General features: G+C 48.2%; 47 protein-coding genes. 30 read left to right on the plus strand and 17 right to left on the minus strand.

Features of this window, described 5'->3' with window-relative positions; all coding sequences use genetic code 11:
• The first annotated feature begins 315 nt into the window (after nt 1-315).
• A complete protein-coding gene (locus HQN90_RS32740; protein ID WP_173226902.1) occupies nt 316-2,343 on the plus strand; it encodes a transglycosylase domain-containing protein in 2,028 nt (675 codons plus the stop codon).
• Between the two features lie 88 nt (nt 2,344-2,431).
• On the opposite strand, the gene HQN90_RS32745 is transcribed toward HQN90_RS32740, so the two are convergent.
• Both HQN90_RS32745 and hprK read right to left on the minus strand, forming a co-directional pair.
• Nucleotides 2,432-3,358, minus strand: a complete 927-nt coding sequence (locus HQN90_RS32745; RefSeq protein ID WP_173226904.1) for a hypothetical protein — start codon at nt 3,356-3,358, stop codon at nt 2,432-2,434.
• A gap of 133 nt (nt 3,359-3,491) precedes the next feature.
• Nucleotides 3,492-4,406 (minus strand): HPr(Ser) kinase/phosphatase, encoded by a 915-nt coding sequence (hprK, locus tag HQN90_RS32750; protein ID WP_173226906.1) that lies wholly within the window; start codon nt 4,404-4,406, stop codon nt 3,492-3,494.
• Between the two features lie 219 nt (nt 4,407-4,625).
• Between hprK and HQN90_RS32755 the strand changes: the two genes are divergently transcribed.
• Nucleotides 4,626-4,895 carry a zinc ribbon domain-containing protein gene (locus HQN90_RS32755; RefSeq protein ID WP_173226908.1) on the plus strand — a complete coding sequence of 90 codons (270 nt, stop codon included), beginning with the start codon at nt 4,626-4,628 and terminating at the stop codon, nt 4,893-4,895.
• A gap of 109 nt (nt 4,896-5,004) precedes the next feature.
• Here HQN90_RS32755 and HQN90_RS32760 read toward each other — a convergent pair whose 3' ends face one another.
• From HQN90_RS32760 to HQN90_RS32775, 4 genes are all read right to left on the minus strand, one after another.
• Nucleotides 5,005-5,175 carry a hypothetical protein gene (locus tag HQN90_RS32760; RefSeq protein WP_158082256.1) on the minus strand — a complete coding sequence of 57 codons (171 nt, stop codon included), beginning with the start codon at nt 5,173-5,175 and terminating at the stop codon, nt 5,005-5,007.
• A 203-nt stretch (nt 5,176-5,378) separates the two neighbouring features.
• A complete protein-coding gene (locus tag HQN90_RS32765) occupies nt 5,379-6,752 on the minus strand; it encodes a DUF4129 domain-containing protein (RefSeq protein WP_173226910.1) in 1,374 nt (457 codons plus the stop codon).
• Nucleotides 6,715-7,866, minus strand: a complete 1,152-nt coding sequence (locus tag HQN90_RS32770; RefSeq protein ID WP_173226912.1) for a DUF58 domain-containing protein — start codon at nt 7,864-7,866, stop codon at nt 6,715-6,717. Before HQN90_RS32770 ends, HQN90_RS32765 begins: the two co-directional genes overlap by 38 nt.
• A 3-nt stretch (nt 7,867-7,869) precedes the next feature.
• Complete coding sequence (locus HQN90_RS32775; protein WP_173226995.1) at nt 7,870-8,826, minus strand: AAA family ATPase; 957 nt, start codon at nt 8,824-8,826, stop codon at nt 7,870-7,872.
• Nucleotides 8,827-9,092: 266 nt separating this feature from the next.
• Between HQN90_RS32775 and HQN90_RS32780 the strand changes: the two genes are divergently transcribed.
• The 7 genes from HQN90_RS32780 to HQN90_RS32810 all read left to right on the plus strand — a co-directional run bounded on the left by HQN90_RS32780 (nt 9,093) and on the right by HQN90_RS32810 (nt 19,322).
• Nucleotides 9,093-10,751 (plus strand): response regulator, encoded by a 1,659-nt coding sequence (locus HQN90_RS32780; protein WP_173226914.1) that lies wholly within the window; start codon nt 9,093-9,095, stop codon nt 10,749-10,751.
• Nucleotides 10,752-10,832: 81 nt separating this feature from the next.
• The gene (locus tag HQN90_RS32785) at nt 10,833-12,554 is read left to right on the plus strand and encodes a cache domain-containing sensor histidine kinase (protein WP_173226997.1); all 1,722 of its coding nucleotides are present in this window, start codon (nt 10,833-10,835) and stop codon (nt 12,552-12,554) included.
• A gap of 54 nt (nt 12,555-12,608) precedes the next feature.
• Nucleotides 12,609-13,592 (plus strand): substrate-binding domain-containing protein, encoded by a 984-nt coding sequence (locus tag HQN90_RS32790; RefSeq protein WP_173226916.1) that lies wholly within the window; start codon nt 12,609-12,611, stop codon nt 13,590-13,592.
• Between the two features lie 118 nt (nt 13,593-13,710).
• Complete coding sequence (locus HQN90_RS32795) at nt 13,711-14,784, plus strand: galactose ABC transporter substrate-binding protein (protein WP_246362953.1); 1,074 nt, start codon at nt 13,711-13,713, stop codon at nt 14,782-14,784.
• 141 nt (nt 14,785-14,925) lie between these two features.
• The gene (locus HQN90_RS32800; protein WP_173226918.1) at nt 14,926-16,440 is read left to right on the plus strand and encodes a sugar ABC transporter ATP-binding protein; all 1,515 of its coding nucleotides are present in this window, start codon (nt 14,926-14,928) and stop codon (nt 16,438-16,440) included.
• 18 nt (nt 16,441-16,458) lie between these two features.
• Nucleotides 16,459-17,490 carry a galactose/methyl galactoside ABC transporter permease MglC gene (gene mglC, locus HQN90_RS32805; RefSeq protein WP_173226920.1) on the plus strand — a complete coding sequence of 344 codons (1,032 nt, stop codon included), beginning with the start codon at nt 16,459-16,461 and terminating at the stop codon, nt 17,488-17,490.
• Between the two features lie 146 nt (nt 17,491-17,636).
• Nucleotides 17,637-19,322 (plus strand): methyl-accepting chemotaxis protein, encoded by a 1,686-nt coding sequence (locus HQN90_RS32810; RefSeq protein WP_173226922.1) that lies wholly within the window; start codon nt 17,637-17,639, stop codon nt 19,320-19,322.
• 866 nt (nt 19,323-20,188) lie between these two features.
• On the opposite strand, the gene HQN90_RS32815 is transcribed toward HQN90_RS32810, so the two are convergent.
• Genes HQN90_RS32815 through HQN90_RS32830 form a run of 4 tightly spaced genes read right to left on the minus strand, consistent with a single transcriptional unit; the run spans nt 20,189 to nt 24,120 of the window.
• Nucleotides 20,189-20,653 carry a RidA family protein gene (locus HQN90_RS32815; protein WP_079419366.1) on the minus strand — a complete coding sequence of 155 codons (465 nt, stop codon included), beginning with the start codon at nt 20,651-20,653 and terminating at the stop codon, nt 20,189-20,191.
• Between the two features lie 50 nt (nt 20,654-20,703).
• Nucleotides 20,704-22,308, minus strand: coding sequence for an N-acyl-D-amino-acid deacylase family protein (locus tag HQN90_RS32820; RefSeq protein ID WP_173226924.1), 1,605 nt, complete (start codon nt 22,306-22,308; stop codon nt 20,704-20,706).
• Nucleotides 22,309-22,330: 22 nt separating this feature from the next.
• Nucleotides 22,331-23,464, minus strand: coding sequence for an alanine racemase (locus HQN90_RS32825; RefSeq protein WP_173226926.1), 1,134 nt, complete (start codon nt 23,462-23,464; stop codon nt 22,331-22,333).
• The gene (locus HQN90_RS32830; protein ID WP_173226928.1) at nt 23,464-24,120 is read right to left on the minus strand and encodes a helix-turn-helix transcriptional regulator; all 657 of its coding nucleotides are present in this window, start codon (nt 24,118-24,120) and stop codon (nt 23,464-23,466) included. Before HQN90_RS32830 ends, HQN90_RS32825 begins: the two co-directional genes overlap by 1 nt.
• A 158-nt stretch (nt 24,121-24,278) precedes the next feature.
• Between HQN90_RS32830 and HQN90_RS32835 the strand changes: the two genes are divergently transcribed.
• The 7 genes from HQN90_RS32835 to HQN90_RS32865 all read left to right on the plus strand — a co-directional run bounded on the left by HQN90_RS32835 (nt 24,279) and on the right by HQN90_RS32865 (nt 32,972).
• A complete protein-coding gene (locus HQN90_RS32835) occupies nt 24,279-26,075 on the plus strand; it encodes a histidine kinase (RefSeq protein WP_173226929.1) in 1,797 nt (598 codons plus the stop codon).
• Complete coding sequence (locus HQN90_RS32840; RefSeq protein ID WP_173226931.1) at nt 26,072-27,634, plus strand: helix-turn-helix domain-containing protein; 1,563 nt, start codon at nt 26,072-26,074, stop codon at nt 27,632-27,634. The genes HQN90_RS32835 and HQN90_RS32840 overlap by 4 nt, the downstream gene beginning before the upstream one ends.
• A gap of 121 nt (nt 27,635-27,755) precedes the next feature.
• On the plus strand, nt 27,756-29,102 hold the full coding sequence (locus tag HQN90_RS32845) for an extracellular solute-binding protein (protein ID WP_079419378.1): 1,347 nt from the start codon (nt 27,756-27,758) through the stop codon (nt 29,100-29,102).
• 72 nt (nt 29,103-29,174) lie between these two features.
• Complete coding sequence (locus HQN90_RS32850; RefSeq protein WP_079419380.1) at nt 29,175-30,050, plus strand: carbohydrate ABC transporter permease; 876 nt, start codon at nt 29,175-29,177, stop codon at nt 30,048-30,050.
• Nucleotides 30,051-30,078: 28 nt separating this feature from the next.
• Complete coding sequence (locus tag HQN90_RS32855) at nt 30,079-30,951, plus strand: carbohydrate ABC transporter permease (RefSeq protein ID WP_173226933.1); 873 nt, start codon at nt 30,079-30,081, stop codon at nt 30,949-30,951.
• A gap of 25 nt (nt 30,952-30,976) precedes the next feature.
• The gene (locus HQN90_RS32860) at nt 30,977-32,041 is read left to right on the plus strand and encodes a Gfo/Idh/MocA family protein (RefSeq protein WP_173226935.1); all 1,065 of its coding nucleotides are present in this window, start codon (nt 30,977-30,979) and stop codon (nt 32,039-32,041) included.
• Nucleotides 32,042-32,093: 52 nt separating this feature from the next.
• Complete coding sequence (locus tag HQN90_RS32865) at nt 32,094-32,972, plus strand: sugar phosphate isomerase/epimerase family protein (RefSeq protein WP_173226937.1); 879 nt, start codon at nt 32,094-32,096, stop codon at nt 32,970-32,972.
• Between the two features lie 1,125 nt (nt 32,973-34,097).
• On the opposite strand, the gene HQN90_RS32870 is transcribed toward HQN90_RS32865, so the two are convergent.
• The 4 genes from HQN90_RS32870 to HQN90_RS32885 form a co-directional block, all read right to left on the minus strand.
• Complete coding sequence (locus tag HQN90_RS32870) at nt 34,098-34,949, minus strand: SDR family oxidoreductase (protein ID WP_173226939.1); 852 nt, start codon at nt 34,947-34,949, stop codon at nt 34,098-34,100.
• A 56-nt stretch (nt 34,950-35,005) separates the two neighbouring features.
• Entirely contained in the window at nt 35,006-35,182 is a 177-nt protein-coding gene (locus HQN90_RS32875; protein WP_173226941.1) for a hypothetical protein, read from the minus strand.
• Nucleotides 35,183-35,188: 6 nt separating this feature from the next.
• Nucleotides 35,189-36,805: a long-chain fatty acid--CoA ligase gene (locus HQN90_RS32880; protein ID WP_173226943.1), complete on the minus strand. Its 1,617-nt coding sequence runs from the start codon at nt 36,803-36,805 to the stop codon at nt 35,189-35,191.
• 149 nt (nt 36,806-36,954) lie between these two features.
• A complete protein-coding gene (locus HQN90_RS32885; protein ID WP_173226945.1) occupies nt 36,955-37,752 on the minus strand; it encodes a Cof-type HAD-IIB family hydrolase in 798 nt (265 codons plus the stop codon).
• A gap of 124 nt (nt 37,753-37,876) precedes the next feature.
• Between HQN90_RS32885 and HQN90_RS32890 the strand changes: the two genes are divergently transcribed.
• Nucleotides 37,877-38,575 (plus strand): DNA alkylation repair protein, encoded by a 699-nt coding sequence (locus HQN90_RS32890; protein WP_173226947.1) that lies wholly within the window; start codon nt 37,877-37,879, stop codon nt 38,573-38,575.
• Nucleotides 38,576-38,792: 217 nt separating this feature from the next.
• Nucleotides 38,793-39,839, plus strand: coding sequence for an adenosine deaminase (gene add, locus HQN90_RS32895; RefSeq protein WP_173226949.1), 1,047 nt, complete (start codon nt 38,793-38,795; stop codon nt 39,837-39,839).
• A 352-nt stretch (nt 39,840-40,191) separates the two neighbouring features.
• On the opposite strand, the gene HQN90_RS39105 is transcribed toward add, so the two are convergent.
• On the minus strand, nt 40,192-41,136 hold the full coding sequence (locus HQN90_RS39105) for a collagen-like protein (RefSeq protein ID WP_173226951.1): 945 nt from the start codon (nt 41,134-41,136) through the stop codon (nt 40,192-40,194).
• 202 nt (nt 41,137-41,338) lie between these two features.
• Between HQN90_RS39105 and HQN90_RS32905 the strand changes: the two genes are divergently transcribed.
• From HQN90_RS32905 to HQN90_RS32925, 5 genes are all read left to right on the plus strand, one after another.
• Complete coding sequence (locus HQN90_RS32905) at nt 41,339-42,385, plus strand: YheC/YheD family endospore coat-associated protein (protein WP_173226953.1); 1,047 nt, start codon at nt 41,339-41,341, stop codon at nt 42,383-42,385.
• Between the two features lie 135 nt (nt 42,386-42,520).
• Nucleotides 42,521-42,853 carry a metal-sensitive transcriptional regulator gene (locus HQN90_RS32910; RefSeq protein WP_173226963.1) on the plus strand — a complete coding sequence of 111 codons (333 nt, stop codon included), beginning with the start codon at nt 42,521-42,523 and terminating at the stop codon, nt 42,851-42,853.
• Nucleotides 42,854-42,871: 18 nt separating this feature from the next.
• Complete coding sequence (locus tag HQN90_RS32915) at nt 42,872-43,075, plus strand: copper ion binding protein (protein WP_173226965.1); 204 nt, start codon at nt 42,872-42,874, stop codon at nt 43,073-43,075.
• Between the two features lie 93 nt (nt 43,076-43,168).
• On the plus strand, nt 43,169-45,592 hold the full coding sequence (locus HQN90_RS32920) for a heavy metal translocating P-type ATPase (protein WP_173226967.1): 2,424 nt from the start codon (nt 43,169-43,171) through the stop codon (nt 45,590-45,592).
• A 31-nt stretch (nt 45,593-45,623) separates the two neighbouring features.
• Nucleotides 45,624-46,382, plus strand: coding sequence for a (S)-benzoin forming benzil reductase (locus HQN90_RS32925; RefSeq protein ID WP_173226969.1), 759 nt, complete (start codon nt 45,624-45,626; stop codon nt 46,380-46,382).
• A gap of 23 nt (nt 46,383-46,405) precedes the next feature.
• Here the strand turns inward: HQN90_RS32925 and mscL are convergent, their stop codons facing one another.
• Nucleotides 46,406-46,873, minus strand: a complete 468-nt coding sequence (mscL, locus tag HQN90_RS32930; protein WP_173226971.1) for a large conductance mechanosensitive channel protein MscL — start codon at nt 46,871-46,873, stop codon at nt 46,406-46,408.
• 185 nt (nt 46,874-47,058) lie between these two features.
• Between mscL and HQN90_RS32935 the strand changes: the two genes are divergently transcribed.
• The 7 genes from HQN90_RS32935 (at nt 47,059) to HQN90_RS32965 (ending at nt 55,899) form a co-directional block, all read left to right on the plus strand.
• Entirely contained in the window at nt 47,059-48,816 is a 1,758-nt protein-coding gene (locus HQN90_RS32935) for a sensor histidine kinase (RefSeq protein WP_173226974.1), read from the plus strand.
• 21 nt (nt 48,817-48,837) lie between these two features.
• Nucleotides 48,838-50,361, plus strand: coding sequence for a response regulator (locus HQN90_RS32940; RefSeq protein ID WP_173226976.1), 1,524 nt, complete (start codon nt 48,838-48,840; stop codon nt 50,359-50,361).
• 145 nt (nt 50,362-50,506) lie between these two features.
• Nucleotides 50,507-51,823, plus strand: a complete 1,317-nt coding sequence (locus tag HQN90_RS32945) for an ABC transporter substrate-binding protein (protein WP_173226978.1) — start codon at nt 50,507-50,509, stop codon at nt 51,821-51,823.
• A gap of 96 nt (nt 51,824-51,919) precedes the next feature.
• Nucleotides 51,920-52,798 (plus strand): carbohydrate ABC transporter permease, encoded by an 879-nt coding sequence (locus tag HQN90_RS32950; RefSeq protein WP_173226980.1) that lies wholly within the window; start codon nt 51,920-51,922, stop codon nt 52,796-52,798.
• Nucleotides 52,799-52,801: 3 nt separating this feature from the next.
• Complete coding sequence (locus HQN90_RS32955) at nt 52,802-53,641, plus strand: carbohydrate ABC transporter permease (protein ID WP_173226982.1); 840 nt, start codon at nt 52,802-52,804, stop codon at nt 53,639-53,641.
• Nucleotides 53,642-53,691: 50 nt separating this feature from the next.
• Entirely contained in the window at nt 53,692-54,621 is a 930-nt protein-coding gene (locus HQN90_RS32960) for a glycoside hydrolase family 113 (RefSeq protein WP_173226984.1), read from the plus strand.
• 174 nt (nt 54,622-54,795) lie between these two features.
• On the plus strand, nt 54,796-55,899 hold the full coding sequence (locus tag HQN90_RS32965) for a LacI family DNA-binding transcriptional regulator (protein ID WP_173226985.1): 1,104 nt from the start codon (nt 54,796-54,798) through the stop codon (nt 55,897-55,899).
• A gap of 394 nt (nt 55,900-56,293) precedes the next feature.
• On the opposite strand, the gene hisC is transcribed toward HQN90_RS32965, so the two are convergent.
• Entirely contained in the window at nt 56,294-57,424 is a 1,131-nt protein-coding gene (hisC, locus tag HQN90_RS32970) for a histidinol-phosphate transaminase (RefSeq protein ID WP_173226987.1), read from the minus strand.
• Between the last annotated feature and the right edge of the window lie 247 nt (nt 57,425-57,671).

The raw sequence follows: 57,671 nt of genomic DNA on the forward strand, positions 1-57,671 counted from the left end.
GAGGGAACAAAGAGTGAGGCGAATGGACGAGGAATGCCTTTTTGCAGCTAAAAAGTTTGCGTTTTAGCTGTGGAGAGGATGGGTGGGGGTTTGTTGAGGAGTTGTTCGACGGTCTCGAAAATGCTGTCTCAGAGGTAGAAAAGCCGCAACCCGCCGCTGAGTCTGCCAAAAAGGCAGTCTCGGGCGTGAAAAAGGATCAAAACCGAGCAAAGCTGATCTGAGCCAGCCGAAAACGCCGTGCACAACTTCCCCCTTGCGTCGCTAACCTTAGAATTGCTGCGAATATCTATAAGCGAATATAAGGGGGAAGACCAGATGAAGCAATCATTTTGGAAAAGCAAACGGTTTTGGCAGCTAATCTGCGGCATTCTCATTTTGGGATGTATAGTGGTTTTCTTGGCTTGTTATTTGTATATCCGTGGACTGGATGTCTCGAAACTGAATCAGCCGCTGCCTGAAGCAACGCTTGTGCTGGATAAGAACGGCAAAGCAGCATCGCAGCTGTCCGCGTCAAAAGTTGATCCTGTGCTGATCGCTCAAATGCCTAAGGTGCTGACAGATGCCATTGTCGCTGTCGAAGATCGAAGATTCTATACGCATACGGGTATCGACATGAAATCTATTGTCCGTGCACTCGCGCGTGATGCGTTCAGAGGCGGTTATTCCGAAGGGGCCAGTACGATTACACAGCAGCTAGCACGCAATCTGTTTCTGAGCGCAGATAAAACACTTGGCCGTAAATTGAAAGAAGCTGCCTACGCGATAAAAATGGACATGACATTTGATAAAGATCAAATTTTGGAGATGTATCTCAATAGTATATATTTCGGGGAAGGAAGCTGGGGGGTCCAGGGGGCGGCTAGAACGTATTTTAATAAAAATGTGCAAGACATATCCTTGACTGAAGCAGCTGTTCTTGCTGCACTTCCTAAGGCTCCTAGCAAGTACTCTCCTTTTCAGGATGAGCAGCAGGCTTTGGAACGAAGAAATACCGTGCTGGCGTTGATGCGGGACGAAGGCAAAATATCGAGTGGAGATTATGAGAAAGCGAAGGCATCCCCCCTTGGTGTCGTGAAATCGGACAAAGGCAATGAGCTGAAGGGGCGCTACCCGGCTTATGTCGATGCGGTTATTCAAGAAGCTGTTCAGCTGTATGGATTCACGGAGGAACAGCTGTTGACTGGAGGCTTGCGAATCACGACAGAGCTGGATCCATCCGTCCAGAACGCTGTAGCAGAGGTATATAAGGATGAGAGCCTGTTTCCGGCAAGTAAGCCGGATCAGCTTATTCAAAGCGGCGCAGTCATTCTGGATCAGAGAACCGGAGGCGTCCGCGCCCTCTCTGGCGGTCGGGGGGAAGGGGTTTTCCGCGGCTTCAGTCATGCCACACAATTAAAGAGACAGCCAGGTTCATCTTTTAAACCTATCGCTGTCTACGGGCCTGCGCTGGAGAATGGATATAAGCCGTTTACTCCGCTGTATGACGGTCCTTTGAACATTGAAGGTTATCAGCCGCAAGATTGGGATCACCAGACAAGAGGGCAGGTGACGATGCAGGAGGCCATTGTTTCTTCATGGAATGTTCCTGCGGTTTGGCTCCTTCATGAAATAGGAATTGATCATGGCTTGCAATTCGCGAAGAAGTTAGGCATTCCTTTGCCTGCCCAGGATAGACAGCTTGGCATTGCGCTTGGCGGGCTGTCGGAAGGCGTATCACCGCTCCAGATGGCACAGGCGTTCAGTGCATTTGCAGGCAAGGGGGTACTGTATCAAGCGCATACGATTGTAAAAATAGAGACGAGCAGCGGCCATGTACTTGTACAGCATAGCGATAAGGGAGTTCCGGTCATGCAGCCTGAGACGGCTTATGCCATGACTTCGATGCTGCAGGTAGCGGTAGCACAGGGAACCGGTAAGAATGCGGCAATGAATCGCCCCGTTGCTGGGAAATCGGGCACAACCCAGTTGCCGCAGACGAAGGAATTTGACGGTATAAGCAGCGGCAGTGCCAAAGACGCGTGGTTCGTCGGGTACACGCCGGAGCTTACGGCTGCTGTCTGGGTCGGCTATGATCGGACGGATAAGGAGCATTATCTGACGACTTCCGGCGGTGCTGTTCCCGCGATTTTATTCCGGGAGATGATGGGTCGGGCTTTGGCAGGGGCGCCTATTGTCCCGTTTGATATGCCCATTGTGAGCGGTGAAGCACCGATCATGAACGATACTAGGGGAAATCCCGGCAGAGATAGGGAAGTGGGGCAATCAGACACGCCTCCGGATAAGTCAGATAAGAAAGAGAATAGGCCCGATAGTCACGGGCACGGCAAAGGGAAGAAGCATTGAAATGTTAGAAAGCCGTCAAACCTCTAGCAGAGGTTTGACGGCTTTGTTGTTTGCCTGTGTGTGGATGATAGCCTGTGTGCATGACAGCCTAGTCGCGGTGGCCATTGCCGCGCTGTTTATTCGCTGGATCATCGTCATGTTTGCTGGATTGATCCTCTTCATGTTTTTCTTTGACTTTGTGCTTAGTATCCGACTTCATTTGCTTAGCAGGAGCTTGATCCGGCATCCATTTGGTTTTCATATGGACGTTTAGTTTGTTCGCATCCAACCGGTAATGCTCAGCAAGCTGCTGGGCGATTGCTTTCTCAGCACCAGATGATCTGAGATCCACGGAAGCGAGCAATTCTTGGATCCACGCGGCTGCTTGCGCATCTTTCAGGTGAATCATACCCGCATCTTCGGGCTTAATACTTAGATCATAGATAGCCCCTTTCGGACCTTTGGATTGCCCGATATGCAGTTTAAAGTGCTTGCCATCTACGGAGAGCTCCATACTCTCTAAGTCGGGATAAGCTTCTTTCAACTGGTCATTCGTCGTTCCTGCAGGAAGTGGGGTTGGTGAAGGAACAGCAGATGCAGCAGGTGCAGATGAAGATATAGGTGCAGGTGCTGTAGTTGCGACGGGAGCCGCAGATCCAATCGTAGCCTGTTCACCAGCAGCAGTTCCCGCTGTGGCTTCCACAGTTGCAGCTGCTGATCCAGCTGAAGCTGCTTTGATATAGGCAGCCTGCTGCTTACTATTCAGGATGAGTTCCAGTTGGTCTCCTGCTTGCAAATCGGCTAGCTGGGCTTTCAGCTCATCGCGGTAAACCCAGATGGATTTGGCAAGCGGAATCGTTTGATCGCCACTAGCTGTGGATAACTTTATAGTATCTGGACTGGTTGAAATGTACGTGCCTTTGATGGATGAGGATATACTTTGAGCTGGCGAAGACGCCGCATAAGCTGTCCATCCGTAAAACAGTAAAGCAACAAGGGTGATGGAACCGAGAATAAATGGCCATCTTTTGCGCATGACAAACACCTCCACTTACAGCTTTCGCTCATGAAGGTGATTTTGGGGCCGTACACGCAGCTCTGAGCAGGCTTTGGAATGAGCAATCATGGCCAAAAGCCGCCTCTGAAAAAAAGGGCGGCTTACTTTGCACTCAGTCGTTGCCGCTTTGCAGCCTTTGCATAAACTCCTCAGCCGCACTGTACCCTTGCTGCCGCAAGTACCAGTTGTTGGCTGCAGCTTCAACGAGTCCTGCAACATCTCGACCAGGCTGCAGCTGGATTTCGATGTGCGGAATTTTGATATCCATATACTCCGTGAACTTCGGTTCCAGCTCCAAATCGTTGTTGAGCTCATGCTCCTTCCACTGGGTCAGCTCAATATCAAGCACAATCCGTGTCTCGTCCTGAAACGCTTTGCGGCCATAAAGCCGAGAAACGTTAACGAGCCCGATGCTGCGCAGCGCGAGAAATTCCTTCGTCTTGCCGTTATGAGTACCGAGAAGTGTTTCCGGACTAATCTTCTTCAGCACGACGACATCGTCAGCGACGAGGCGATGCCCTCTGCGGATTAAGGTATGAGCGGTTTCGCTCTTGCCAACCCCGGATTTGCCGCGCAGCAGAATACCGATACCGGACACATTGACACAAACGCCGTGTATAGCAATCTCCTGAGCAAGGGATTTACTTAAATATAAATCAACTAAGTCCTGGAATTTGCTCGTAGGCGCTGCTGTACGGAGGAGAGGGATCCGTTCTTCTTCGCAATATTTGGTTAAATATTTCAAGCCTTCTTGGTTTCTCGTAACGACAAAACAAGGCGGGTGATATTTGACAATATTACCGATGTGAAGATTGCGTTCATGTTCGCTAAGTTTATGCAAATAAGTAATTTCTTTTCGGCCTAACAGCTGTACATGCGCTTGCGGAAAATATTCAAAATAACCGACAAACTCGAGTCCAGGGCGATGCGCCTTCGTTTTGGTAATCGGACGGTGGAGTTCCGAATGTCCGGCAAGTATCTCGAGCGAGAAGCGCTCAACCAAATCTTTGACTGTGACGGGCTTCACATTAGGTCCTCCTTAGATGAGTAGATGAATAAAACGAGCCTCTTCAAACAGGATACGTACGCTCTGCTTGAACAGCTTCTATGTTATTTCGCTTGCGAGGCTTGAAATTCCTGCTATGAAAGCGTTTGTATGTGGAGGAATCGTGAGCATTTTCATTGCATTTGCACCCAGCCTTGGTATGATAGGAAGGAGAAAGCTTACTAGGGGGATTTTAAGAAGATGGAAACGGCCTATAAGAACTGTCAAAGCTGTGGAATGCCTCTTGCCCGTGATGAACAGGGCGGAGGAACAGAGAAGAACGGCGTAAAAAGCACAGTCTACTGCAGCCATTGCTATCAGGATGGGGAATTCACTTTACCAGATATGACCGTTCAACAAATGAAGGAGCGCGTCAAGCAAAAGCTCATCGAGTTTGGGTTTCCCAAATTTCTGACAGGGCTCTTCACAAGAAATATCCATAAGCTAAAAAGATGGTCCTCTATTCAATAGTCATATGATGTCTATATGATAGCCCGCTTGAAGGTAGAAAAAGCGCTCCTTGCAGAATCGCAAAGAGCGTAATGGATGGTGGGATTTCCTATGTTTATGTAAAAGCAGCTTACCTGTTGAAGCCGCATTTTTTTGCAAGTGTTGGCCATGTCGAGAGAAACATGTTTTCCCACCTGTCTTCTGGTAATACCATAATCCATTTGGCGATTTGATCCAATCCCATCTCACATAAAGTTTGAACCACTTCATGTCTTTCACAGCTCGTTTTTAATGCTAACATCTCAAAACCACCTCAGTCGAATGTATTCAAACAATTATCTATATGCGGCTCCATGAAAAGATGTGAGTGTTTTTTTCATAATATGAAAAATAAGCGGCTGTAGACGACATGTTCAGTGTCTGAGGAAAGTGGTCTGTTCTGGAAGTTAAGACGAAAAGAAGGCCATGCAGGCAGGACTGCATAGCCTTCTTTGTTGCGCGGCTTTATTTAATCTGATTGCGCGTGCGGGAGTCCAAGGTTTGAAGCACCTGCTCAAGCTCTTGGTCAGATAGTTCAGTGTCTCCATAACGGACATCGTTATAGGCTGAAGTAACGGCATGGACGGTCTGATCAGGCAGTCGCTCTATCCTTCTGAAGTCCTGCTCGGTTTCATTCGGTGTTAAGGCGTTATTGTAGGAATAGCCGTTCAGAGCAGCCTGCCCTATCACAAGGCGGTATAGAAAGCGGATCTTTTCTTGATTGCTGGGCAGCTGTGACCACTTGGCAGGAGCTTTCTCTTTACCTTTGCGCTGCATGGCTTGCTGCCACCATAGACGAGGAAGCTCTTTCCAGGCGAGAAGGGCTTCTTTTTCGTCCGTAAAGCCCTCGGAATCCCCACTTTGGTAGCTGCTCAGTGAGCGGTTCATTAAGCGCCTCAGAAGTGACATCAGAGCAGGTGCAACCTTTGATAACAGGAGGTAGAGCACGAATAAGATAAGAGCAATGACGAGCACATAACCGATAATTATTTGGACATAGTGCAGGAAGATGCTCAGCCAGCTTGGTTCGTCTGCAGCGGCAGGCGGCGGAAGCTGGGGAGGTTGAATAGATGGACTAGGCTCTGGCACTTCCGGCGGTGAGTCCGATTGAAACAGCTGCAGCAGCCAAACTAAGGCAGCGCGGAAAAAGGTAGAAATGGCTCGCTGTATAGATTGGAAATAAGCCACGATAACGATAAGAAAGATGAAGGTGATTAGCCAAATTCGGCTTGAGCGTTTTACGGTGCCAGAGAGAGAAGAGGCGGCAGTCTGCTGTGTATTCGCCAGCGTTGCGTTCAGGAGATGAATGCGGTTGATGGCTAAGAAAAAGATGACCAGCGAGCAGAAACCGAGTACATTCAAGCTCTTCATAAAAGGCGCAAAGAGTTCCAGTCTACCCATCACCGGAACGCCAATGAAATAGAAGACCGCTGCGATCACGACGATCGTTATGGAGAAAATGCCCTGCCACCCATCCTTCGTAAAGTGAATACCTCTGTAGGCAAGCAATAGGCCGATGGTCGCACAGACCCAGCTGTGCCAGCTGGTGCCTTGCAGGAGGAAGGCAGTGATAGCGCCAGCCAACGCGCAAAAGGCAAGTTCGTAAAGGATACGGTTTAGCCATTTCAGATAGCCTAAATAGCTGCCAAGCACAAAGCAAAGCCAGAGCTGCAAGCAAGTAGCCCAAAGCTGCACCTCTGACACATAGAGGTGAACCAAGACGATAATCGGATAAAAGAAAATGAGCTCGATGGAGCCGAATAAGGCTGCAAGGCCAAACACATTCAGCCAGGGGGGCAAGTTAAATCGCCGTGCTGGCGCCGGAAGGGGTGAATTCATCAGAAGAGTGCACCTCCTTATCCGCTGCTGCAAGAAGATGATGCTGCAGCGGTACGATATAAACAGTATGGCCCAGCGACTCAAGCCGTTCTATACTTTCTTCGATCCCCGTGGATACGAAGGCGGTCAGCAGGATAATGTCCATGGCGCTTCCTTCCTGCTCAATTTCGTTGTCGAGGTAGTCGCTGCAGGAGCGAGAGCAGGAGACCGCGAGCTTCGCCATCGTTTCGAAAAGGTGCTCCAAATGCGAATAGCCGCCTTCAGGCGCTAAATAAACAGGAACACCGGATTGCCCTTGCACAAAGCCGTTGTAGCCAAAGCCAACCGGAATCCCTTGGCTGATCGCATATTCAGCTAATGTGGCTGCGTAGGAAAGGCCTTTCTCAACAAGTTCCGGATCGCTCACCGCATCCCACATGGTTTCCGTAATTTGCGTATTCACGACCAGCAGCAGTCTGGGGTCAGCCGTAAATTCACGGTTGTACACCTGGAGTCGCTGGCTGCGGGCGGTTGCCTTCCAGTGAATGCTGTTCATCGTATCTCCATAGCGATAGTCACGCACGCCGGATACGAGGAAGGGATCGGGCATGATCCAGCGTTTGACTGTGATGTCGCCTTGCCACCGGCTGGAGACCAGCGGGATGTCGTCCCTGCTCACCAAGCGAGGGTAGACAAGCAGCTCCAGCTGAAAGCGATGAGTTCTTGTCGCCGCTTCCATGCCTACGAGATCTCCGATGGAAGCGGCAACCGTTTCGAGCTTATACCAGCCTCGTTTCGCAGCTTGCACCTTGTGGCGTCGAACGATCTGTGTATAGGGCATGAGGCTGAACAAGCTGCGATGGTTTTGAAAAATAGCGCCGCTGCTCACCGCCAGATTGCTTTGCTTCGCGAAATGAAGGCCCGCGTGAATCGTGGATTCCAAGCGAAGCCAAGGGATGGGAGCGAGCTTGCGATTGACGATCGTTTCGATCATCTCGATATGATCACCCACATGAGCGCGGGTTTGGTTAAAGGCTCTTTCAATGCGCAGCCCGCGAAACCCCAGGCGGGCTATGCAAATATGCTGGAGAAGGTACAGAGCGGCAGCGATGATGAGAATCCAGCTTATTCCCATGGGCTACCCCAGCTTCACTTCCGTAGGAACGGGGGCAGCGGCAAGAATGCCGGCCAGCAGCGCATGCACCTGCTGGTCTTGCTGGCGCGAGCGCGTACGCAGCATGATGCGATGCGCCCAGACGGGCTTCACCAGCGCCTTAATGTCGTCCGGCAGCACGTAGTCGCGGCCGCGCAGCGCCGCGTACACCTGCGCCGATTTCATCAAGGCGCGCACGCCGCGCGGGCTGACGCCAAGCGCGCTATCGGCATGCGAGCGCGTCGCCTCCGCGAGCCGCACGATGTACTGCAGCAGCTCATCGCTGACGCGGACCTGCGTGAACAGATGCTGCGCTTCGAGCAGCTCAGCGCGTCCCACAACCGGCTGCAGCAGCTCCAGAGGATCCTGCTGCCGGTAGCGCTGCAGGATCAAGAACTGCTCGTCGGCCGAAGGGTAGCCGAGCGAAAGCTTCATCAGGAAGCGGTCGAGCTGAGCTTCCGGCAGGGGAAATGTCCCCTGATTCTCGACAGGGTTCTGCGTCGCAATGACGAGGAACGGCGCTTCGAGCTTACGGGTCTCCCCGTCGATGCTCACTTGACGTTCCTCCATGCTTTCGAGCAGGCTGGATTGCGTGCGCGGGGTCGCGCGGTTAATCTCATCGGCGAGTACGATGTGAGCGAACAGCGGCCCTGGGCGGAATTCAAACTCGCCCAGCTTTTGGTTGAAGAAATTGATGCCGCTTACATCGGAGGGCAGCAAGTCGGGCGTGAATTGGATGCGCTTCATGGTGCCATCCAGAGAGCGGGCCAGCGCCTTGGCCAACTGTGTTTTGCCTGTGCCGGGCACATCTTCCAGCAGAACATGCCCAGAGGCGATAAGTGCGATGATCATCAGCTCAACGGTGTCTTCTTTGCCGACGATGACCTTGCCGACATTTTCTTGTATGAGTGAAGCAATGCGTCTAATTTGTGCGAAATCCAACATAGTTACCTCCTAGGTGTGGGGGAATGATTTTTGCGGGAACGGGTATGAGTATGAGAGCCTTGTAGATGATCTTAATTTTAACAGACTATAGGTGATTTTTACCATTATTTCCTCATACACGCATCCAGCTAGTTGTGTAATCGATAGGCAGTTAGTACAATGATGGTGAAAATGTCGCTCAAAAAGTAAAAAATTGGAGGAAAAAGCTCCAAATCTAGCGGAAAAAGTCAGTTATGCTCAGATGAAGCTATAGGGGGACGATTATGTACAAGCTGTTATTGGTGGATGACGAAGAGGATGTTCGCGAAGGCGTCGTCCGAGAAGTTGATTGGGATGCGATTGGCTTTGAAGTGGTAGAGACAGCAGAGAACGGCAGAGAAGCATTGGAAATGGTCGAAAGGCTGCAGCCGGATTTGGTGGTAACGGATATTCAGATGCCATTCATGAACGGACTTCAGCTTGCAGAGGCAATTCGGGAGCGTTTTCCGACGATAAAGCTCATTATTCTGACGGGGCATGATGAGTTCGAATATGCTCAGAAGGCGATTAAGCTGCATATTGATGAATACGTGCTGAAGCCTTTTTCCGCTCAGGAAGTCATCCATGCCTTACTCAAGGTCAAGGCGCAGATTCAGGAGGAAGTGGCGCATCGGGAAGATGTTCAGCTTCTGAAGGAGCATTATCGAAAAAGTATGCCTGTGCTGAAGGAGAATTTCCTAGCGACGCTCATGAATCGGAAGCTTCCGCGAGATGAGGTTTATGAGAAAGCAGCGAATTATGGGATTGACCTTAGCGGCAATGGGTACGTTGTTGCGGTTCTGAGCATTGATGGCGTGTTGATTCATGAAGATGATCTGGAGAATCGCAGCGAGCTGGCGAAGTCTGTTTCTTTGAAATATTCCGAGGATCAGGCGCTCAAATATTTTGCCTTGCTTAATATTACGGAGGAAATCGCTGAGAAGCACGGGCTTGGCCTCGTTTTTATGCATAATGATGAGGTCGTCGTGTTAGGCGCCAGGGAAAGCAGGGATAGAGATACGACGCTTCAAGAAACAATGAAGATGTTGGAAGAAGTCCGTCAGAACGTAGAGAAATACTTGAAGTTCACGTTAACGGTAGGGATTGGCACTGTGATGAATGATGTCACGAAGATCAGCTATTCGTATGAAGACGCTGTGCTTGCCCTTGATTACAGGCTCATTCTGGGCAACAACCGGATCATTTGCATCGATGATGTGGAGAAGCGGGCCGTCGAGAAAATTCGCTTTGATGATGTGAAAGAGCATGCGCTGACACGCTGCATTAAAGTGGGAACGAATCTGGAGATTCGCGAGACGATGGATGAGCTGTTTCAGGGAATAGAGGGGGGAGTTTCCGTCAAGGACTACCAAATCTATTTGCTTGAAATATTAACTTGTATTCTCAAGGCGGCGAAGGATTCAAACCTGAATGTGGACGAGGTCTTCGGGGACAACTTCGTTCCTTTTACCGAGATTAATAAATTCACTTCACTGGAAGAAGCCAAGCACTGGCTTGTCGATTTATGCGCGAATATGATGAATCATATTGCGACCGATCGGCAGTATACCTACAAGAATCTCGTCGAGATGGCCAAGGATTATACGAAAAGCCATTATCACGAAGGGGATATCAACATCAATAAAGTGTGCGGTCATCTGCATATCAGCGCCGGCTATTTCAGCAGTATTTTCAAAAAAGAGACAAAGATGACGTTCGTGAACTATTTGAACCATATTCGGATGGAAGCGGCCAAGGAGCTGTTGCGTTCAACCGATATGAAGGCGCTGGAAATCGCTGAGAAGGTTGGCTATGCCGATGCCAATTATTTCAGTTTCTCGTTCCGCAAAAATGTCGGAATTTCCCCAAAAGAGTATCGCAATAACAGTGAAAAAGGGTTGTAAGGGCTGCAGAGTGGGGGTGAAGGCTTGAGACAAAAGGTAAAATCACTAGTCAAGTCCTTGTATGATGTGCTGCTGGATACGATGAGGGTGAAGAGCATTCAATTTACGATTACGATGTCGTTTATTCTCATTACGGTGATCGTGATGCTGGTCGTTTCGCTCGTGCTGTACAGTAAATTTTCCAAAACGGCGGAAGAGAATGCTTTCCTGAATACGCAGCAGGTGATTGAACAAGTCCAGTTTAACCTGGAGAACTATATTAAAGGGATGGCCGATACGTTCGAGGTGGTGGATGCCAAGGTTGCGAAGAGCCGCGGTATTCCGTCGGACAAGCTGCTCGAGCAGTTGGACACCATCGCCAGCACGCGCGAGGATATCGTCTCTATTAACCTGTTTACGGCCGATGGCGGCCTTGTTACAGGCATTCACACGACCGAGATGCGTAAAAACACGCGCCTTCTCGAACAGTCGTGGTTTCGTTCTGCCCTCGACAATCCCAACCATCTAACATTTTCGCTGCCGCATATTCAGAATCTCTTCAAGGACCCTTACAAGTGGGTGGTTTCAATGAGCAAAGGGGTATCTATTCTGCATGATGGGAAATGGCAAGATGCCGTTCTGCTGGTAGATGTGAATTTCAAAACGCTGGATGATGTATTTCGGACGGTTTCTTTGGGGAAAAAGGGGTACGTGTACATCATTGACGATTCTGCCGGGAACATTGTGTATCACCCGCAGCAGCAGCTTATTTATATTGGTTTGAAATATGAAAATGTGGAGCAGGCGCTCAAATTCTCCTATGGCAAGTATATGGATGTCAGCGAGGGGGAACCGAGGCTCAATGTCGTGCGGACCGTTAACAACATTGGCTGGAAAATCATCGGTGTCTCTTATCTGGATGAGATGATGACAACCCGCAAGGAAGTAAGCACGTTCATGATTTGGCTGCTGGTTATTGTGCTTATTTTTATTTTATTGATTTCCTCTTTCATGTCAGCGCGCATATCCAAGCCAATCAAACGGTTGAAGAAGTCCATGGAAATGGTGGAGAAGGGAGACTTCGATACGTATATCCATGTTCGCGGCGCGGATGAGGTCGAGCAGCTTTCGCGAAGATTCAACCTCATGGTTTCACGGGTTCGAGAGTTGATGGATCAGAGTATTCTAGAGCAGGAAACGAAACGGAAGAACGAGCTGGAGGTTCTGCAATCGCAGATTAATCCGCATTTTTTATACAATACACTCAATTCGGTCGTGCGGATGGTCGGCAATGGGCGCAATGAAGAGGTCGTAACGACGATCACTTCTTTGTCGAAGTTTTTCCGTATTTCACTCAGCAAAGGGAAGAACATCATCACCATCGGAGAAGAGATCGAGCATATTCGCAATTATTTGATTATCCAAAAGATGCGGTATAAGGACAAGTTCGACTACGACATTCAGGTGGATGAAGACATATTGTCCTACAAGACATTGAAGTTAATTTTGCAGCCTTTTGTAGAAAATGCCCTATATCACGGCATTGAATATATGGTTGATGAAGGTCACATCCATATATCTGCCAGCAAAATCGATGACAAGATTCTTTTTCAGATTCGCGATAACGGAGTGGGGATGTCCGAAGAAACGCTCGCTGCTATTTTGTCCGGTCAAGTAAAAAGTGAAAAGGGCTCCGGTGTGGGGCTTCGCAATGTCCATGAGCGCATTCAGCTCTATTTCGGCTTCGACTATGGGGTCCATGTAGAAAGTGAGCTTGAGGAAGGGACTTTAGTCAAGATCTGGATTCCCGCGGAGGAGTTATAGACGATGAAGAATGAATTCCGCATCGTGCTGGACTATGAATAGGGAGGAGAAACGATGGATAAAACAATGAAACAACTGGGCCCCTTGCTGTTTGCCATCCTGATCGCTGTCGTCTCCGTGTCTTCCTGCTCGCGACAAACCGAAATCACCCCAACGGAACAGAAAAGGCATTTGGAAGTCGTGCTTAGAAGCCAAAACGGTGATTATTGGAAGACGGTAAAGATGGGTGCCGAGGTAGCTGCCAAAGAATTTGATGTTGCTTTGGATTTCCGCGCACCTGGTGACGAGGCCGATGTGAAGGGACAAATTGCTTTGGTAGAGCAATCCATTAGCAGCAGACCGGATGCAATTGTTCTGGCGTCGAACGATTACAAGGAGCTTTCTCAGGTCGTTGAGGATGCAGCGGGCATGGGCATTCCTGTTATTACGATCGATTCGGAAGTAGAGTCTCCTAAAGCGAAGAGCTTTATAGGGGCTAACAACTATGAAGCAGGGCGGCTGGCAGGGAAGCAGCTCATTAAGCTCGCTGGCACCAGCGGACAAATCGCCATCGTAAGCTTTAAGCAAGGGGAGCGCAATACAGAACTTCGGGAGCAAGGTCTTCTGGATGAAATATCGAAATACACAGATGTTCGTGTAGTGGACAAGGTATATAGTCTGACGGATCGCGAGGTGGCCTCGCAGATGACGCAAAGTATTGTGGAGAAGAATCCGGATTTGGACGGGATTGTTGCTTTGAATGAGATTTCTTCGATCGGCGTGGCCGATGCCGTACAACGATTGAATGTACAGGACAAGATCAAGATTATCACCTTCGACAGCACTTCTGAAGAGCTGGAGCTGCTGCAAGAAGGTGTCATTCAAGCGACGATTGTTCAAAATCCCTTCAGCATCGGCTATTTAGGCGTCAAAAACGCGGTGGAAGCTTCCAAAGGGAAAAAGGTTCCAAACCGTGTAGACACAGGGATTAGGGCGATTGACCTCGAGAATATGTTCTGGTCGGACAATCAGAAGCTGTTATTTCCCTTCATAAAGTGATGAGAATTTCGATAGAACATATGAGGATATTGCATTTGTTTTGAACATGCGATCCCGTATAGTAGGAAATGTAAATAAACAAAACCAAATAAAACAACCTTTTAGGGAGGGTCTTACTTTGAAAAAACTTCTTACTCTTGCAGTAGCAGGCGCATTGGTAGCAACCGTTGTAGGCTGCGGTAATAAAACAGCAACACCAACTCCGGCAGCATCTACAGGTGCAGCAGCGACAGCAACGCCTAAAGCAGCTGACACAGGTAAAAAACCGACAATCGGTGTAGCGATCTATAAATTTGATGATACTTTCATGTCCGGTGTTCGCGCGGCGATCGCCGATGCTGCCAAGGACAAAGCAACGGTTGATATCGTAGACAGCCAAAACTCTCAACCAACACAAAATGATAAAGTTGACCTTTTCATCACGAAAAAAGTAAACGCTCTAGCGATCAACGCGGTTGACCGTACAGCGGCAGGCGTGATCATCGACAAAGCGAAAGCAGCGAATGTGCCGGTTGTTTTCTTGAACCGCGAGCCTTTGGCTGATGACATGAAGAAATGGGATAAAGTTTACTACGTAGGCGCTAAAGCTGAGCAATCCGGTACAATGGAAGGCCAATTGCTGGTTGACTACTTCAAAGCTCATCCGGAAGCAGACAAAAACAAAGACGGTAAAATCCAATACGTGATGCTTAAAGGCGAGCCAGGACATCAAGATGCTGAGCTTCGCACGAAGTTCTCCATCCAAGCGATTACAGATGCAGGCATGGGTGTAGAAAAAGTAGCAGAAGACACAGCGATGTGGGACCGCGTTAAAGGCCAAGAAAAAATGGCAGCTTTCCTAGCTTCAAGCGAAAGCAAAATCGAAGCAGTTCTTGCAAACAACGATGATATGGCACTTGGCGCTATCGAAGCTTTGAAAGCAAAAGGCTATTTCAAAGACAATAAATTCTTGCCGGTTGTTGGCGTAGATGCAACAGCTCCTGCTCTTCAAGCGCTTAGCGATGGCACATTGCTCGGAACCGTTCTGAACGATGCGAAAAACCAAGGTGCAGCAACAACGAACGTAGCAACGGCTCTTGCCAACGGCAAAACGCCTAGCAAAGAAACAACGGGCTATGATGTAACTGACGGTAAATATGTATGGATTTCCTACAAAAAGATTACTAAAGAGAACATGAACGAAGCGAAGTAATCCAGAGTGAAGCGGGCAAGAGCAGCAGCGTCAAGCTCTTGCCTTCCTTATTTGGAAACCCGTGCAAAGGCTAAGAGACATAAGCTTCGAAGAAAGGCTTCACTTTGTGGGGATTATCGTGAGCTGGTAGGGGGAGTTACCATGACTGCAGACTATTTACTGGAAATGAATCAAATCTCCAAAGAGTTCCCCGGCGTGAAAGCGCTGGATAACGTTACCCTCCAAGTTCGCCCAGGCAGCGTACATGCATTGATGGGAGAGAACGGGGCTGGGAAGTCGACGTTAATGAAATGTTTGTTCGGTATTTATAAACCTGATGGCGGAGAAATCAAGCTGAATGGTGAAGTTGTCTCCATTCAAAATTCGAAAGATGCGCTAGCAAACGGTATTTCCATGATTCATCAAGAGCTTCACCCGGTTCCTCATCGCAATGTGATGGAGAACATTTGGCTGGGTCGCTTCCCGCTCAAAGGTATCGGACCTTTGAAATTAGTCGATCACAAAAAGATGCGCAAAGATACAGAGAGTCTGTTCAAACAACTCCAAATGGATATTAAGCCGGATACCCTTGTGGGAACGTTATCGGTTTCCAAAGTACAATCTATTGAAATTGCTAAGGCGGTTTCCTTCAATTCGAAAGTCATTGTTATGGATGAGCCGACATCGTCGCTAACAGGCAATGAAGTTGAGCAGTTGTTTCGCATCATTCGCGATCTAAGAAGTCGTGGCGTTTCGATCATCTATATTTCACATAAAATGGAAGAAATCCTTGAAATCTCGGATGAAGTGACGATTATGCGGGATGGTACCAAAATTGGTACGTGGGCATCGGCTGACCTTACCACAGATATGATTATTTCCAAGATGGTTGGGCGTGATCTGAAAGAGCGGTTTCCAGAGCGCAGCAATGTACCCAATGGTGTATTGATGAAGGTAGAGGGACTGACTTCGGTTATTCCGAAATCGTTCAAAAATGTTTCTTTTGATCTTCGTAAAGGTGAAATATTGGGCGTTGGCGGTTTGGTTGGCGCACAGCGTACAGAGCTGATTGAAGCTTTGTTCGGAATGAGAGGCGTGGCTGCTGGCAGCATTTCGATACATGGCAAGCCTGTTAAGCTCAAGTCACCGATTGATGCTATTAAAAATAAAATTGCGCTGCTGACGGAAGAGCGTCGTGTCACCGGAATTTTCCCAGTGCTTTCCGTGCTGGAGAACACGGTTATCGCCAATTTGAACCGCTATATGAATCCGCTTGGCTTCATTAATGAAGCGAAACGTAAAGTAGAAGTGGAACGCAGTATCGAGATGCTGCGCGTCAAAACACCGAATATGCATGCATTAATTAAGAATTTGTCTGGCGGTAACCAACAAAAGGTGCTGCTCGCCAGATGGCTCCTGACGGAGCCGGATGTCCTTCTGCTCGATGAACCGACACGGGGGATCGACGTAGGGGCTAAGTTTGAGATTTACTCCATCATTGCCGATCTTGCGAAGCAGGGAAAAAGTATTATCATGATCTCTTCTGAAATGCCGGAGCTACTTGGGATGTCAGACCGAATCATGGTCATGTGCGAAGGACGCCTTACGGGGATTGTAGATGGAAAGAAAGCAACAGAAGAAGAGATCATGCGCCTTGCTGCACAGCATATGGCATAATGGAGGGGGCAAGAAACCATGAGTACTAAGACAGAAACTTTAAAATCCAGAGATATCAGTGGGTTCGTGACCAAATACGCAATCTACATCGTGCTTGTCGTGTTAGTCGTCGGAATTGCGATCTACGATCCGCGCTTTTTATCGGTGAGTATCTTAAGAGATATTTTGCTGCAGTCATCTACACGCGTCATTATCGCCTTGGGTGCTGCATTCATCTTGATTACAGGAGGAACGGATCTTTCGACTGGACGGATCGTTGGTCTGACTGCCGTTATCTCCGCTTCCATGCTGCAAACGCAAGAGTACGGTCGCCGATTCTTCCCGGATCTGCCGCATCTGCCGCTCTTGGTTCCGATTATTCTAGCAATTATCGCAGGCTTATTGGTAGGTCTCATTAACGGATTGATTGTAGCGAAATTTAAAGTTCCGCCATTCATTGCTACCCTAGGGACGATGGTTGCGGTATACGGAGCAAACTCGCTTTACTTCGATATGAAGCCGAATCAATCTCAGCCTATTGGTGGTTTGAGACCGGACTTCAGTAAGATCGGCACAGGTTCCATTGGATCAGATGCCACCTATTCGATTCCTTACATTGTCATTATTGCCATTGTTGTTGCCATTATCGTTTGGATCGTTTTCAACAAAACGAAGCTTGGGAAATACATGTACGCCATTGGCGGCAACATTCATGCGGCAACTGTTTCCGGGATCAACGTTAACCGTTACCTAATCTATATCTACTCCATTGCCGGAGCATTGTACGGATTAGCCGGGGTACTGGAAGCAGCAAGAACAGGTGGAGCCACGAACAACTACGGTAATATGTACGAGCTGGACGCCATTGCGGCTTGCGTAGTCGGCGGCGTATCCACTTCCGGTGGTATTGGTACGGTTCCGGGCGTACTTGCCGGGGTATTGATCTTCAGCGTTATCAACTATGGCTTGACGTTTATCGGGATCAGCCCATACTGGCAGTTGATTATCAAAGGTGTCATTATTGTCGCTGCGGTAGCATTCGATATGCGTAAATACATGAACTCGAAATAAGTTAATAGATCAAAGAAGTGAAGCAGGCTGTCGCAACTTAAGGACAGTCTGTTATCGCGTCAATTGTGAAAGCGGTTACCAAAATGAGGGGCGTGTTCATGATGGCTAAACAGAGGTCCACTATTTCAAAGAAAAGGATTTCAGCATTGTCTTTGAGAAGCAAAATCGTAGGATCCTTCGTTATTGTATCCTTACTCGTTGCGGTGACCAGCGGGATGTCATATGTCTATTTAAATAAAGTAGACAGCTCTTACTCTAAGCTGCTTCGTGATAATGTCTCCATTTTGCGTCATGTTTCGGAGATCAAGGAGAAAACGCAAATGCAGAACAGTATGCTGTTAGGCTATGTGCTTGATCCAACTCCGGATAAAGAGAAGCTTCTGACGGATATGAACGCAAGGCTTGCTTCGATTATCGCTCAGATGGGGGAGCTTGCCCACGATGAGGACGAGCAGGGCGCCATCCAGTCCATGATCGATTCGAATATGACCTTTGCTCGTCTGGTGAAGAAAGTCACGGAATACGCGAACAAAGGGAACGCGGCTTTAGCCAAGGCCGAAGCTGCTCAGTGGGCGATCCCAACCACGGAGACATTGACACAGGCGGCAGCGAAAATAGAAGAGCTGGAAAAAAGCATCGAGGATGAAGCAACTGTGCGCAATCATGATGTGGTTGAATCCACCGTCCGAACGCTTATTTGGGTTAGTTTGATCGCATTTCTGTTTGCTTTGGCCATGGGCTTGCTGCTTTCGCGGATGATCGTTACGCCGATGCGTGCCATGGTGCGGGCAGCGGAACGAATAGCTGCTTGTGATTTGACGGTCGGTGACATTCACGTGAAGAATCAGGATGAATTAAGAGATTTGGCTACTGCTTTTAACCAAATGAAAGTGAATTTACATAGCTTAATTAGTCAAGTAGGAGGCAGTGCCCAGCAGGTGGCTGCCGCTTCGGAAGCACTGAGCAGTAACTCCGAGCAAGTCAGCAGATCCTCAGAGCGGATCACGAATACAGTTCAGCATATCTCGATGGGGACGGATGAACAGGTAATAAGTATACATCGAGGTGTTGCGATCATGGAGGAAATGTCAGCTGCGGTTATTCAAATTGCGAGAGTAACGCAATCCGCCAATGAGCAGTCCTCACTCGCACTTCAAGAGGCGGGCGAAGGGAATGCGGCTGTGGAAACAGCGATTGCTCAGATGAATGCGATACATCAGAAGATGAGGGAGCTGGCGGACTCGGTGCAGCGGCTAGGCGAACGTTCGGAACAAATCGTTCAGGCCAACGACTTGATTGCGAACATCGCGCGACAAACGAATATGCTCGCTCTGAATGCTTCGATAGAAGCGGCTCGTGCAGGGGCCGCTGGCAAAGGTTTTGCGGTTGTGGCCGACGAGGTACGCAAGCTCTCCATGCAGACAGGAGCTGCGGCGGAAGAAGTGGCTTATCTGGTGACCAGCATTCAGGAGGAAACCAGGGAAGTCGTTAGTTCTACCGAAGCGGGCAGCCGAGAGGTAGAGACCGGTCTTGACGTTGTTGGTGTTGCGCGCGACACCTTCGCGCGGATTCGGGAAGCGATGGACGAGGTCGCCAGACAGATTTCCGAAGTCGCCGGCAGCTCGGCGTCCATTTCAGACAAAACCCGAGCTGCGGTAGACGTCATTCAAGCGATTGATCAAGTCGCAGGACAAACCGCTTCAGGAGCGCGAGACGTTTCATCCAATATCGAAGGTCAGTACGCGAGTATGGAGGAAATCGTTTCTTCCGCCACCGTGCTGAACGGCATGGCGACGGATTTGCAGACGCTTATTGGCCGATTCCGTGTGTGATTGGTATGATCGGTGAAATTCACGAGAATAAAGTTGAACCGTGGGTGGTGTGCCTGCGGTTTTTTTCGTTCAGTTAAGGCTGCGACTTGGCTGAGCAAGTGAAGTGCGAACCGTTAGCAGGTTGGTCGGAGCAGCTGAGAGGCTGAAAAACAGCCTTAAGGTGAGGGTGCGGCGGGGAAAATGTGTTGAAAGGCCGAAAAATGAGCTTAAAGTGGGAGAGTAGTTGGAAGTTTGTCTCGTGGAGCAGCTGAGAGGCTGAAAAACAGCCTTAAGGTGAGGGTGCGGCGGGGAAAATGTGTTGAAAGGCCGGAAAATGAGCTTAAAGTGGGAGAGTAGATGGAAGTGTGTCTCGTTGAGCTGCTGAGAGGCTGAAAAACAGCCTTAAGGTGAGGGTGCGGCGGGGAAAATGTGTTGAAAGGCCGGAAAATGAGCTTAAAGTGGGAGAGTAGAGTGAATGTGGTTCGTTGAGTAGCAGAGTGTGTTCCAGATAGGGTCGTATGCTTGTGAGTGCCACAAGTAGAGAGAAGAGGGAACTATAGTGCGCTATATGCCGCAATAATGCCTGTTTCTATGCTCAATGGGAACTAGGATACGCTATTTCAGTGGTTTGCTCGATTTGAAGCATGGATTTGAATAGATAGCGTATCGTAGTTCCTCTTGTGGTGGTTTTAGACGGGTTTTGTTACAAATAAGGGACTGTAGTTCCCTGTTAGCAGTGGGTTGTTGAGATTGTCTCCAAAAAAGGACCGCTCCGGCAGCATTTAATTAGCCTTGAACGAGCACGCATACACAATAAACGGAAAGAACCTGAAGCAGCCACCTCAGGTTCTTTCCAATTGCCAGTTTCCTAGTTTCCAGGTAGTTTCCTAGTCTCTCACTTCAACGATAAGCTCAATTTCAACCGGCGTATGGAACGGAAGATCGCTCGTTCCGATCGCTGAACGCGCATGCTTGCCTTGTTCACCGAAGATATCGACTAACAAATTGGACGCACCGTTGATGACATACGGTTGGTCGCCAAAGCCAGGAGCGCTGTTGACGAAGCCCAGCATTTTGACAATTTTAACAACGCGATCCAAATCGCCCAAGTAGCCTTTCATGACAGCGAGGCAGTTGATGATCGTTTGGCGGGCTGCTTCTTGTCCTTGCTCGATGGTAACTTCGCGGCCTAGTTTGCCTTCATACATAAGCTCGCCATTGATGCGGCAGTCTTGTCCGGACAAATAAATGAGATTTCCTGTTTGATTGCAAGGAATATACGTGAAACGCGGCTCTGGGGATGGGGGAAGCGTGATACCTAGCTCTTGTAAACGTTGTTCGATTTGGGACATGATGTTGACCTCCGAATGGGTTGATAGATTTTGGGTTTGCGAAAAGTTAACTAGTGTCGGCAGCAGTGCTGCGCTCGAATGAAGATCCCTTCGCGCGCATGGGTATGCTCACCGTGGGATAAGGTGATTTTTCCATTTACAACGACGTGCGGGATGCCGTCCGGGTACAGCCTAGGCTCCTCGAACGTGGCGTGATCCTGAATGGTATCAGGGTTAAAGACGGTTACATCGGCGATGTAGCCAGGAACGATAAGACCACGCATGCCCAGCTTAAAGCGCTGAACAGGGAAGGAAGTGACTTTGCGAACCGCTTGCTCCAAAGTTAGAACGCGATGCTCGCGGACAAACTTGGCGAATACACGAGGGAATGTCCCGTATAGCCGTGGATGAGGCTTGCCTGTATCGCAAGTCAGACTATCTGAAGCGATGAGTGATTTGTCGTAAGCGACTACTTGCTTCACATCATCGTCGGACATATGGAAGTAGACAATGGAGATGCGTCCTTCTTCTTCCAGCAGCAAATCCATCATGCAATCGGCAGGATGCTGCCCGCGAAGTTCACTGATTTCGGCGATATGCTTGCCTTCGAGATGACGATTTGTCTCGGTGTGCATCGCAGACAGGAATACACTTTGCCAGCCAGTCGAGCAGACGAGATTGTCCCAAGTAAGCTGTTCGTGGCTTAATTCTTCACGAATGCGGGCTCGCATAGCGGGAACGCGCAGGACCTCGAGCACCTTCTCGATCCCGCCTTCCAGTACCCACGGAGGCAGGATGGTCGTCAGGCTTGTTGACCCTGCGTTGTAGGGATACACGTCGCAGGTCACATCCATGCCGCGGGCTCGGGCATCTTCAATCAGCTCCAAGGCATCGACAATTTGTCCCCAGTTGCGCTTGCCGGCAGCTTTGAGATGGCTGATATGGAGGGAAACGCCAGCTCTCTCAGCAATCCAAATCACTTCCTGAACGGAAGGCAGCAGATTGTTGCCTTCTCCGCGAATATGCGTGGAGAAAAGACCGTTGTAGGCAGGAAGCACGGAGCACAACTCAGCAATTTCTTCTTTGCTCGTGTAGCTGCCAGGGGCATAAAGCAGACCGATGGACAAGCCGATCGCTCCGGCTTTCAAGCCCTCTTCAAGGATTTGCTTCATCATCGCAATTTCCTGCGAAGTTGCGGGCCGATTGGCAAAGCCCATTACGGCGATGCGCAGAGCGCCATGGGCTACATAGGTCGCCATATGCTCGGAAGGGCGGGAGCCTGCCACAGCGTCGATATACTGTGCGACAGTTTCCCAAGGCCAAGCCCATTTGGTTTGGCCAAGTACAGGCTGGACATAGCTTTGCAGCAGTTCCGCTTGGGTGGGAACGAAAGGCGCTGGCGCCAAGCCGCAATTGCCGACAACCTCTGTCGTGACCCCTTGGCGCATCTTGATTTCACTGTGCGGATAATCGAAGATCATCAAATCGGAGTGACAGTGCCCATCAATAAAGCCGGGCGCAATGACTTGCTGCTGCACATCAATGACATGCGCAGCTTCCTCATGAATCTGGCCAACAGCCACAATTTTATTGCCTTGGATGGCGACATCGCCGGCAAACCATGGATTGCCGGTACCATCGACAATCCGTCCATTTTTCAAGATAAGATCCAACATCCTGACGACACCTCCTGATTGATTACTCTAGCATTCCGCGAGCAAGCACTGGCACACGTTCATAGGTATGACCGCGTTGTATAACAACTTGATTGTGCAGGTTAACGGTGCTGCAAATATGATTAGGGATGATGCGCAGCTTATCGCCGACTTGCAAGATAGCTGTTTGCGCCAGCGGTCCCAGTTCAATCATGCCGTGTTCTTCCGATAACCGAACGAGATACGCATCTTCAAGGTTCATGATATGGCCAAAGCCGCGAAGCTGAAGGGGGTCTGTACCTGGCTGCACATCGGTAGCGAATGTTTTGCTGCCGCCGTCGACGATGATAAGATCAGCGGAAGGGCGGCTGACGATCGTGACGAGCACACTGCCTGCGCAATCCTCGATGTCGCAAATACCTAGACGTGCCTGCATCCGATCGTGGAACACATAGGTGCCCGGACGAACCTCTGTCACGCCTTCAACGGCAGCTGCGGAGATGGCTGTCGGTGTAGAACCGACGCTAACATCAACGATGGCGATGCCCTCGGCACGAAGACGCTCGGCCAGCTGCACCATCAGCGTGCCTTCTTCTTGACCGGCCGCCGCTACGTCAAGCGTAGCCTTGCCAGCATGGAACGAGCCGCGGAACGTGTAGATCCCGGTTAGCCGCAAGTGCGGCATACGGGCGATTTGCGCCGCAAGTGCAGAAGCCTGCTCATAGGGCACACCGGTTCTGCGAAAGCCGGTGTCGATTTCTAAACGAACTTGCAGCGAGTGTCCGTGCTCAGCTGCGATCTGCTCCAGCTGCTGTGCGCCAGCCAAGCTGTCGACGCCGACAATCAGCTCGATTTGCTCGCTTAGGCGGACCGCTCTTTCAATTTTGCTAGGTGTCACGATGGGGTAGGCGACGAAAATATTGGTAATGCCACCAGCTGCCATAACCTCAGCTTCGGAAATTTTGGCAACCGTGATGCCGACAGCGCCTGCTTCTATTTGTTGACGTGCAATTGCTGGCATCTTATGGGTTTTGGCATGCGGACGTAGTTTCACGTGATGCTGCTTAATGGCATCAGCCATCACTTGGATGTTGCGATCGACAAGCGCGGAATCAATGATTACGCACGGTGTTTCCAAGGTTTCCAGTGTTTCGTTGGCTTTTAAGGTTTCTGTCATCACGCTTCACTCTCTTTCGCGGCGCTTTTGCCTTCTTCTAAATGGCTATAAAGGGTATACTTTGAAATATTCAGATAGGCGCAAATTTTCTCTCCGCCTTTTTTGATCAGAAATGCGCCTTTGGCATCCAGCAGCTGAATCATGCGCATCTTGTCTTCTTTGGTCATCACGGCTACAGGCTTGCCGACTTGCTCTTGAGCTTCTTGAATAAGGGCATCCAGCAAATCGCTGACGCTCGTGACGAAGGATTCCTTTACTTCCGTTTGCTGCCCTGGATTAATGAGCGTTTGCAAAGTTCTGTCTGCAATCATAAGCTCGGTAATATCAAAGTTAATGCATAGCGAACCGATGATGTGTCCTGCTTTATTTTTCATATACATCGAGCTTGAACGCAGGATGCGTCCGTCCTTCGTCTGTGTTAAATAGTTGTATTTGTTGCCATTCACGTGATTGCCTCGCAGCAGCTCAAGTCCCAGGTTCGTACCGGGGTCTCCGACCTTGCGTCCCGTAATATGGCCGTTCGCAATGGCGACGATGGAACTTTCGTAAGATCCGGTCAAATCATGGAGCACGACTTCACAGTTGTCTCCGAATTGAGCGGCAAGCCCTGTCACCAAATCGGTTAAAAAGCCAAATTCATCTTGAATGGATTCCACCCGTTATCCCCCTTTAAAGGTCATTCTGAGCAAAATAGTAACACAAACGCGACGAATGTCAAACAAAAAGTTTGTTGAACTAAAAAAAAGTATGATTTTTAGTTTGGGCTCTGGTACTATGTAAAAAAGATGTTGGAATTGTAAAGGAGAGATCCCCCGTGAAACGCTGGTTTGCCAAATCACTGAAACGTAAGCTGTCTTTGCTCATTTTATTCGCAGTGGTGCTCCCGCTGCTTTCTATGGGGATTGTTTCTTATCAAATCGCAACATCCGTGACCGAGGATAAAGCGAAGCAAGCAGGGATGAACACTTTAAAGCAGATGACGGACAAGCTTGATTTTGTCATTCAGGACGTTGAAAATATGTCGATTTTTCTGATTGGGCAAAGAGACATTCAAGCCTATTTGAATAGTAAAGAAGGCGATGTCAACAGTTACTCACAAATCGTCGGCACGCTTTGGAATCTGTCGTATTCCAAGAAGTACATTTTGAATATTACGATTACGCCAAGCAACAGCAATCCTGTTCTTTTTACAACAACCATTACGAATTCCGGCTTACAGCCGCTTTTGCAGCAATATGAATCCGTATACAATTCAGCAACGAAGTGGTGGTCGCCGCTTTATGAGATTCAGACGTCGGACGGTCCCAAGAAAGTTATTTCCCTTGTTAGGCCGATTCGTGATGTCAGCACATTTAAGACATTGGGCACTTTAACCGTTTCGCTGGATCAGGCAGAAATTGAGCGTTATTTGACGGATGCCGGCTGGGAAAGCAGTGGCTTTGTGCTTTTGCTGGATCAGTATAACCGGATCATTGCCGGTGGCGATCCCAGTTGGCTGGCGCGAACCTTTGCCGAGATTTTTCCGAATTTGGGAAAACTGGAGCGTACAAGCGGTGTGCTGAATGTGGAGAACATGGAGCAGCCGCATACGGTTTTGTACAATCAGATTCCTCGATTAGGCTGGACGTTGATTGGTTTCATTCCTACTGAAATTTACCAGAAACAGAATGGGTATGTGTTGACAGTAACGGCCGTTACGATTGTTGTCGCGCTGCTTTTGGCCATGGGGCTGGTTCTGTATTTCTTGCAATGGGTGACCAAGCCTTTGACCAAATTGACCAAATATCTGAAGGATTTGAACCCGGAAGAGACGATTCCCACCTATGAGGTGAAAAGTGTCGACGAAGTCGGGCTGCTCGTTCACAGCTACAACAAGCTCAGTGAGCGGATCAGCAGGCTGAAGGATCAGGTGCAGCTGAACGAAGCGATGAAAAAAGAGGCGGATATATTGGCGCTGCAGGCTCAGATTAATCCCCACTTTCTCTATAACACGCTTTCCTCGATCCATTGGATTGCCTTGATGAACAAGGATCGTCAGATCGCGGATATGGTAGGAGCGTTAAGTGATTTCTTGCGGTTTAGTTTAAATAAAGGGGAAGAGTTTTGCTCGGTTCAGCAGGAAATTTCGCATGCTCAAAACTATGCGTATATTCAGGCGATCCGCTTTCCCGATCAATTTGAAATTGAATTTTTTATGGATCCGAAGATGGTTCAAACCTCGATGTTAAAGCTGCTGCTTCAGCCTTTGATCGAAAATAGTCTGATCCACGGTATTCAGAAGAAGAAAGCCAAGGGTCATATCTATGTGCATGGCGAGCTGCGCGATAACCAAATGAAATTCGTTGTGGAAGATACGGGAATCGGCATGGAAGAAGCGAAGCTCCGCGACATTCAGGGACAAGTTATGCAGGCGAATCATCAACTGGGTGTACGCAATGAAACGGTCAAAGATTTGAAGACCGTCGTTACAAGCTATGGGCTCATCAATGTTCACCGAAGATTATTATTGCATTATGGTGCAGGCTCGGGGTTAGTGGTTGAGAGTACGCTGGGCGTCGGGACGAGAATTTCATTTTCAATTCCGCTGGAGAAGGGAGAGATAGGGCAATGAGAATCTTGATTGTGGATGACGAGGTTATTATTCGGACCGGACTCTGTACCGTCATTGACTGGAAGGAGCTTGGACTTGAACTGCTTCCGGCCGCTTCATCAGCGGAGGAGGCTCTGGTGCGTATTCCTGTGGAGAAGCCGCATATTGTTTTAACGGATATTCGCATGTCTGGGATGGATGGCATCGAGCTTGCCCGTGAGGTGAAGCTGCTGCTGCCGGATACGGAAATCGTGATTCTGACGGGTTACGATGATTTTAGCTATGCCCAACAGGCTCTGCGCGAAGGTGTCACCGATTACTTATTGAAGACGAGTCGCCCGGAGGAAATTATTAAGGCTGCGCTAAAGTGCAAGCAGAACATTATGGATAAATGGGAGTCCTCGAAGCAAGATATGCTTCAACAGGCTGCGCTTCGCAGTCAGCTGCTAGACCGGGTGCTAAATCGCGGCTTGCAGGAGGATGAGCATGCCCTAGACCAACTGCAGGTGTGGTTTCGCAAATATGGCGTAGACGTGTATCCGGATTCGGGCTTGCCTGCACCTATGCAGGTGCTTCTTGTGTTCGTTTCCGGATGGGGGGAATCGCCGATCATGGAGCTGCTGCAAGGTGCGGCGGAGAATATTCTCTTCGAGCTGCTCCCTTGCGTCACCCTGATGAATAAGGATCATTTGCTCCTTGTTGTTCGTCATGAAGCCGGATTCACCGATCAAGCTGGGCTGACTAAGGCATTAAAGAGGGTCACGGATACGCTCAAATGCTCTGCATTCGCAGCGCTGGGCACGGTAGCGCCGGATTTCGACGGACTTCGGGAATCGTACCGAACGGCGAAGGAGGTTTTTGCTTATCAAGGGCTGATCGGATCGCAGGGTTTGTTTACGATGGAAGATATTCGTGAGCGCAGCGGAGGCCGGACGGTTTGTACAGAGAAGGAAGAGGCCGAGCTTACGGCTATCTTAATGAGCGACAATGCAACAGAGCTGCGGCACTGGGTGAACCAGAAGGTGCGCGCTTTGATGGAGGATACAGCGGCTACGCCGATTTCTGTTCAAGGCTACTTGCAATCGATGATGATTGCCGGGCATCGCTGGCTGGAGCGCGCCAGTTCGACTCAAAATGGGCCAGCTTCCTTAAGCACGCTGCCTGTTTACGAGGGAGAAGGTCGTCCGGAAGATGAAGTCTTCAAGGTGCTTTCTGCTGTGATGACTCGTTTCCATCAAGGTTTGGATCAAAACCGGTATGCCTATGTCTATAAATCTATTGCTTACATAAGGGATAATCTGCATCAGCCGATATCGCTTCAACAGGTCGCCGGCTTTGTCCACGTCAATCCCAATCATTTCAGTGAGGTCTTCAAGCGGGAGACTGGCTGTACGTATATTGAATTCGTTACACAGGAACGGATGAAACGCGCCATAGATATCCTGCAAGGGACTCAAACCAAGGTGAGCGATATTGCCAGAAGAGTCGGCTATGAGGATATCAAATACTTTACACAGCAGTTCAAAAAGTACACCGGGAGAACGCCCTCCGAATTTCGGCAGGGAATAAAGACTGAATAATGTCCCCCTTCGCGCCGAAGTCTCTCCCGTACCGCCTCCTGAGAATGTCCACTATACTCAAGTTGTAGAGAGGAAACGCGAAAAGTGATGTTTCCACAAAACCTATAGGGAGGTCAAACGAATGAAAAAGTCATTGATCATGACACTTGCAGCTACGATGTCGTTAGCTTTGTTAGCTGGTTGTGGCGCAAGTGGAACAACAGAAGGGGCTAAGGGAAGCGCGGCTCCTAAATCGACAGATACAGGCAAACCTGCAGAGAAAATTAAATTATCGCTTTGGCACAACTATACAGGCGAGGATCTCCGTGCCAAAAAGATGCGCGAATACATGGAGAAGTTCAAGAAAGATCATCCGAATGTGGAATTGGATATACAAGGTATTCCGCCCGATGGCTACCGTGCCAGATTGAAAACAGTTGCTGCTGCGAATGAAATGCCAGATCTGTTCGTCATGCAGCCAGGTGTGTTGACGAAGGAGCTAGTTGCCGGCGGCTTGATTCAACCGGTCAATGAACTGCTGGATAGCAAGCCAGAGTGGAAAAATGGTTTCATGCCTGGTTCGTTTAATGATTTCACAATCGATGGCAAAATCTACAGCGCACCTATGGCATTATCACCAACTTCTATTCTTTTCTACAACAAAGAAATATTTAACAAATATAATGTACAGCCGCCTAAGACATGGGACGATCTCATGAAGCTGGTGGAGACGTTCAAAAAGAATAATCTTACGCCAATCGCACTTGGCAACAAAGCAGCTTGGGTTGCGCAGTCCAGCATTCTAAGTTCGCTTGCTGACCGTGTAACGGGGACAGAGTGGTTCTTGAAAGCGGTAGATCAGAACGGAGCGAAATTCACAGATCCTGAATTCGTTCAAGCTTTGACGTATCTCCAACAATTGGGCAAGGCCGGTGCTTTCCAAGAAGGCTTCAACAGCATCGACAATACACAAATGGAACAAATGTTTGCTCAAGGCAAATCTGCTATGATGATCGACGGTGGGTGGGCACTTCCCAATCTGGCGGCGAATACGTCGAAAGAAGCGCTTGCGAACATGGCGGTTACGGTACTGCCGTCAGTGCCTAACGGCAAAGGCGACCCTAACTCACTTTCAGGCGTCGTAGGAACAGGGATTGGCCTAAGCAAGAAAGTTGCTGGCGCACAGAAAGCGACAGCCTATGAACTGATTTATGCTTTATCAGGCCCAGATGCCCAAAAAGCCATCTTAGAGAGCAATCAACTCGTGAGCTACAAGGTTGATCTCGACACAACGAAAGTATCCTCCTTGTTCGTTGAAGTGTACAAATTGATGGGAACTGTCAAAAGAACACCGGTTTACGATGGCAATCTTAGCTCCTCAGGCGCTGACGTTGTAAACAATGGTCTTCAAGAGCTCCTCATGGGCGGCAAGCCCGAGGATATTGCTAAGAAAATTCAAGACGCGCAAGCTAAAGCCGTCGGTAAATAAGGTACGGCACCAGGACTCCAGCCAATGCCCGGCTGGAGCCTTTTTTCAAAAAAGACAAGAAGGAGGTTCATTATGACTGCATCTGCAAGAATCAGAGGATTCATTACCATAGGGCTCCTCCCGGCCTTAGTCCTATATTTGTTTTTTGTGATTGTGCCGATTTTTTGGTCGGCCTACTACGGATTTTTCGACTGGAAAGGGATCGGGGCCGCCAAGTTTATCGGATTTGACAACTATGCGGAAGTTATTAAAGATCCAATCTTCTGGAAATCTTTCAAAAACAACATGCTCGTCGTAGCAGCATCCGTTTTTGGGCAGGTTCCCATTGCCATGATTCTAGCGCTTCTTCTGATGCGCAGCACCTTTTTTCAACGTGCTATCCGTGCTTCTGTTTTTATGCCGATGGTCCTGTCTTCGGTTGTTGTCGGGATTATCTGGGGCTATATCTACCACCCGCAAATTGGTATTTTGAACTTTATGCTTGAGGGTATTGGACTTGACAGTTGGAAAAAAGCTTGGCTCTCGGATCCGAAAGTATCGATGTACGCGCTGATGGTGCCGATCATCTGGAATTATATTGGTCCTTACATGATTATGTTCATTGCGGCTCTACAAAATATTTCACCTGAAATTGAAGATGCCGCCCAGCTCGATGGCGTAGGCCCGGTTCGCAAATTGTTTGCCGTCACGCTGCCGATGATCTGGGATACCGTGAAAGTCTCTGTCGTCCTCTGTATCTCCGGAAGCTTGAAGGCCTTCGACCTTATCTATGTGATGACGGGCGGGGGACCTGCCCATTCGACGGAATTGCTTGCTTCTTATATGTACAATAGCACGTTCAACGTCTACCGCTTTGGTTTCGGCAGCGCCATTTCAACAGCTATCATTATTCTTAGCTTGATTTTGATTGTCGGAAGCCAATATCTCATGAAAAAAGATTATCGATAGAAAGAAAATGCTTTAGGGAGGGACATCTATGGCGCAGGTTGTATCGACGCAGACGGGATTTCCCGCTGGAGGCAAGAAGCGAAAAGCATGGCTGCAAGGTTTCATTAATGTATGCCTAACCGTATACGGGCTTGTCACCCTATATCCATTATTTTGGTTGTTTATTAGTGCGTTTAAATCGAATGAAGAGTTTTATTCGCGGCCCTTTTTATTGCCGACTGTGTGGAAATGGGACAATATTGTTCGCGCCTGGAAAGTATCGGGGATGGGGCTTTCACTTTGGAATTCAACCGTCGTTACGGTAGCTTCCTTGCTGCTCACGTTAGTCATTGGGGCACTGGCTGCTTTTGTATTATCGCGGTTTACGTTTAAATTAAAACCATTTTTCATGGGCTTATTTCTATTAGGCATGCTAATTCCTATCCACAGTACACTAGTTCCTTTATTCATTATTATGAAAAAAGTAAATCTGCTGAATACGTACGGAGCACTCATTCTCCCTTATGTGGCTTTTGAGCTGCCGCTGGCTATTTTCGTCATCGCTGCTTACTTGGTTACAATTCCCAAAGAAATTGAAGAAGCCGCATTGATTGACGGAACAGGCTATTGGGGGATTTTCTTCCGCATGATGCTTCCGCTTAGTATGCCGGCGCTGTCTACGGTTGCGATTCTGGCGTTTCTGCGCTTCTGGAATGATTTTGCGTTCGCGCTTGTTTTTATAAGCAAGCCTGCACTCAAGACGGTTCCTCTGAGCTTATCCGCATTCGCGACGGGATATATGACAGATTATGAATTAACGATGGCTGCATTAGCGATTGCCGTATTGCCAACCATTATCGTTTTCTTGCTGTTCCAGGAACAGATCATGAAAGGCATGACGGCTGGCGCTGTTAAAGGATAAGAGACAGATTTCGGAGGAAACCAACATGACGAAACTTAAAGTAGCGGTAATTGGCGCAGGCTCAATCTCTGACGCACATTTAACTTCTTATATGGAACACCCGGAAGTAGAATTATATGCGATTGTTGATATAAACGAGGAGCGGGCGCAGGCTGCCGTGCAGAAATACGGGGCGAAAGTCGCTTTCAAAGACTACCGCGACATGCTGGCAGATCCGCAGATCGACGCGGTCAGCATCTGCACCTGGAACAACTCGCACGGCATGCTGAGCATCGCCGCGCTAGAAGCGGGCAAGCATGTATTGTGCGAGAAGCCTCTTTGCACAACCGTCGAAGAAGCGCTGCGCGTCGAGGAAGCGGTTCGCCGCAGCGGCAAGCTGCTGCAGGTCGGCTTCGTCCGCCGCTATGGCACGAACGCGCAGGTGCTGCGCCGCTTCATTGATTCAGGCGAGCTTGGCGAGATTTACTACGCCAAGGCTTCCTACCTGCGCCGCCTCGGCAATCCCGGCGGCTGGTTCTCCGACAAGGACCGCTCTGGCGGCGGCCCGCTTTTTGACATCGGTATCCACGTCATCGACCTATGTTGGTATTTGATGGGCCGACCGAAGGTGAAATCGGTCAGCGGTAACACATATACGAAGCTGGGCAACCGTTCGAACATTAAGAACTTGACCTTCTATCAGGCAGCAGACTATGATGCTTCCAAGAACGATGTAGAGGATATGGCGAATGCGCTGATCCGGTTTGAGAATGGCGCATCGCTGATGGTTGATGTGAGTTTCACACTGCATGCGAAGAAGAATGAATTCGCCGTCAAAATCTTCGGCGAGCAAGGCGGCGCGGAGATTGAGCCCGAATTCACGATTATGAGCGAGAAGCATGATACCATTTTGAACATTACACCGCAGATCGATCATCCTTCTTTTGACTTCATGGAAGGCTTCCGCAATGAGATCGACTACTTTGTACAAGTGTGCTTAGGCCGCAAAGAACTGATTTCGCCTGTTGAAGATGGCGTAGAGCTGACCAAAATCCTATGTGCCATCTACGAATCGAGTGAAAAAGGTACAGAAATTCATTTTAACAAGTAAAGACATAGTTTAGATCCTCGGGTCAAGTGGATTAAAGTGGAGGAATCAGCAAATGGCTCTAACGAATCGAATAGGAATCATTGTAGATAGCTTTGGTGTAGGCGTCAGAGAAGGCTTGAAGAAAGCGAAGGCAGCGGGAGCAGACGGCGTACAAATCTATGCGGTTAGCGGCGAAATGGACCCGGATAATCTGACAAGCACGGACAGACAAGAGCTTAAAGCCTATATCGCTTCACTCGGGCTAGAAATATCAGCTTTATGTGGAGACTTGGCAGGACATGGCTTTCAAGATGAGGCTCAGAATCCTGCGAAAATCGCAAAATCCAAGCAAATTCTCGATCTGGCATTGGATCTCGGTACGAATATCGTGACGACCCATATTGGGATCGTTCCGGACGATACGCAAAGTACGGTCTACCTCAGTATGCAAAAAGCCTGCGAGGAACTAGGCCAGTACGCCCACAGCAAAGGGGCCTTCTTCGCTATTGAAACCGGACCCGAACGTGCGGCTCATCTGAAGAGCTTCCTCGACACGATGAGTACGAAGGGTGTTTCCGTCAACTTTGACCCAGCGAATATGGTCATGGTGACTGGGGATGACCCCGTCCAAGGTGTTTACACCTTGAAGGACTACATCGTGCACACCCATGTCAAAGACGGAGTCCGTTATCGGGAAATTGACCCGCGTCTTGTATATGGGGCCTTAGGCTTCGAGGGCATGGATCATGCCAAGATTGCCGAGATGGCTTCGGGCGGTTCGGGAAGTGCTTTCGCGGAAGTGCCGCTGGGTGAAGGCGGAGTCCCTTTTGGCGCGTACTTCCGAGCGCTCAAGGATATCGGATACAACGGCTATTTGACCATTGAGCGCGAAGTGGGCGACAACCCCCAAGCTGATATTGAGCAAGCCGTGCGTTATATCAAACAATTTTAAACGAATAAGTATAAGGACTAGCTCCTTATCGTGGTGCAAACAGCCATCCTTGCCTCTTCGCAGAGCCTTGGGTGGCTGTTTGTATTGCAAGCAAGAAGAGGGGGATACGGGTGGGGTTGGCTGTAGAGCACGATATCTGCTGTAGAACCAACTCCATCAACAGAACACCGTTGTCTACTCAAGTGCTGAGTCTGTATGAACAGAACACAGATACTCAAGTGCTGAGTCTGTATGAACAGAACACAGATACTCAAGTACCGAGTCTGCACCAAGAGAGCACTGATATCTACTCAAGTACCGAGCTTGCAACAATAGAACACTGATATCTACTCAAGTACCGAGCTTGCACCAACAGAGCACAGATATCTACTCAAGTGCCGAGTCTGCATCAACAGAGCACAGATATCTACTCCAGAACCAGCTGCACCAACAGACACTCATATCTACTTAAGTACCGAGCTTGCACCAACAGAACACTGATATCTACTTAAGTACCGAGCCGCACCAACAGAGCACAGATATCTACTCAAGTGCCGAGTCTGCATCAACAGAGCACTGTTGTCTTCCCAAGTGCCGATCTGCACCAACAGAACACTGATATCTACTCAAGTACCGAGTCTGCACCAACAGAGCACTGTTGTCTTTCCAAGAGCCGATCTGCACCAACAGAACACTGATATCTACTCAAGTACCGAGTCTGCACCAAGAGAGCACAGCTATCTACTCAAGAAGCTCACTCCACGCGGCTATCTCGATCTAGAACCTGTCTTTTAAAGTTGCCGCCTAAAGACGAAGGGAACCCTAAAGTAGATATATCTACCCTCTGAGTCCCCGTAAAAGCAAAAGCCTGCAATTGTGCATCTTTTTTGCTCCTTAGATAGCATGCATTGATAAATTCCTGCGATTGTGCATCTTTTTTGGCTTCATATTCGATTTCAGAGTGAAAATGACTGAAAAGCCTGCACAATTGCAGGCTTTTCGACTTTTTGAATGATTTTATTGAAAAAGCCTGCACTTTTGCATCTTTTTTAGTGTCGAGCCCGAGAAGCTGGGGGGAATCGCCCCTGTGCACTTCATCGGCACAGGCCCGCAGACTCGCAGACCGCAGGTGCGCTACCGCTCAGCTCACGACTTGCCCTTGCGCGTCAGCTCCGCAAGATCAATCCACTGCTCATCGGTCACCTCGAGCAGATCGTTGAACTGCCCGGCGCCCTGCAGCCATTCGCCGCCGTCGATCGTGATGACTTCGCCGTTAATATAGGCGGCGAAGTCCGAAATCAGATAAGCCGCGAGGTTCGCGAGCTCATCTTTGTCTCCGACCCGCCGCAGTGGCACGCGGTTCAGGAGCTTCTCCGACAGCTCGGGCGTCGGAGCCAGTCGGCTCCACGCGCCGTCGGTCGGGAAAAGTCCCGGCGCGATCGCGACCTGCCGGATGCCGTATCGCGCCCACTCGACGGCAAGCGAGCGCGTAAGAGCGAGCACGCCGGCCTTGGCGGCAGCCGACGGTACGACAAAGCCCGAGCCGGTGGAGGCATAGGAGGTGACGATGTTCAGCATCGTACCGCCCCGCCCCTGCTCGATCCATCTTTTGCCTACTTCCAGCGTGGTATAGAACGTACCGTGAAGGACGATGTTCAGCACCGCATCGACAGCACGCGGAGAAAGCTTTTCCGTAGGGCTGGCGAAATTGCCCGCAGCGTTATTGATGAGAACATCTACACGGCCATAGTGTTGTTCCACGGCTGTTACCATCTCTGCGACTTGCAGCGCATCTCGCACATCACAGTTTTTGTAGAAAACCTCCTTGCCGCCAACGCTCATTTCGGAGGCTGCTTTGGCCAAAATCTCTTCACGCCGACTCGTAATCGCTAGTTTTGCGCCTAACGAGAGGAATCTCTCTCCCATCGCCCGGCCAAGTCCGGTACCTCCGCCCGTAATAAGAATCACCTTATCCTTCAACAAGCCTTCCTCGAACATAAAGATGACCGCCCTTCAGCGATTATTTAGATGGCTAATGACTAACGGCATGAAAACTATTCAGCGATGAAAGACGCTTCGAATTGCTCGATTCGGCGAGCCCAATCATTGGGCAGCGGGGTGTAGCGAGGCTCAGCGCCTGCTCCATATAAATGATGGAGGATACATAACTCAGATGCCCGTTCGCATCGGTTTCGCAGAAAACGAAAGCCTCCTAATTCGGGATTCATCATGCTTAATTAGTCTCCTGTAAAATAGGTTTGATACTGCTCGCGCAGCTCGCGCTTCATGAATTTGCCGACCGACGATCTTGGGATTTCATGGAGGAAAATGACATCGTCGGGAATCCACCATTTGGCGAATTTATCCGTTAGAAAGGTGAGTAAATCGGCTTTATCCCCTGCTTGCAAGGCGGCATCCTTCAAAACGACAAAGGCGAGAGGGCGCTCCTCCCATTTGGGATGAGGGATGCCAACGACGCAAGCCTCGAACACATTCGGGTGGGCCATCAAGCTGTTTTCCAGATCGAGAGAGGAGATCCACTCGCCGCCGCTTTTGACCAGATCCTTGGCCCTGTCAACCAGCTTGACGAATCCTTCGGGATCAATAACCGCAATGTCACCGCTGTAGAACCAGCCATCTTGAAACGATTCCTGTGTTCTTTCGTCTTTGTAATATTCCGTTGCAACCCAGGCGCCGCGCAGCAGAATTTCGCCCATTTCTTTGCCGTCCCATGCGACTTCTCCGTGCGGTCCGACAATTTTCATATCCAAACCAGGCGCAAGAAGCCCCTGTGTAGCGCGTGTATCGTATTGTTCATCTAACGAGGTTTCTTCCTGATAGCTCTTCAACCTAGCGACGGTCACTAGTGGACATGTTTCAGTCATCCCATAGGCGTGATAGAACGGTATTTGGAGCCGTTGTTCATAGCTTTCAATCAGACTTTTTGGGGCAGCAGAACCGCCACAGACAACAGCGCGCAGAGAAGAAATATCTGCATTCATGGCTTCTTGCACCTTCAGCGCGGCTGTCCATACCGTAGGAACTCCGGCGGCTATCGTGACTTTCTCATCGGCGATCATGCTTAGTAGAATGTCAGGGGTAGGCGCGGGTCCGGGAAGGACCTGCTTGCTGCCGAACCAGACCGATGCGAAAGGAAGTCCCCACGCATTGACGTGGAACATCGGCACAATAGGCATGACGCTATCCCGTTCCGAAAGGCCAAGTGTATCGGCAAGGCCAATGGCAAGCGAATGGAGGTAGATGCCACGGTGAGAATAGACGACGCCCTTGGGCTTGCCTGTCGTCGCTGACGTGTAGCACAAGCCTGCGGGAGCGCTTTCAAGTAATGAGTCGATAAACGCGTATTGCGGGTCGCCCCTATTTATGAGGTTCTCATATCCATAGACGGGATGTAAAGAAGTAGGGGGCAATTCCTGACGGTCAGTCATCACGATATAGCCTTCAATGGTCGTGAGCTGATCTTGAATTCTCTCGATAATCGGAAGCAACGTCTCATCCACCAAAAGAAAACGATCCTCGGCATGGTTCAGGATGTGCACAAGATGCTCCAAGGGGAGGCGAATGTTGACGGTATGCAGAACAGCTCCCATACAGGGGATGGCGAAATAAGCTTCCAAATGCCAATGATGGTTCCAAGCGAAAGTGGCCACCCGATCTCCAGGTTTGACGCCGAGCTGCTGCAGAGCGCTGGATAGCTGCTTGGTCCGTCTCCCGAAATCAGCGTAGGTATATCGATGTATGCCGGAGCTTGTGCGAGAGACGACCTCTTTTTTGGCGAACAAGGATTGCGAGCGGTCAAAGAGAGAGCGCAGCGTTAATGGGAAATTTTCCATGTGGAAACACCTCCGGGGTTGGTCTGAGTCTATTGTAATATATAAGCCGGAGGGTCAGGTTATGTCCAAAAAACAGGCGTTTGCAACTAAAAAAACCGATTCTGGCGGCACATTCAGTAGGCCGCTCGAATCGGTTGGTTTTTTGGCATTTAAACGTTCAGAATAAACTTTTCAATGACGTGACGCACGCCATCCTCGTTATTGCTTTTGGTCACGTAATTCGCTAAAGCTTTCAGCTCCGGCAAAGCGTTGTCCATCGCTACGCCAAGCCCTGCGACTTCGAGCATCTCGCGATCATTCCATGCATCCCCCAGCGCGATAACGTTCTCTAAGGAACAGCCGATATGCTCGGCAAGGAAGGTGATCGCATGACCCTTCGTGCCTTCTTTATGCATGAATTCCAAATAGTGCGGCTTGGATTTCGTGATATGCATTTGATCGCCAAGCAGAGGAAGTAGCTCCTCGCGGATCTGATCGCAAATTTCAGGTGTATCCACGATCAGCAGCTTAGGCTGCGGGATGTCGATCCACTGACGAAGATCGCCGATGATATAAGGCGTTTTGGACAGACGAACATAGTTTTTGATTTTATCGTTATCTTCACCAGCATAAAGCTGATCGCCGTGATAGAGCTGAAGATGAAGGTTTCTCTTTTCGCAAAAATCAAGCAGGAAGCGGGCGCTTTCCACAGGAACCGTACGCTCGTAGAGCACTTCCTCATCCAGAAGGTTTTTGATCAGGGCGCCTTGGTAGGTGATGATCGGTACATTAAGTCCGATTTGATTGGCAATTTTGGCTGCGGAAGGAAAGCTTCGTCCTGTGGCAATTGTAACCGTTACGCCTTGGGCAACCGCTTGATGCATGGCATCGATCGTTTCTTGTGAAATGGTCAGATCATCCCGTAATAGAGTGTCGTCTAAATCAGCTGCAACTAATTGGTAAGTCATATATTCCTCTCCGATCCGATGAGTAGTCTATCTAAAAATTCTGCTATAAGCATACCCGAATCATGAAGGAATTGCTACAATAAAGCGAGACATGGATGAGAAGATAAAGGAGGCAAACCTACCTATGGCATCACTTTATACGGACAAGCTGGAGGCTTGGCTGCGGGCTCATAGCAACGAGGCGGATGCGGAGGCAATGGCTGCTTATATGCGGGACCAGTTTCCATTTCTGGGTATTCGAAATCCCCAACGTATGGCTCTAACGAAGCAGTTCTGGAAAGAACACGGCTTTCCGAAAGGCGCAGAAGGCGTGAAAGTCGCCGATGAGCTGTGGGCACTGCCGGAACGAGAATTCGCTTATACAGCCATTCTGCTGCTAACGCAGCTGCGCAAAGAATCCGGACCTGAACGAATCGAGGTGCTGGAACGAATGGTGATTACACAATCCTGGTGGGATTCTGTTGATCCCATCGCGGACCATTTGATCGGATACCACCTGCAGAAATACCCGGAACAAATACCAGTCCATGTTGAGAAATGGTTGGCTTCAGGAAACATGTGGCTGCAGCGAACAGCCATTTTGTTTCAGTTGAAATATAAGCAGCGCACCGATGTGACGTTGTTGTTCAGCACCATCCGGCAATTGGCGGATTCGAAGGAGTTCTTCATCCGCAAAGCAATCGGTTGGGCGCTGCGCGAATATTCCAAAACGGATGCCGCTGCTGTGCGGGCATTTGTCGCAGAGAATGAGCTTTCACCCTTGAGTGTGAAGGAAACTTTAAAAGTTATGCAGCGCAAGGAAGCGCAACAAGCTGATTTATAATGGTTGGTTTCAGATCCACACGGGGAGTATCCTGTTGTGGATTTTTCATGTTCTCTTCACGTCATAAAACCTTACGCATATATTAATAAAACGAATTAATTTGTTATATATATTGACATATACATCACATTGTTTTAAAGTAAGTAAAATTCTTTCTCGCGGCATATCGAATAAAGCTAGTAGTTCAAACCAAAATGAAGGAAGGGAATGATGGAAGATGGTACACCATCGGACGTTTGATTTGTTGTCGCGGCTGCCGAAAGTTGATCTTCATTTGCACTTGGATGGGAGTGTGAAGCCGGAAACGCTTCTGGAGCTTGCCCTGCATCAAGGCATTGATCTTCCCGTTTATGATAGAGAAGGATTAATTCCCCATATGCGTGTGGGGGAGGAATGCGGCAGTTTGATCGAATACTTAAGTAAATTTGATTTCACAACGCGAATCATGCAATCTGGCGAAGCTTTGGAACGGATCGCTTATGAGGTTGTACAGCAATCTGCAGAACATAATTGCAAATATGTGGAGGTGCGTTTTGCCCCGCAATTGCATCGGAACAACGGCTTGACGGTTGAGGAAACCATTCATCATGTCGTAGAGGGAATGAAGCGAGGGCAAAGGGACTTTGGTGTGCGAGGCGGGGTTATCGCCATTTGCATGCGAAACCATTCCTGTCAAAGCAACCTTGAAGTGATTGAAGCGGCGGCTAAATTTGTGGGCAAAGGCGTCGTTGCCGTCGACTTGGCTGGAGATGAGGCTACGTATCCGCCGGAATTTTTTCGCGAGGTGTTTGCTGAATCTACAAGGCGCGGAATTCCTGTCACAATTCATGCGGGGGAAGCTGCCGGAGCGGCCAATGTGTATGAAGCCGTCACGAATCTTGGTGCTGCGCGCATTGGACACGGTGTGAGATTGAAGGAGAACAGAAGTATTATGGAGATGGTCAAAGAACGCCGTATCCCGCTTGAAATGTGCCCCATAAGCAACATCCAAACAAAAGCCGTTTCTGGTTGGGAAGCCTATCCGATTCGCGAATACTTAGAGCAAGGTTTGCTCGTCACGATTAATACGGATAATCCGAGTGTTTCCGGAACAGATATAACGAACGAATACCGCGTGCTTTCTGACCGTTTTGGCTTCACCGCACCGGAGCTCGTGAAGCTGATCATGAATGGAGTCGATGCCGCGTTTCTGGATGAGGCCGATAAGCGGTTGCTAAGACGTGAGATGGAGGATGAGATTAGCGGCTTGGGTGTAAGTTTATAGCGTAAGAGCACAACATACGGCGGCAGATTGGGATTTAATAGTCCTGGACTGCCGCTGTTTTGTTGAGCTAAGGTTTTCCCTAGCACTACCATTAGTAGTAGTTTGTCTCATTGACTCTTTCCCAATCCTATCAATTGACTCCCAAATGCGTAAGACCATGTTTGAAAAGATAGGTTTTCATACACACACCAAAAAGAATTCTATGAATAGTTTATAGTATATGGAGTGGAGGTTACTAACCTGTCACAAGCTCGTGATGAAGCTATTAACTTAACAGTTTCTATGTATAAAACAGAACTCTGGTGGTTCCAGACAAACTGATAGAAATCAGTTTGTCTGGCTGTCAGTACCTCTATGCGATTTTTATGATAACAAGGTGTGCGGAAACAGGCCTTGTTCCTCCAGCGAGAGGGGTCATGGTTAGTGCAGTGGAATTGCCGGCAGGATTGCGTACCGTGAGGATTGAATTGATGACGGACGTTTGCACAAGACCCATTCCTGGCATCTGAGAAGTACCAGTTGCTCGCCCGACCACTGAATTGGTTACGTCAGCTCCATTAAGCGTTAAAATCAGTTGGCCAGCTTCGTTCATACTCCCTTGAAACATAACTAAATAGGTGCCAATTTCAGTCAAGTTAAATGAACTGGGACCTGTACGGATAATAGTGGCTCCGCTCGTAACTCCATCTTGAGGGAAACTCACGTCTGTACCTGGAGCGACTGTGGCTGCATTATCAGGAGGCATCAACGCAAAAAAATCTGCAAAGCCTAGTACGCCACCAGCTGCCCCTGTTGCTCCAGCTGCTCCTGTTGCTCCAGCTGGCCCTGCTGCTCCAGTTGCCCCCGCTGCTCCAGTTGCCCCTGCTGTACCTGCTGGTCCTGCTGCCCCCGCTGCTCCTGTTGCCCCTGCTGTACCTGCTGGTCCTGCTGCCCCCGCTGGTCCTGCTGGCCCCGCTGTACCTGCTGGCCCCGCTGGTCCTGCTGGTCCTGCTGGTCCTGCTGGTCCTGCTGGTCCTGCTGGCCCGGTTGCTCCTGCCAGCCCTGCTGCACCGAGTGCTCCTGCAAGTCCTGCTAATCCAGTTGGTCCTGCTGCTCCAATTGCTCCTGCAAGTCCTGCCAGTCCAGCGGGTCCAAGTACTCCTGCCAGTCCAGTTGGTCCTACTGCACCAATTGCTCCTGCCAGTCCTTGAAGTAGCTGTGATCCTTCTGCTAGAGGTCCTGGAGGTCCAGGAGGGCCTTGGAGCCCGCGCGGCCCTTCAGGTCCCGGAGGTCCTGGCGGACAATTACATTTACCCATACTCTCATCTCCTTAATTTGTAGCGTAGTTCATTATATTAATTGTCCCAAAGTACAAACACTATAAATGCCTATTAACCTATAAAAATGGTAAATTAACCTAAAATAAGTTTAATTTTTATGCTACTATGTGATTGTCCCATGCCAATAAGTCTACGCTAGCATTAGATAATAATAGGTATCGAAGGCTAGGAGTGATGAGGTTGGAGAATTGCCCGCTAATAGGTATTTTAGTAAGCAAAAGGAACAGAAGAAAAGTAATTTTACAGCTTTGTCAACGTTATCAAAATTTAAACTTGAAACTTTACGCTTTTACGCCCACAGATATTCTTTGGAAGAAAAAACGGATTATTGGACTTAGCCTGAAAAAAGGCAAGTGGATACAAAGCTCGTTTCCTTTTCCCGATGTCGTCTATAACCGTTGTTTTAACAAGAAATTAATGACAATGCAACGTCTAGAAAACGTGATTGGTAGGAAGAAAATTTTCAATAATATCAATTTTTTTAATAAATGGGATCTCTATCATCAGTTAAAACGAGCAAATCTTCACTCCTATGTACCTGACACATTTTTATATAAGGAAGTGAATATATCTGAACTATTAGAGAAATATAAGCTTGTCTATATTAAGCCTATTTATGGATTTCAAGGGAAGTCTGTCTATCGGGTTGAACTCACTGAAAGTCAAGATATTCACATCTCCATGCACAGCTTGGCTCCAAGATATATTTGCAGAAAAAATGAAAGCATTCAGCAGCAATTGGATGAACTTCTTGGGCCTCAAAAATGCATGGTTCAGCAAGGAATTCGAATGCGTCAATTGGATCATAAGTATTTTGACATCCGAGTTCTTGTTCAAAAAGATATGGCCGGAGAATGGACGATCTCCACCATAGCATGCAGAGTAGCTTATGAAAATTACTTTAACACGAGTATGTGTGAGGCTGTTTATGAAGTTACAGAAGTTCTAACGCGATTGTTTTCACAGGAAGAAACGAATGATATCCTTCAATCTTTGCACGAGGTAAGTCTAAAGGCAGCAGAGGAAGCGGAAGTTCATATGGGTTCTTTGGGAGAAATCAGTGTAGATTTTGGACTAGACGAACAAAGCCGTTTATGGATTATTGAACTTAACGGAAAACCCCAAAAAAATATTTACAACGACATTGAGGGGTTTAAACATAGAAAAATAATTTATGGTAGACCGATGGAATATGCCTATTACCTCTCGCAATCTGGAGTGCACTAACAAAAGACCAGTCTGCTGCTGAAGCAAACTGGTTTTTTGGTTGCCCAATCTTATTTCGGGGAAAAATAAAATAAAGAGGGACTTGATATAGGGTATGGGGGTATGGTATATTTAATATGTGAGGAGGTACTGATCATGGAACAACTCGATAAACAACTGCTAAATGAAGACAGCTGCCATACCGGCAGTGATCGCAAAAGTCATCATTCCGATAAAACAAAAAGTAATCTGGTATCCCGACTCAATCGCATTGAAGGGCAGATTCGCGGAGTGAAGGGTCTGATCGAGAAGGATACGTATTGTGATGATGTGCTGAACCAAATCGCTGCTATCCAATCCGCATTAAACGGTGTGGGGAAGCTGCTTCTTGAACATCATATGAACAGCTGTGTGATCGAACGCATTCAAGAAGGCGATAATGAGGTTATTAAGGAACTCATGATTACGATTAATAAATTAATGAAATAATAAGGGAGAGAATTTATTATGCAAACAGCTACTTTGAAAGTTGCAGGTATGTCCTGTGGTCATTGTGTAAATTCCGTTGAAGGCGCAGTTAAGAAGCTTGGGGCTTTGGGAAAAGTAGATCTGAATGGCGGCTCTGTGACAGTAGACTTTGATGAGGCTAAAGTTTCATTGGACGCTATCAAGGAAGCAATTGAAGAGCAAGGCTATGATGTCGCGAAGTAAGATTGTGGAGTCGCTTAGGCGGCTCCCCCTGTAACACCTATTTTTTTTGAAACAAATATACCCCCAAGGGGTATTTTAAGCGGGAGGCTGGATATGGATAAACAACGCGATCAGCAAGCAAATCTGCAAATTACAGGTATGACATGCGCGGCTTGTGCGAACAGGATAGAAAAAGGTTTGAAAAGATTAGAAGGCGTGGCTGAAGTCAATGTGAATTTTGCGCTTGAGAAAGCTTCTATCACCTACGATCCTGGTCGCATTAAAGTAGCTGACATGGAAGGGAAAATTCAGGACCTGGGCTATGGCACTGTTAAGGATGCCGTCGATTTCAATATCGAAGGCATGACGTGTGCGGCATGCGCTACTCGTATTGAGAAGGGCTTAAATAAAATGCCGGGTATTAGCGCAGCTACGGTGAATCTGGCTTTGGAAACGGCTCATGTGGAGTATAGCACGGCCGAAATTTCTGTTGAAGAGATGGTTAAAAAGGTCGATCAGCTTGGCTACAAGGCTATTCGCAAAGAGGAAGTACAGAACGATGGCGATTATAAACAAAAAGAGATTCACCGCAAGAAGCTGCAGCTGATCGTATCAGCCATCCTTTCTTTCCCGCTTTTGTGGGCGATGGTAAGCCATTTCTCATTTACATCGTGGATTTACTTGCCGGAGATCTTTATGAATCCTTGGATGCAGCTCGTCCTCGCGACTCCGGTGCAGTTTATTATCGGTCGTCAATTCTATGTTTCAGCTTATAAAGCACTTCGGAATAAAAGCGCTAATATGGATGTGCTTGTCTCTCTTGGAACATCAGCCGCGTACTTTTACAGCTTGTTTTTGACGCTGGAATGGGCAGCTTCTGAAGATATTCATCGCCATGCTCCTGATATGTATTACGAAACGAGCGCAATTCTCATTACTTTAATTATTTTGGGAAAATTATTTGAGCTGCTTGCCAAGGGGAGAACCTCGGAGGCGATCAAGAAATTAATGGGGCTTCAAGCCAAAACGGCAATCGTCATTCGAGACGAGCAGGAGATGTCGATACCGGTGGAAGAGGTTGTTGTTGGGGATATCGTTCTGGTAAAGCCAGGCGAAAAGATTCCCGTCGATGGTGAAGTTGTAGAGGGCTTGTCAGTTGTTGATGAATCGATGCTAACCGGAGAGAGTATCCCTGTTGAGAAAAAGGCCGGTGACACTGTCATTGGGGCTACCATCAATAAAAACGGCAGCTTGAAGATGAAAGCGAAGCGTGTAGGCAGAGAAACAGCGCTCGCCCAAATTATTAAAGTTGTCGAAGACGCGCAAGGCTCCAAAGCGCCGATACAGCGTATCGCTGATGTGATCTCGGGTATTTTTGTTCCTATCGTTGTGGGGCTTGCTGTTATAACCTTTGTCATCTGGTTTATCTGGGCAGCTCCAGGTGAGTTTGCAACGGCTTTGGAGAAGGCTATTGCGGTCCTTGTCATTGCTTGTCCATGTGCTTTGGGTCTTGCCACGCCTACGTCGATTATGGCTGGATCGGGACGTGCGGCGGAGCTTGGCGTGCTGTTTAAGGGCGGCGAGCATTTGGAATCCATGCAAAAGGTACAAACGATCGTCCTTGATAAAACAGGGACCGTGACCAAAGGAAAACCGGAACTTACCGATGTTCTTATTGAAAGCATAGATGGGAATGACATGCTTAGCTTAATTGCCACTGCCGAAAAACAATCGGAGCACCCGCTTGCGGAAGCGATTGTTGCGGGAATTGTGGCCAAAGGAATCCAATTGACGAAGACGGAGCAGTTTGAAGCGATTCCCGGTTACGGCATTCGAGCCGTTGTAGAGGGCAAGGAAGTTCATGTCGGGACACGCAAGCTTTTGCAACAGGAAGCTATTTCGTATGGGGTTGCGGAAACGACCATGACCAATCTGGAGTCGGAAGGAAAAACGGCTATGCTTGTTGCCGTGGATCGGAAGTATGTAGGGATCGTAGCCGTTGCGGATACAATCAAAGACAGCTCGAAAGAAGCGATCGCTCATTTGAAACAAATGGGTATTCAAGTTATCATGATGACCGGCGACAATGAGCGTACAGCGCATGCCATTGCTAAGCAAGTGGGCATTGATCATGTTCTGGCAGAAGTTCTTCCGGAAGGCAAAGCAGCGGAAGTGAAGAAGCTCCAAGCAGCTGGCAAGATCGTAGCGATGGTCGGCGACGGGATCAATGATGCGCCTGCTTTAGCGACAGCTGATGTCGGGATCGCGATCGGCACCGGTACGGACATTGCGATGGAGGCAGCGGATGTGACGCTAATGCGCGGAGAGCTGACAAGTATTGCGGATGCCATGTATATGAGCCGTAAAACGATGGCCAACATTAAGCAAAACCTATTTTGGGCGCTTGGCTACAACGCACTCGGAATTCCCATTGCAGCGCTTGGCTTGTTAGCGCCGTGGGTAGCCGGGGCAGCGATGGCACTCAGCTCGGTTTCTGTTGTGTTAAATGCCCTGCGGCTGCAACGGGTGAAGCTATAATCTTTATATGATGATGAAATGAGGTTTCTCTATGGCTGTATATATCATAACCGGCGGTTCCAAAGGCCTCGGAGCTGCGCTGACGCGGCAGCTCTTGCAGCAGGGCGCGGCGGTTCACTGCATTTCCCGCAGCGAGAACGAGAGCTTGCGCCAAGAGGCGCTGCGCGCGGAAGGTGAACTCACCTTCCATGCTTGCGATTTGGCGCACACCGAAGGCTTGGATTCGCTGCTGGAGCGAATCCTGCAGAACATCGATGGAGCGGACGCTGTTACGCTCATCAATAATGCGGGCCAGCTCGAGCCGATGACGTCGATCGGCCGAGCTGGCGATGACGACCTGCAGCGCAGCCTGCAGGTCAATCTTATCGCGCCCGCGGTCTTGACGAACAGCTTCATTCGGCAGACGCAGGCGCTGCCGATCGTGAAGCGGGTCGTTAACATTTCCTCAGGCGCGGCGAAGAAGCCCTACCCCGGCTGGGGGGCGTATTGCACCGCCAAAGCCGGGCTGGATATGCTGACGCGCTGCATTGGCGTCGAGCAGCTGAACCAGCCCTACCCGGTGGAGGCTTACGCGATCGCACCGGGGGTGGTGGACACCGATATGCAGCGGGAAATTCGCGCTGCATCGGAAGAGGACTTCCCACAAGTGGACCGCTTTGTGGGCTTGCACGAAAGCGGCGAGCTGATCTCGCCGGAAGCTGCAGCGCAGCAGCTGCTCCAGCTGCTGCACAGCAATGCCTTTGCGCAGGGCGAAATCGCCGATCTGCGCACGAAAAAGCCCGAATCGTAAACGCCGATTCGGGCTTTTTATCGTTACTGAATGCTGCCGGATACGCTAGGACCTGACGCCAGCTCTGAGGTGCAGAACTTGCAGCGCGTGGCTTGAGCGGGAATTTCGGACAAGCAGTGCGGACAGGATTTGGTCGTAACGACCTTTTCTTTATGTACTTCTTTTTTGCGTAATTTACCCAGCTGCTTGACGACAAGGAAGATAACAAAAGCAACAATTAAAAAGTCCAAAAACGTCGAAATAAATTGTCCGTAATTAAAAGTAGGTGCACCTGCATCGGCAGCAGCCTTAAGCGTGTCGTAGTGCTTGCCGTTCAATGAAATAAATAAATCGTTAAACTTTACTTTACCAATCAACAGTCCTACGAGCGGCATAACCAAATCATTGACAATTGAAGTAATAACTTTCCCGAAAGCTCCCCCGATAATAACCCCAACTGCTAAATCAAGCATATTGCCTTTGAATGCAAATTCTTTAAATTCCTTCAGCATAGCGTACCTCCAAAAGATTACAATTGTTAGCATTGTAGCATATTTTACAATGCTCAAACAAATGGTGGAGCGCATATTTTGGCATTTTCTGTAGAAAGTGAAACGGCTTGATTTTCATTTGGAGGGCTTGTGTCTATAATGTACATCATGCAGCACTCAATTCGTGCTTATCGAGGGGGAGCCTCATGTCGAATATGTCGATGGAGAAGAAGCTGATCATCGTCTTTGTTTTTCTGATTATTTTGCCGATTATGCTCACTGGCTATATTTCTTATCAGAATTATTCGAAGTCGATTAAGAAAAATACAACGCTGTATGCCGCACAGCTGACGAACAATATTACGAATCGACTGGATGATTATATCGGAGATATGGAGCAAATCTCACAGATCCCTCTGTATTTAACTTCATTTCAGCAGCTGTTAGAGGATAAGATGGAGGGCTTGACTGTCAAACAGGTGGAAATGGAAAATTACATACGCATTATGAACAATATCAAACGTGGAACGAACTCGATTTATATTTTTGATAATAATAATAACACGTACTATATGATTGTTTCCGGAGGGGTCCGTACCGATTTGGCCGAGCGGGCAGATGAGTGGAAAAGACTTGCGCGAGCAGCCGGCGGCAAATCGATCTTCCTCAGTACACAGCAGGTCGCCAATTGGCAAACGGGCAAGTTTGCCTTCACGGTCATACGTGATATTCGTGATTTCTTCACGCAAGAGCCGATTGGAACCATTGCGGTAGATGCGAATATAAGCGTCATTCAGAACTTAGTGCGCGATTTGGAAACCACCGGGAACGGCAAGGTGTTAATGATTGATCAGAACAATCAGGTCATCTATGACACCGAACAGAAGCGAATGACCGAGCGCATTTCGGATGATCCGCTTGTGAAATTGGCAGTGGGAACTTCCGGTGATTTCATTAAGGAAATCAATGGCGTTAAATATTTATGCATTTATTCGGAGTCTCTAAAAACGGGTTGGAAAACCATCATTCGTATTCCCCTGGATCAAATGATGAAGGAAGCGATGCAGACACAGAATATTACCTTGCTGATCACCTGCCTAATTGTGACGTTTGCACTCTTTATATCCATTTTGCTGTCCTTTGCTCTCACGAAACCAATGAAACGATTAATGAGGTTAATGAAAAAAGCGGAGCATGGCGATTTGGATGTTAGCTTCAATGTGCAGACCAAGGATGAAGCCGGTAGATTAGGTCTGCATTTCAACTCCATGCTGGAACGAATCAAGGAATTAATTGGACAAGTCTACGTGATTGAAGGTAGGAAGAAAGAAGCGGAGCTGTCTGCTTTGCAAAATCAGATTAATCCTCACTTTTTATATAATACGCTGGAAACGATTCGCATGACGGCGGAGATTAACGATGATGAAGAAACAGCTGAAATGATAGCGGCGCTCGGCAAGTTGTTCCGTCATCATACCAAATCGACCAATGGTGTCGTTACGCTGGGACAGGAATTTGAACATCTGGGAACGTATATTCAAATCGTCAATTATCGCTACCACAATAAATTTGCGCTTGTGTTGGACGATATGAAATTGCTGCACCACTATCCTGTTATTCCATTGATTTTTCAACCCATTGTGGAGAATACTGTTGTGCACGGACAAACGGAAGCTAGCGATGAAACCATTGAAATTCAGATTTCTTATGAAATAAGCGGCCATATTTTAATCTTTCATATTCGAGATAACGGCAGCGGAATATCGAAGGACCGGCTGGACAAGCTGCATGAACGGCTTCGCTGTGGGATGAATTCAGACAAAGAGGAGCCGACCTCAGGCATTGGTTTACTTAACGTTGATGAAAGATTGAAGCTTCATTATGGGCCGGCCTATGGCCTGCAGCTTGCAAGCGAGCAGGGGAAAGGCACGGTTGTCATGTTGACGCTGCCTTATAATTTGTAATGCTTGGGAGGGTATTGGCGAATGAAAATTATAATTGTGGATGACGAAGAGAAGATTCGTCTTGGTCTGTCTAAACTGATTGTCAAAGCTTCGCCTGCCTATGAAATTGTTGGGGCATGCGCAAGCGGCGCAGAATGCTTGGATGCACTGCGGGTCCATAAGCCTGACCTCGTGATTACCGATATCAAGATGCCGGGAATGTCAGGGCTGGAACTCGCGAAGATGATTAATCAATTATATACGGATATTAAATGTGTCATATTGAGTGGATTTGGAGAGTTTGAATATGCACGGAAGGCGATTGCATCAGGGGTATCGGCTTATTTGCTTAAACCAGTTGATAAACAGGAATTATATGACCTGCTGGCCAAGCTGCACAGAGACATGCCTAACGTCTATCAGCCAATCGCTCTCAGCGGCAAAGAAGATGATCACTTAAAAAGTAGGCTGCTGGGCAAAATAACCACTGGAGCAGACGCGGCGGATATTCCCCAATTAGCGGGAATGGCTAATCACTCTGCTTATTGCGTTGTCGTTATTGTCTCAGATGCGGTCGTACCGCGTAAGGCATTTCGTCACTGGCTGCAGCCGGGCAAAGAGAGTGTCGTTGCTCGACTGGAAATGGTGGAGATGGACGAACGGACGATCGCTTTCATCGCGATCTTTGATTCACAAGAAGAGTCCTCCATTCAAGTCATGCAAAGTCATTTGAGTTACATCCTAGCGAGCGAGCATGCTTTTCGTGCTTCTGTGGGAATAAGTCGGCTCCATAGGAGCGCCCAAGAGTTGGCGGAGGGGTACCGCGAGTCCTTGGATGCGATTGAAATCAACTTTTACAGATCAGATAAATCACCGCTCTCTCTTGCTTCGCATAGTCAATTCGGTTCCCTGCATCGGGTGGAAGCATATCGCAAACGTGTCTTAGAGAGTATGGAAATTCTCGATGTGCCCGGCGTGGAGCTGCATCTCAGAGAGATGCTGAGGGAAATCAGTGTAGTGAAACTCCGCATGAATCATCTCATCGAGCTTGTGGAGACATTGTTCTATGCCCTGCATAAAGAAGCGGGGAAACGTCAGGATACGTGCAATCAGAATGTGGTTGAGCTGGATTGGGGAAAAATCGTATTAAAGAATTGTTTTAACTTTGGCCACGCCAAGTCTTTAATTGAAAATAGGCTGATTGAGGGGCTAGGCAGGCTGTTGAACGAAAGAAACGCTCAAGGCGGTGGGACCGTCTATCAGATCAAAAAAATTATCGAGCTTGAGTACGCTGATGTGTTGGATTTAAATAGCTTAGCCAAACGTGTATTTCTCACGCCTAGCTATTTAAGCAAGCTTTTCAGGCAAGAAACGGGAACAACCATCATTGAGTACATCATATCGGTACGTATGAATAAGGCCAAAGAACTGCTGCTCAATCAAATGCAGTTGAAAACCTATCAGGTTGGAGAATTGGTTGGTTATCGAGATCCGGCTTATTTCAATAAACAATTTAAAAAGGTTGTTGGCCTAACACCCAAAGAGTTTAGAGATATTGTTAGCTAATTTGTTAGCATAATTTTCGATCTTAATGCGAAGATAATACAATAAAAACAAAAAAAGTGCCTATTATTCAATTTCCGGGCACCCTATAATTAGTAATGTAAGCGATAACAAGTGGATTTCCAAACTTTAAGGGGGTACATGAACAATGAAAAAGTGGCTAACAACCAGTATGGCGTTAGTATTAGCTATGTCTTTAACAGCGGCATGTGGCAAAACAACAGATAATGGTACGGCAACAACATCTCCGGCAGCATCGAAAGCTCCAACCGCAACAGATACAGGTGGAGCTTCAAACGGCAACATTAAGGGGAAAATTACTGTCGTTACACACCGTACTGACTTAGTGGATACGAAATTCAAACAATGGACAGATGCCTTCAAGAAAAAATACCCTGCTGTAACGGAAGTAGCTATTGAATCCATCAAAGATTATGGCCCTACTATGAAAGTTAGATTATCCACAGGTGAGCTTGGCGACGTGAACATGATTCCGGATGGAGTTCCTAATAACAAATTGGCTGAATTCTATGCGCCTCTGAATGATCTTGGTCTAAATGATAAAGTATATTTCCCGGACATCAAAGCTTCTGACGGCAAAACGCTGGGTCTTCCAAGCGGTGTGAACACGAACGGTGTTGCTTATAATAAGCAAGCTTTTGCGAAAGCGGGAATCACAGCTGTTCCCAAAACATTGGATGAGCTGTATGCGGCTGCCGAGAAATTGAAAGCGGCGGGTATTACACCTTTGGCAACGAACTTTAAAGACAAATGGCCGTTGAGTGAGTGGGACATTATCGCATTCGAAATTTCTGGAGATCCGGAATTCCGTGGTTCGATGACCAAAACGGATGCGCCTTTCGCGGACGGAACTCCCTACAATAAAGCACTGACCATCCTGCACACTTTTGTTACCAAAGGCTATACGGAGAAGGACTTGATGTCGACAGATTGGGAATCCTCCAAGAAAGATGTGGCAAGCGGCAAAACAGCGATGTACTTCCTGGGTAACTGGGTAATCCCGCAAATTATTGAAAACGGCGCGAAATCAGAAGATATCGGATTCTTCCCAATGCCATATGACAACAGTGGCAAATACAATGCGAACATGGGTCCTGACTATATGTACGGCGTTGCCAAAAACAGTAAAAATATAGATACAGCAAAAGCATTTGTGAAATTCATGATTGAAGAGTCCGATTATGCGGATTACGCAGGAATGATCCCTCCGTTGAAATCCAAAGAATCCACAATGCCGCAATTGAAAGAATTCTTAGCTATGAAGCCGAACACACTGCAAGGCAAACCAGATCCTGATGCTTACAGTGCTATCGCGAACAAAGCGCAAATCGACTTTATGGGCGGAACGTACGTGCAGAAGCTGATCCTTACCAAAGATTTCAAAGCGGGCTTGGAAGAACTGAACAAAAAATGGGCAGATGCCAAAAAAGCGGTAGGCCAATAATCACATACTAGATACCTCTGTTGCGGTCATTCTCCCTTGAACGGCCGCAAGATGAGGTCATTTTTTTTCAAATTTTACGGAAAAGAAGGGGTTGTCATGCTAAATCTGACTTACAAAACACAGCGCGTGATTATTTTATTATCCTTTTTGACCATTCCGCTCATTCTGCTTGCGACGTTCACATTCTACCCGGCACTGCGTTTGGTTCAGCTTAGCTTTACAGATTGGGATGGGGTGGGCAAGTCATTTACATGGATCGGCTTCGCGAATTACAAAGAAATTTTCTCTGATAAAGACATCTTCGGCGTGTTTAGTCATAACCTCTATTACTTTATCGGGGGTATTATCCAAAACATTCTCGCTCTGTACTTCGCCATTATTTTGAATTCCAAAATAAAAGGGCGCAATGTATTCCGGGTCTTTTTGTTTCTGCCTTATATCCTTAACAGTGTGGCAACAGCTTATATGTTTCAATTTATTTTCAATTCTGATCACGGTACGCTTAATTCGCTCTTGGATTTGGTTGGCTTGGGCGCTTATAAGCAAAGCTGGCTTGGCAATACAAGTCTCGTCAACATATCTTTGGCATCCGTATCTTTATGGAAATACATGGGTTTCAATATGGTTATTTACTTAGGTGTTTTGCAATCCATCCCTGGAGATCTCTACGAGGCTGCCAAAATTGATGGTGCGAACGCGTTCAAAACGCTAATTTACATTACCTTGCCAAATATTCGGAAAATTATTGAACTTAATATGCTGCTGACCGTTTCCGGCGCACTAGAGGTCTTTGATATTCCGTACATTATAACCGGTGCGGCACCGGGCAGTGATACGTTTGTAACGAAGGTTAATGATGTGGCCTTTAAGTTCAATAATATTGGTCTTGCGTCGGCGATGGCCATCGTCCTGCTCATTATCGTTATGGTTGTTATTACGATTCAACGCAAATTTATTTTGCGCGGGGAGGAATAAGTTATGGATAACAAACTCTCTGCTGTCAGTTTAAGCTTTTTGAAATATTTGTCTTTGCTGCTTGCTGTACTGACGGTTTTGATTCCTCCTTATGTGGTCGTTGTTAATGCTTTCAAAAGTGCGGCAGAATATGCGGCATCCAGTCCGTTCAGCTTACCTGTGAACATCTTCAATTTTGCTAATTTTGCGAAAGTGCTGGAAGTGGGGAAGTTAGGCCAAGCTTTTACGAATACAGGGGTAATCATCGTTTCTTCGCTTGTTATTAATATCGTGCTGGGTACGATGGTGGCTTATGCATTGGGACGCTTTAGCTTTAAAGGAAAAGGATTGATTTTGGCGGCTTATCTCATCGCTACGTTCATCCCCTTAATTACCACGCAGGTGGCCACCTTCAGTATTATCCAAGGTCTTCATTTGTTTAATTCAAAAGGGGCTGCAATCTTATTGTATGCGAGTACAGATGCTGTTCAAATTTATTTGTATCTTCAGTTTATTAGCAAAATCCCATATTCCCTCGACGAGAGCGCAATGATGGAAGGGGCTTCGTTGTTCCGAATTTACCGGACGATTATATTTCCATTGCTTGGACCGGCTACGGCTACAGCCGTTATTTTGAAAACAATTAACATCTACAACGATATGTACATTCCCTATTTATATATGCCATCTCAAAAGCTGGGCGTGGTTTCAACATCGCTGATGCGTTTTGCAGGGCCGAATAGTGCCCATTGGGAGCTTATTTGTGCGGCGATTCTGATCGTTATGCTGCCTACGATGATCGTCTATTTGATCCTGCAACGATTTATTTTCTCCGGAATTGTGAGTGGCTCTGTGAAAGAGTAGTTAGATAGGCTAGAGATAGAGATGAGATCGAGGATAAGGAAGTGTGGGAAATGGAATATATCAAAGGAATGACATGGGGCTGGGTAGGCACGCGAGGCACATGGGCCAACGAAACCGCTGATTTTTCGATGACAGAAATGGCTAAGCTAGGCGTGAATTGGACGGCTATCGCCTTGTCGGCTCTCCAAGATCACCCGCAAGCGACTAGCATTAACTATAAAGCTGAGCCGACGGTGACGGATGCCGAAGTCGTTTGGGCGATTAAGAAAGCCCATGGACTAGCGCTCAAGGTATGTTTGAAACCTGTTGTTAACTGTGCGAATGGTGTTTGGCGCGCTCATATTAATTTCTTTGACAAGGATGTACCGTGTGAGCCCAAATGGAGCGAGTGGTTCGCCAGCTATACGGAATTCATTCTTCATTATGCCCAAATCGCGCAGGATACCGGGTGTGAAATGTTCTGTGTCGGTTGCGAAATGGTACAGACGGATCGTCGCGCCGATGAGTGGAGAACGCTGATCGGGAAAGTGAGGGAAGTTTACACTGGCGTGATCACTTATAACTGCGATAAATATCAGGAGACGAATGTCACTTGGTGGGATGCTGTTGATGTTATCTCCTCGAGCGGCTACTATCCGATTGATTCTTGGGAAGAACGTGTTGCGACGCTGGAAGCTTTTGCTGCCAAGCATAGTAAGCCGTTCTTCTTCATGGAAGCCGGCTGTCCAAGCCGCGAGGGCTCGTCGCTGCTGCCGAACGATTGGGGCCTCGAAGGTTCGGTCAGCATGGAAGAACAAGATGAGTACTATCGCGTCATGTTGGAGAAGATTGGCAGCAAGCCATGGTTCCGCGGCTTCATGCTGTGGGATTGGCCAGCGCAGCTGTACCCAGAAGCCGAGGCTGGACGCAACGACGACTATTGTATGTACGGCAAGCCCGCAGGGAAGACGATTGAGGCTTTTTATCGTCAGCAGATTTAGCAGCTTTCTAACATGATAAACCTTAGCCGTCTGTATTCATATCTATGAGCCTGTTATTCTTCGAAACGCTCGACGATGAAAAGATAGCGCTAATTTCATTTGTTATGATAATATAATGCTAACAAATAGTATACGCCAATTACATTGGTTGCTAAACGAAATGGGTGAACGCTCTTGTCGCAAAAAATTACGATGCAAGAGATTGCAGATCGTCTTAGTGTTTCTAAATATGTCGTATCCAAAGCACTTTCCGGTAAATCCGGCGTCAGTGAAGCGACGAGACAAAAAGTGGTGCAGATGGCAGGACAGCTTGGATATCTGGCTCAGAAAAAGCCAAACACGCCTTTGGCAGATTCGGATAAACGCTGGGTTTCCAACGGAACAGAAGAAGGGCGGAGCACCGTGCTTGTGCTCATGCCGAATATTCGGCATCAAACGAAGGAATCATCGTATTGGGGCAAAATCCTCGACGGGATATCCAAGGAGCTTGAAAACAGAGGCGCTGATATGCTAACGCTAACGTTGAACTCAGCAGAGGGACTTAACAGCAGCTTGCGGCCGCAAGGCTTAGCTGGTGTGATTGGTGTCGGGGAGATATCCCGATCCCTGCTGCTTGAAGTGCAGCGTCTGGGGCTGCCGCTTGTGCTGCTGGATCATGATGACCCGTTTATTTCGGCTGATCAGGTGTTTGCCAACAACCGAGACAGCGCCTATCGGATTGTTCAATATTTACTTGGACTCGATCATCGATCTGTCCAATTCATCGGGAATACAGCATTCTCCAAAAGCTTCCGTGAACGCTGGCAAGGATTTCGGGAGGCTCTGGAAGAAGCGGGTATCGCCTACTTGCCTGAGACCTTTCAGAAGCTGCTCCACTTGGAGCAGTTGGATGCACAGGTGCAGGAGGAACAGATCCGTGAAGCTTTACGCCCTCATTTGGGGCGAACCACACTGCCGTCGGCGTTTGTTTGCGCGAACGACCGCGTTGCTTCTGCGGCGGTTGCGGCTTTGCGCTCATTGGGTGTTTCAGTCCCGGACGAGGTGTCTGTGACCGGATTCGATAATATTGAAGCTGACTATCCCAATCTGCAGGAGCTTACAACGGTTAATGTGATTAAGGAAATTATCGGGAAGCGGGGGGTTGATGTCTTGTTTTGGCGGATGGCTAATCGAGACTTGCCGGCAGAAACGATCCTGATTCGCGGTGATATCCTTGTTCGCAAATCAACCGTCACTCCGCGGATTCATGATCTTCCGCATGAGCTTAGCAGGACATAAGCGTTGCAAAAAGGGGCCGTCTCACAAGCAGAAAAGCTGCTTGAAGACGGCCCTCGTTTTTGCTGACACTTTCTCATTGCCCTGATGTCGTCCTGATCCAGTTCCTTAGAATAAACCTGCAATTGTGCATCTTTTTTACGCTTGGGATAGCCCAAAACATGAAATTCCTGCAATTGTGCATGTTTTTGAGGCTTTTTATGGACTTGAGGCTGGATAAGATGAAAATACCTGCACAATTGCAGGCATTTCCACTTTTCAACCTAATTCGCTCGGAAATTCCTGCACTTTCGCAGGTTTTTACGGTCAGGGGAGCCGAATCACTTAACATGGCTTAGGGGACAGCCCTCTCTTAGGCCTTTATCACACCAACATGAACTGAATAGTCTTGTCGCAATTATATGCTGCGAGCAGCTGCTGCATCCAGCACTTCACGAAGTGCCGCGAGGAAGGCGTTTTGCTCCTCAGCCGTTCCTATGGAGATACGCACGTGAAGGGGAAGATTCCAGCCAGCACCATAGCGAACAATAATGCCTTTGCCCATCAATTGGTCATAGATGGATTTCGCATCTGGTCCAAGCTCTATTAAGACAAAGTTGCTCATACTACGGGTAAAGCCGATCCCCAGCAGCTCTAAGCCTTCATATAATTGCTCTCTACCGGCTGCATTCATGCTGCGGGTCGCTTCCACATGTGCATCATCCAAAATGGCAGCCGTAGCCCCAACTTGAGCTAAGGCATTCACATTAAAAGGTTCTTTCACCTGACGAATATGCTGCAAAATGGCAGGAGCTGCAATGCCGTACCCTACACGGATGCCTGCTAATCCATAAATTTTGGAAAATGTCTGAGTAACGATAATCGGATAACCTGAGCGCACAAGCTCGAGTCCATCGCAATAATCGTCTGCTGTTACAAAGTGGCTGTAAGCTCCATCGAATATGACCAGTACCTGAGAAGGGAGCTGATCCATCAACTGGTGCAAATCCTGTTTCTTCATATATGTACCCGTAGGATTGTTGGGCGAGCAAATGTATAGCAGCTTTGTTTTTTCGTTGACAGCAGCAAGAATGTCCTGGATCTCGTAGCTATAATTTTCACGAAGTGGGACTTCAACGACGCGGGCACCCATCAGATTGGCCCCGAATTCATATTCGCTGAATGTAGGGGACGGCACAACAATTTCATCCCCTGGCTCCAAAAAGGTTTCAGAAATAAGTGTAATCAGCTCATCTGCACCATTAGTCACAAGGACTTGATCGGCAGTGAAGTCGTATTTTTTGGCAATAGCTGCTCTGAGGTCAACTGTATCTGCGTCAGGGTAGCGGTGAATATCAGATACATAAGATTGGATGGCAGAGATCGCCATAGGAGATGGACCTAAAGGATTCTCGTTGGAAGCCAGCTTAATGACCTTCTCGATCCCTAATTCCCGCTGAACTTCCCAAATCGGCTTGCCGGGAGAGTAAGGCTTCATCTCACTTAACACGCTGCGAGGACGGATGGTTTCCATAGTTCGATTGTTCATAGCAATCACTCCTTAATAGATAATTACTTTAGTTAAATAATACATTAACTTGGTAAAGTAGTAAAGTAAAAATTAGTATCTCCTATCATGAGTACGTAGTATAGTCTAGTTTAGAAGCGAGGGGAGAATTTGAAACCGCGAAAAAAGAGAAAGACTTTATTTTTGTCCTATTTTGCCTTTTCTCTATGGCTAGGTGCAGGGATTGCTACTTATTTATTTGGTGGGAATCCGGGTGTAGCTATTTTCA

It is taken from the genome of Paenibacillus alba (genome assembly GCF_013204855.1).
GTDB classification, from domain to species: Bacteria; Bacillota; Bacilli; order Paenibacillales; family NBRC-103111; genus Paenibacillus_E; species Paenibacillus_E alba.

Excerpts from the sequence above, each read along its gene's own strand:
- HQN90_RS32740 (WP_173226902.1), top strand. The coding sequence starts at position 316 with ATGAAGCAATCATTTTGGAAAAGCAAACGGTTTTGGCAGCTAATCTGC.
- HQN90_RS32745 (WP_173226904.1), bottom strand. The coding sequence starts at position 3,358 with ATGCGCAAAAGATGGCCATTTATTCTCGGTTCCATCACCCTTGTTGCT.
- HQN90_RS32755 (WP_173226908.1), top strand. The coding sequence starts at position 4,626 with ATGGAAACGGCCTATAAGAACTGTCAAAGCTGTGGAATGCCTCTTGCC.
- HQN90_RS32760 (WP_158082256.1), bottom strand. The coding sequence starts at position 5,175 with ATGTTAGCATTAAAAACGAGCTGTGAAAGACATGAAGTGGTTCAAACT.
- HQN90_RS32765 (WP_173226910.1), bottom strand. The coding sequence starts at position 6,752 with ATGAATTCACCCCTTCCGGCGCCAGCACGGCGATTTAACTTGCCCCCC.
- HQN90_RS32770 (WP_173226912.1), bottom strand. The coding sequence starts at position 7,866 with ATGGGAATAAGCTGGATTCTCATCATCGCTGCCGCTCTGTACCTTCTC.
- HQN90_RS32780 (WP_173226914.1), top strand. The coding sequence starts at position 9,093 with ATGTACAAGCTGTTATTGGTGGATGACGAAGAGGATGTTCGCGAAGGC.
- HQN90_RS32785 (WP_173226997.1), top strand. The coding sequence starts at position 10,833 with ATGAGGGTGAAGAGCATTCAATTTACGATTACGATGTCGTTTATTCTC.
- HQN90_RS32790 (WP_173226916.1), top strand. The coding sequence starts at position 12,609 with ATGGATAAAACAATGAAACAACTGGGCCCCTTGCTGTTTGCCATCCTG.
- HQN90_RS32800 (WP_173226918.1), top strand. The coding sequence starts at position 14,926 with ATGACTGCAGACTATTTACTGGAAATGAATCAAATCTCCAAAGAGTTC.
- mglC (WP_173226920.1), top strand. The coding sequence starts at position 16,459 with ATGAGTACTAAGACAGAAACTTTAAAATCCAGAGATATCAGTGGGTTC.
- HQN90_RS32815 (WP_079419366.1), bottom strand. The coding sequence starts at position 20,653 with ATGTCCCAAATCGAACAACGTTTACAAGAGCTAGGTATCACGCTTCCC.
- HQN90_RS32820 (WP_173226924.1), bottom strand. The coding sequence starts at position 22,308 with ATGTTGGATCTTATCTTGAAAAATGGACGGATTGTCGATGGTACCGGC.
- HQN90_RS32825 (WP_173226926.1), bottom strand. The coding sequence starts at position 23,464 with ATGACAGAAACCTTAAAAGCCAACGAAACACTGGAAACCTTGGAAACA.
- HQN90_RS32840 (WP_173226931.1), top strand. The coding sequence starts at position 26,072 with ATGAGAATCTTGATTGTGGATGACGAGGTTATTATTCGGACCGGACTC.
- HQN90_RS32845 (WP_079419378.1), top strand. The coding sequence starts at position 27,756 with ATGAAAAAGTCATTGATCATGACACTTGCAGCTACGATGTCGTTAGCT.
- HQN90_RS32850 (WP_079419380.1), top strand. The coding sequence starts at position 29,175 with ATGACTGCATCTGCAAGAATCAGAGGATTCATTACCATAGGGCTCCTC.
- HQN90_RS32855 (WP_173226933.1), top strand. The coding sequence starts at position 30,079 with ATGGCGCAGGTTGTATCGACGCAGACGGGATTTCCCGCTGGAGGCAAG.
- HQN90_RS32860 (WP_173226935.1), top strand. The coding sequence starts at position 30,977 with ATGACGAAACTTAAAGTAGCGGTAATTGGCGCAGGCTCAATCTCTGAC.
- HQN90_RS32865 (WP_173226937.1), top strand. The coding sequence starts at position 32,094 with ATGGCTCTAACGAATCGAATAGGAATCATTGTAGATAGCTTTGGTGTA.
- HQN90_RS32870 (WP_173226939.1), bottom strand. The coding sequence starts at position 34,949 with ATGTTCGAGGAAGGCTTGTTGAAGGATAAGGTGATTCTTATTACGGGC.
- HQN90_RS32875 (WP_173226941.1), bottom strand. The coding sequence starts at position 35,182 with ATGATGAATCCCGAATTAGGAGGCTTTCGTTTTCTGCGAAACCGATGC.
- HQN90_RS32880 (WP_173226943.1), bottom strand. The coding sequence starts at position 36,805 with ATGGAAAATTTCCCATTAACGCTGCGCTCTCTCTTTGACCGCTCGCAA.
- HQN90_RS32885 (WP_173226945.1), bottom strand. The coding sequence starts at position 37,752 with ATGACTTACCAATTAGTTGCAGCTGATTTAGACGACACTCTATTACGG.
- HQN90_RS32890 (WP_173226947.1), top strand. The coding sequence starts at position 37,877 with ATGGCATCACTTTATACGGACAAGCTGGAGGCTTGGCTGCGGGCTCAT.
- add (WP_173226949.1), top strand. The coding sequence starts at position 38,793 with ATGGTACACCATCGGACGTTTGATTTGTTGTCGCGGCTGCCGAAAGTT.
- HQN90_RS39105 (WP_173226951.1), bottom strand. The coding sequence starts at position 41,136 with ATGGGTAAATGTAATTGTCCGCCAGGACCTCCGGGACCTGAAGGGCCG.
- HQN90_RS32910 (WP_173226963.1), top strand. The coding sequence starts at position 42,521 with ATGGAACAACTCGATAAACAACTGCTAAATGAAGACAGCTGCCATACC.
- HQN90_RS32915 (WP_173226965.1), top strand. The coding sequence starts at position 42,872 with ATGCAAACAGCTACTTTGAAAGTTGCAGGTATGTCCTGTGGTCATTGT.
- HQN90_RS32920 (WP_173226967.1), top strand. The coding sequence starts at position 43,169 with ATGGATAAACAACGCGATCAGCAAGCAAATCTGCAAATTACAGGTATG.
- HQN90_RS32925 (WP_173226969.1), top strand. The coding sequence starts at position 45,624 with ATGGCTGTATATATCATAACCGGCGGTTCCAAAGGCCTCGGAGCTGCG.
- mscL (WP_173226971.1), bottom strand. The coding sequence starts at position 46,873 with ATGCTGAAGGAATTTAAAGAATTTGCATTCAAAGGCAATATGCTTGAT.
- HQN90_RS32935 (WP_173226974.1), top strand. The coding sequence starts at position 47,059 with ATGTCGAATATGTCGATGGAGAAGAAGCTGATCATCGTCTTTGTTTTT.
- HQN90_RS32940 (WP_173226976.1), top strand. The coding sequence starts at position 48,838 with ATGAAAATTATAATTGTGGATGACGAAGAGAAGATTCGTCTTGGTCTG.
- HQN90_RS32945 (WP_173226978.1), top strand. The coding sequence starts at position 50,507 with ATGAAAAAGTGGCTAACAACCAGTATGGCGTTAGTATTAGCTATGTCT.
- HQN90_RS32950 (WP_173226980.1), top strand. The coding sequence starts at position 51,920 with ATGCTAAATCTGACTTACAAAACACAGCGCGTGATTATTTTATTATCC.
- HQN90_RS32955 (WP_173226982.1), top strand. The coding sequence starts at position 52,802 with ATGGATAACAAACTCTCTGCTGTCAGTTTAAGCTTTTTGAAATATTTG.
- HQN90_RS32960 (WP_173226984.1), top strand. The coding sequence starts at position 53,692 with ATGGAATATATCAAAGGAATGACATGGGGCTGGGTAGGCACGCGAGGC.
- hisC (WP_173226987.1), bottom strand. The coding sequence starts at position 57,424 with ATGAACAATCGAACTATGGAAACCATCCGTCCTCGCAGCGTGTTAAGT.